We start from the raw sequence: 56,586 nt of genomic DNA on the forward strand, positions 1-56,586 counted from the left end.
TGACCAATGGAGAGCGTGCTTCCTGCTGTGGTGCCCATGTCCGGCAATGAATCGGACGAATCAGCAAAAGCTGGCAACACCTGACCGACCGTTACGGCGGCAATCAGTGTCGCAACCACTGTTTTTTTCAACTGCCTGAACATAACCACTGTCCTGTATTTTGGATGTGCTAATTTGACCGATGAACCCGCATATCGTTCATCTCCACTGCCCTGCGAGTGTAGCCGTGTTGTGGCATGAAGAAAATCCCATTCATCAGGCTTTTGCGGATTGTGACAGCGATACAAAAAGCGAAAGTCTTTTTTGTGACAGTTAGATACAATTCACCTTCTGACTCCCGTCATTCGATTCAGGGAAGGGTTGTATGCTCGAAATGTTAATGCAGTGGTACCGGCGCCGGTTTAGCGACCCGGAAGCCATTGCTTTGCTGGTTATTCTGGTTGCCGGGTTCGGTATTCTGTTCTTCTTCAGCGGCCTTCTGGCACCACTGCTGGTGGCGATTGTGCTGGCCTATCTGCTGGAGTGGCCAACCGCGCGGCTGGAGAATATCGGCTGCTCCCGACGCTGGGCGACCAGCATCGTGCTGGTGCTGTTTGTTGGCATTCTGCTGTTGATGGCGTTTGTGGTCATGCCCGTCGCCTGGCAGCAGGGGATCAACCTGATCCGCGATATGCCCGGCATGTTAAATAAGCTTTCTGATTTTGCCGCCACGCTGCCGCGTCGTTATCCGGCGCTGATGGACGCGGGGATCATCGATGCGATGGCCGAAAACATGCGCGCCCGCATCATGACCATGGGCGATTCGGTGGTGAAATACTCCCTGGCGTCGCTGGTTGGGCTCCTTACGCTCGCCGTCTACCTGGTGCTGGTACCGTTGATGGTGTTCTTCCTGGTGAAGGACAAAGACCAGATGCTCAACGCCGTGCGGCGTATTCTGCCGCGTAATCGCGGGCTGGCCGGGCAGGTGTGGGAAGAGATGAACCAGCAGATCACCAACTACATTCGCGGCAAAGTGCTGGAGATGATTGTGGTTGGGGTCGCGACCTGGATTGGCTTCCTGATCTTCGGGCTTAACTACTCGCTGCTGCTGGCGGTGCTGGTGGGGCTGTCGGTCCTTATTCCGTATATTGGCGCTTTTGTGGTCACCATTCCGGTTGTTGGGGTCGCGCTGTTCCAGTTTGGCCTGGGCACCGAGTTCTGGAGTTGCTTCGCGGTGTACCTGATTATTCAGGCCCTGGATGGCAACCTGCTGGTGCCAGTGTTGTTCTCAGAAGCGGTGAATCTGCATCCGCTGGTGATTATCTTATCGGTGGTGATTTTCGGCGGGCTGTGGGGATTCTGGGGCGTGTTCTTTGCCATTCCGCTGGCGACGCTGATTAAAGCCGTCGTCCATGCATGGCCGGATGTGCCAGCGGTGGAGGAGAAGTAGTTTTTGTGCGGCCTGATGCCCTTCTCTCACGGGGGAGAGGGGGAAAACACTAAAAACGGCAACCAGGTTGCCGTTTTGTATTTATCTTGTAGGTCGGGTAAGGCGAAGCCGCCACCCGACACTCACTTTCAGGCACTTTGTTTCAGCCAGTTCAGCACCACGTCGTGGTGGTTGCTGGTTTTGAAGTCGTCAAAGACATGTTCCACTTTACCGTCAGCGTCAATCAGGAAGCTGATGCGGTGAATGCCGTCATAGGTTTTGCCCATAAACGTCTTCTCGCCCCAGACGCCGAACTGCTCACAGACCTGATGATCTTCGTCGGAAAGCAGCGTGAAGTTCAGCAGCTCTTTTTCAGCAAATCGTGACAGCTTTTCTGGCTTATCGGTGCTGATGCCCAGCACTTCCACGCCGGCTTTTTTCAACTCGTCCATGTTGTCGCGTAAGCCGCAGGCCTGCACGGTGCAGCCCGGGGTCATGGCTTTCGGGTAGAAATAGACCAGAACACGCTGTCCCTGGAAGTCGGTCAAATTTACTTGCTCACCATCCTGATCCGGTAAGCTAAATTTCGGTGCAATGTCACCGGCTTTCAGTGGGTTCATTACTCAACTCCATCCTGTTCATGCTGCGAATAATTTACGACGCTTATACTGCCTTGCGCGTGTAATTCTGTACAGAGGGCTTTGAACGCTTGCTCGATATTTGACGCATCCTGTGATGCAGGACTGTGGGCGGTGATTTGAATAAAGAGGGTAGGTACGGCACTCTCATCAGCCGGTTGTGTGCGGGAAACCAGCTCGGCAATGTTCATCTGATGGCTGTCAAACAGCGCGGTAAAACGCTCGATCAGATGAGGGGAATCAGGAACTTCAACCTGTACCCAGACGGTGGCAGGCATGGCCGGACGCGGACGCGCATTGGTGCGTTTCATCACGATCAGCAAATCCAGCTCCGCGCCTTTCAGCGGCAGGGTAGATTCGATAAGCGTGATGGCGTTCCATGTCCCGGACAGCAGCATAATAAACGTGAACTCTTCGCCCAGCATCGCCAGACGGCTGTCCTCGATATTACAGCCGCAGCTGCTCACGTGGCGGGTAATGGTGTTCACGATACCCGGCCTGTCAGCACCCAGCGCAGTGATAACCAGGTAATGTTGTGATGAGGTTGTCAAACCTGTTCTTCCTTTGCTTGGTTAAGTCTTCCTAAGGAAAGCATAAAAAAAACATGCATACAACCGCCTGAGGGCCTCAGGTCGCTTGCTTTTATTACAGTTCCAAACGTACCATTGAGGCTCTTGTTCGCACAGAGGATGGCTCATGTTCACGGGAAGTATTGTCGCGCTTGTAACACCGATGGATGAAAAAGGTAATGTCTGCCGGTCAAGCATGAAGAAGCTGATTGATTACCATGTCGCCAATGGAACCTCGGCGATCGTTTCGGTAGGGACTACCGGTGAATCTGCAACGCTGAGCCACGAAGAGCACGGCGATGTGGTGATGTTGACCCTCGAACTGGCTGACGGACGTATTCCGGTCATCGCGGGAACGGGCGCGAATGCAACCGCAGAAGCGATTAGCCTGACCCAACGTTTTAACGACAGCGGCGTTGTTGGCTGTCTGACGGTCACCCCTTACTACAACCGTCCTACTCAGGAAGGTTTGTTCCAGCATTTCAAAGCCATCGCTGAACATACTGACTTGCCACAAATTCTGTATAATGTGCCGTCCCGTACTGGCTGCGATATGCTGCCGGAAACCGTTGGTCGTCTCTCGAAAGTAAAAAATATTATCGGGATTAAAGAGGCGACAGGGAACTTAAGCCGCGTTCATCAGATCAAAGAGCTGGTTTCAGACGACTTTATCCTGTTGAGCGGTGACGATGCGACCGCGCTGGACTTCATGCAGCTCGGTGGTCATGGCGTGATCTCCGTAACGTCGAACGTTGCGGCCCGCGATATGGCGGAAATGTGCAAGCTGGCGGCGGCAGGTCACTTTGATGAAGCCCGTCTCATTAATAAACGTCTGATGCCGTTGCACAATAAATTATTTGTCGAACCCAATCCGATCCCGGTGAAATGGGCATGTAAGGAGTTGGGACTTGTAGCAACCGATACGCTGCGTCTGCCAATGACACCGATTACCGACCACGGTCGTGAAATCGTCACTGCAGCGCTGAAGCATGCCGGTTTGCTGTAAAGTTTAGGGAGATTTGATGGCTTATTCAGTACAGAAGTCGCGCCTGGCGAAGGTTGCGAGTGTTTCGCTTGTTATGCTGCTCGCTGCCTGTAGTTCAGACTCGCGCTACAAGCGCCAGGTGAGCGGTGATGAATCCTATCTGGATGCGACCCCGCTTGCTGAACTTCATGCACCGGCTGGCATGATCCTGCCGATTCAGAACGGCGATTATAATATCCCCGTGACCAACGGCAGCGGCCCGGTGGGCAAAGCGCTTGATATTCGTCCGCCAGCACAGCCTCTGGCGCTGGTGAGCGGGGCGCGTACCCAGTTTACCGGTGATACCGCGTCTCTGATGGTGGAAAGCGCACGTGGCAGCACGCTGTGGCCACAGGTGGTGAGCGTCATTCAGTCGAAGAACTACACGATTGACAAGCGCGATGACGCCAGCCAGACGTTAACCACCGACTGGATCGAGTGGAACCGTCTGGATGAAGACCAGCAGTACCGTGGTCGTTATCAAGTCTCCGTTAAACCGCAGGGCTATCAGCAGGCGGTTACCGTTAAGCTGTTGAACCTGGAGCAGGCGGGTAAACCGGTGGCGGATGCTGCCTCTATGCAGCGTTACAGCACTGAAATGCTGAACGTGATTGCTGCGGGCCTGGATAAGAACGCCACAGACGCGGCTAACGCCTCACAGAACCGCAACGGCATGACGTTTGATGTCCAGAGCGGCGCGGATGATACCGGCCTGCCAATGCTGGTTGTTCGTGCGCCATTCAACCAGACCTGGCAGCGCCTGCCAGCGACGCTGGAGAAAGTGGGCATGAAGGTGACCGACAGCACGCGTTCAACCGGTAGCATAACCGCAACGTATAAGCCGCTGTCAGACAGCGCATGGCAGGAGCTGGGCGCACGCGATCCACAGCTCGCTTCCGGCGACTACAAGATTCAGGTAGGCGACCTTGATAACCGCAGTAGCCTGCAGTTTATCGATCCGAAAGGTCACACGCTGACCCAGTCGCAGAACGATGCGCTGGTCGCGGTCTTCCAGGCTGCATTCAGCAAATAAATACGAGGGCTGGTGAATCCAGCCCTTTTTATTTTCGTGCTACGCAAACGTGTGCGTGGCATAATATGCCCAGTTTTGAACACAAATCATCACACCAGGAGTAATCAAGATGCAGAAGCAAGCTGAGTTGTATCGTGGCAAAGCGAAGACCGTATACAGCACGGAAAACCCGGATCTGTTGGTGCTCGAGTTCCGCAATGATACGTCAGCAGGGGATGGCGCACGCATTGAGCAGTTCGATCGTAAAGGCATGGTGAACAACAAGTTCAACCACTTCATTATGACCAAACTGGCCGAAGCGGGTATCCCGACTCAGATGGAAGCGTTGCTGTCCGATACGGAATGTCTGGTGAAAAAACTGGATATGGTTCCGGTTGAATGCGTCATTCGTAACCGTGCCGCGGGCTCCCTGGTGAAGCGTCTGGGCATTGAGGAAGGCATCGAGCTGAATCCACCGCTGTTCGATCTGTTCCTGAAAAACGACGCCATGCACGATCCGATGGTCAATGACTCCTACTGCGAAACCTTCGGCTGGGTGAACAAAGAGAACCTGGCGCGCATGAAAGAGCTGACCTACAAAGCCAACGACGTGCTGAAAAAACTGTTTGATGATGCTGGCCTGATCCTCGTCGACTTCAAGCTGGAGTTCGGTCTGTTCAAAGGCGAAGTGGTACTTGGCGACGAGTTCTCACCGGACGGCAGCCGTCTGTGGGACAAAGAAACGCTGGATAAAATGGATAAAGACCGTTTCCGTCAGAGCCTGGGTGGCCTGATTGAAGCGTACGAAGCAGTGGCTCACCGTTTAGGCGTTAAGCTCGACTAACTCCCTCATCGCCAAAGGATGTTCATATCCTTTGGCGTCTTACCTTTGTTTCCTATGGTAATCTTGCCGTTAACCGCCTACGATCATAGCTATTATTAATGGAATAGTTCGAGGTAGTTATGCGCTGGCAAGGGCGTCGTGAAAGTGACAATGTAGAAGACAGACGTGGTGATAGCGGTGGCGGCCCTTCCATGGGTGGCCCCGGCTTCCGTTTACCCAGCGGAAAAGGCGGAATCATTCTGCTGATTGTGGTGCTGGTTGCGGGTTACTACGGGGTCGATCTCACCGGGTTAATGACCGGTCAGCCGCTGCAGCAACAGCAGCAATCTCAGCGCTCCATCAACCCAAATGAAGATGAAGCGGCCAAATTTACCTCTGTTATTCTCGCGACCACTGAAGACACGTGGAGCCAGCAGTTTGAGAAAATGGGACGCAGCTACCAGCAGCCGAAGCTGGTGATGTACCGTGGTGCGACCCGCACCGGCTGCGGCACCGGACAGTCGGTGATGGGGCCGTTCTACTGTCCGGCAGACAGCACCGTCTATATCGATCTCTCTTTTTATGATGACATGAAACGCAAACTCGGTGCCGACGGTGATTTTGCACAGGGCTACGTGATTGCGCATGAAGTGGGGCATCACGTGCAAAAATTGCTGGGCATTGAGCCTAAGGTTCGCCAGCTTCAGCAAAACGCCTCGCAGGCGGAGGTCAATCGCCTTTCCGTGCGTATGGAGCTGCAGGCGGACTGCTTCGCGGGCGTCTGGGGTAACAGCATGCAGAAGCAGGGCGTGCTGGAATCTGGCGACCTGGAAGAGGCGTTAAATGCCGCAGAAGCCATTGGTGACGACCGTCTCCAGCAGCAGAGCCAGGGCCGGGTTGTGCCGGACAGCTTCACTCACGGGACGTCAGAACAACGTTACACCTGGTTTAAACGCGGTTTTGACAGCGGTGACCCGGCGCAGTGCAATACCTTCGGTAAAGCCATGTAATGGTGGCGTTTGACCAACTGATTAGCCAGCTTGAGCGCACCGGCCAGCGTCGGCTGGTGGTGCTCAGCGGTGATGCGCAGTGGTCCCTGGCGCAGGCCGGGGCGCTGCGTGATACGCTTTCCGGGGATTGGGTGTGGCTGGATGAAAACCCTTCCCGGGAGATAAGCGGGCTGCTGGGGCGCGAGTTCCGGCATGCTGTTTTTGATGCCCGCGCCGGGTTTGATGTCTCAGCCTTTGCCGCCCTGAGCGGAACGCTGCGTGCCGGGAGCCTGCTGGTGCTGTTGGCTCCCCCGCTTGCGGTGTGGGCAGACACGCCCGACAGTGATTCCCTGCGCTGGAGCGACAGCGCGGAACCCATTCCCACGCCGAATTTCATTCGCCACTTTTGTCAGACGATTACCCGCGATCCCGATGCAATCGTCTGGCAGCAAAACCAGCCGTTAACCCTTCCTCCGTTTCCTGATGCCCCTGACTGGCAACCCGCTAACGGCGCACCCCAGCGCGAGCAGGCGGAGATCCTGCACGCACTTCGTGCAATGCCGAAAGGCGTTGCGGCCGTTACCGCCCCGCGCGGGCGGGGAAAGTCGGCGCTTGCCGGCATGCTGCTGAACAGCATTGAGGGCAGAGCAGTTGTCACCGCACCGGCAAAGGGAGCAACGGAGGTCATCGCACGGTTTGCGGGTGAACATTTTCACTTTATGGCACCGGATGCGCTGCTGGCCTCCTCACACCATGCCGACTGGCTGATTGTCGATGAGGCGGCGGCCATACCCGGCCCTGTGCTGGAGAAGCTGGTTGCGCGCTTTCCACGGGTACTGTTAACCACGACGGTACAAGGGTATGAAGGAACCGGAAGAGGGTTTTTGCTTAAATTCTGCGCGCAGTTCAGCGCCCTGCAGCGTTATACCTTATCCACCCCCGTTCGCTGGGCTGCGGGATGTCCGCTTGAGCGGGTAGTCGCCAGCGCACTGCTGTTTGACGACACGCTCATCGACCAGCAGCCGAAAGGAGAGGTGCAACTGACCTCTCTGGCCCCCGACGCATGGGAGCATACGCCTGCACTCGCCGCGAGTGTCTACGAGCTGCTTTGTGCGGCTCATTACCGTACCTCGCCGCTGGATCTGCGCCGTATGATGGACGCCCCCGGTCAGCACGTTGCCGTCGCGCAAACGGACCCGGTCATTGCGGGCGCGCTGTGGCTGGTAGACGAAGGCGGGTTAAGCCCGGCGCTAAGTCGCGCAGTATGGGCGGGTTTTCGTCGACCTCGCGGCAACCTTGTCGCGCAGTCTCTGGCCGCGCATGGCGGCACGCCTCTGGCAGCAACGCTGAAAGGTCGACGGATCACGCGCATCGCTGTTCACCCTCACCGGCAACGGGAAGGGATCGGCCGGGCGCTCATCCGCGAGGCCTGCGGGGAGGATTATCTCTCGGTGAGCTTTGGCTTTACCAACGCGCTGTGGCATTTCTGGCAGCAGTGCGGCTTTGAGCTGGTACGGATAGGCAGCCACCGCGAAGCCAGCAGCGGCTGCTATACCGCAATGGCATTATTGCCGCAAAGTGAGGCGGGGCATCGTCTGTGTGAACAGGCCCGGCTGCGCCTGCATCGCGATGCGCGTGTCTTATCATTGTGGAATGGCGAAAAGATCCCGGTGGCAGATGAGTGGGAAGCTACCCTTAATAGTGACGACTGGCTGGAGCTGGCAGGCTTTGCCTTTGCACACCGGCCCTTTGCTACGTCCGTTGCCGCATTGACGCGTTTGCTGCTCGCCGTGGATCTGCCGCTTCCGGCCCTGCGCGGTAAAATTGAGGCACGAAGAGAGGACGCTGCGCTCAGTGCTGAACTGTCGCTCACCGGGCGAAAAGCGGTGCTGGCAATATTACGCGCTGAAACGGCGCAGGCCCTTGAATGTCTTGATAATGCGCGCAGTCAGCAGCTCAAAAGCGACATTTTGCAATGGCAATTTTTTCAATGACTTCTTCAGTAAAGTGGCATGGTCATTCCCCCCGCAAGGCGTAGAATCCAGGTCATCAATTAAGGAGACCGCCATGAAACACGATCATTTTGTTGTTCAAAGCCCCGACAAACCGGCTAAACAGTTACTGTTGCTGTTTCATGGCGTTGGCGATAACGCCGTCAATATGGGAGAGGTTGGTCGCTGGTTTGCACCTGTTTTTCCTGAGGCGCTGATTGTCAGTATCGGCGGCGTGGAGCCGTGTGGCCCTGACGGACGGCAGTGGTTCTCCGTTCAGGGCGTGACGGAAGAGAACCGTCAGGCGCGTATTGATGCCATTATGCCGGTCTTTATCGAAACCGTGCGTTACTGGCAGCAGCAGAGCGGCGTCGGTGCCGACGCGACCGCGCTGATTGGCTTTTCACAGGGGTCAATTATGTCGCTGGAGAGCGTGAAAGCAGAGCCGGGTCTGGCTTCGCGCGTGATTGCCTTTAACGGCCGTTTCGCGACGCTACCGACGAGCGCGACCACGCAGACAACGATCCACTTGATCCACGGTGGCGAAGACCGGGTGATTGAGCTTTCGCATGCCGTAGCTGCCCAGGAAGCCCTGATCCGGGAAGGCGGGGATGTGACGCTGGATATCGTTGACGATCTGGGTCATGCGATTGACGATCGCAGCATGCAGTTTGCGCTCGACCATCTGCGCTATACCGTACCGAAGCACTACTTTGATGAAGCGCTCAGCGGCGGTAAGCCGGACGATGATGATATTGTTGAATTTATGTGATTATTTCCCCTCACCCTAACCCTCTCCCCTAAGGGGAGAGGGAACATGGCACCCCTCGCCCCTCTGGGGAGAGGGGCTGGGGGTGAGGGGATTATTTCTTCTGGTCTTTCTTTGGCCAGTCGTCGTCGTCATCCCACTTGTCGTTAAAATCACGATGTGGCGGAAGATCCGGCTTGTTGGCGAGGAATTTTTTATGGTCAACGCGCTTAAGATCTTTAATCACGTTAAGCAATACGCCTACCAGAAACACTAACACCAGAATCCACCAGTACTTTGCAAGCCAATCCATTCGCTATTCCTCTCAGAGCGCTCGTCAGGCGACGATTTGCTCCATAATACGTTGATACATACGGGCCAGCAGTTGTAAATCCGCGGCATTTACACACTCATTGATTTTATGAATGGTCGCGTTCACTGGCCCCAGTTCGACAACCTGAGCTCCCATGCGGGCGATAAAGCGTCCGTCTGAGGTGCCACCCGTCGTCAGCAGTTGTGGCTTAATTTCATTATAGTGCTCGATGGCGTTCACCACCGCATCCACCAGTTTGCCACGCTGTGTCAGGAACGGCTGGCCGGAAAGCCACCAGTCCACGGTGTAACGCAGCTGATATTTTTCCAGCAGGGCGATAACGCGCGCTTTGATCATCTCATCGGTCAGTTCCGTGCTGAAACGGAAGTTAAACTGAACGAAACAATCGCCCGGGATCACGTTGTTGCTGCCGGTTCCGGCCTTCACGTTCGCAATCTGCATGCTGGTTGGCGGGAAGAACTCATTGCCTTTGTCCCACTCAATGCTCACCAGTTCACTCAGCATTGGCGCTGCGCGGTGAACTGGGTTATCGGCCAGATGCGGGTACGCCACGTGTCCCTGTACGCCGTGAATGGTTAGGTTACAGGTTAACGAACCGCGGCGGCCATTTTTCACCACATCGCCCACCACCTCGGTGCTGGACGGCTCGCCGACCAGACAGTAGTCCAGACGCTCATTGCGGGCCATCAGGGCCTCAACCACCTTGACGGTGCCGTTATGGGCGCTGGCTTCTTCATCAGAGGTAATGAGAAACGCGAGACGGTTTTTATGGTTCGGGTGCTGGGCGACAAAGCGCTCAGCCGCCACAACCATTGCCGCCAGGGAGCCTTTCATGTCTGCGGCGCCGCGGCCAAACAGCATGCCATCGCGGATGGTTGGTTCAAACGGAGGGTTGATCCAGCGGTCCGCATCACCTGCGGGAACCACGTCGGTATGCCCGGCAAAGGCCAGTGTTTCGCCCTGGCCACGCCACGCCCAGAAATTCTGGGTGTCGCCAAAATCCATACGCTCCACGGTAAAACCGATGGCACGCAGGCGCTCAATCATTAATGCCTGACAACCTGCGTCGTCCGGGCTAAGGGAAGGACGGCGAATAAGCTGCTGAGTCAGCTCAATGACCGGGCATGACATAAACTACACCTCAACGAAAAAAGTCGGAATAAAGGGTTTCACTGAAACCCAGCAGCATAGGCTGCCCGGGCGCGCAGAGCAATGGGCGTTTGATGATTGCTGGCATTTCAAGCATCAGATTTGCTGCGCTGTTGGCATCCTTGATGCTGGCACGCAGTGATTCGTCCAGCTTGCGCCAGGTCGTGCCGCGGGTGTTCAGCAGCGCTTCCCACCCCAGTTCGTTAATGGCGGTATGCAGAAATTCTGCATCAAGCCCATCGGCACGGTAATCGTGGAAGCGGTACTCGACGTTGTTAGCTTCGAGCCAGCGACGGGCTTTTTTGATCGTGTCACAATTTTTAATGCCGTACATGACAACCATGTTGAATCCTTTTGTTCTTATGACCATTAAATGTTCAGTAAATTCGAAGATATATCCTTAAACGGAATATAACACATTCAGAAACGCTCTGGATTAACACCTTTTTTTAATTCAACTCACACCTGTACGCTGAATATTCTTTCATCATTTAAGCATAGATGTCCATCAGGTATAAATTGCCTGTAAACTCAGCGGGTAAAATAAAACTCACCCGTGCGTAGGGTTATTTCAAAATATTGCTGGCCGTCACACAAAATTTAAGGTTCTCCGTTCATATTTATCATAAATCCAGCGCGCAGACGGGGTACAATCACAGCAATCGGTTAAATTGTCTTCACAATGATGATACGTTTTCGTAGAATGCGCATAATAATAAGAGAGGTTGTTATGATTGAACGTGAACTGGGGAACTGGAAAGATTTTATCGAAGGCATGCTTCGTAAATGACATTCAGTAAGAATTGCAAGAGCACTTAAATAAGTAAAATAACCATAGTGTGAATTAATCGCACAGTAAAAAGGCGGCCTACTGAGCCGCCTTTTTTATTTTCACTATCTTATTCAGGCCGTTCCTTGAGCGGGAAGCGGCGACGCACCAGCACGAAGAACAGCGGCACAAAATAAATGGCCAGGATCGTGGCTGAAATCATTCCTCCCATGACGCCTGTACCTACCGCATGCTGGCTGCTGGAGCCTGCGCCTGAGCTGGTTGCCATTGGTAACACCCCGAAGACAAACGCCAGCGAGGTCATCAGGATTGGACGTAAGCGCTGACGGCAGGCATGCAGCGTGGAAGCCATCAGCTCATGGCCTTTCGCATTCATCTCATTGGCAAACTCAACAATCAGGATGGCGTTTTTCGCCGACAACCCAATCACGGTGAGCAGCCCCACCTGAAAGTAAACGTCGTTCTCCAGACCGCGCATCCAGGTGGCGAGCAGCGCGCCGATCACGCCAAGCGGCACCACCAGCATGACCGAGAACGGGACTGACCAACTTTCATACAGCGCCGCAAGACAGAGGAAGACCACCAGCAGCGAAAGCGCGTAAAGCGCGGGAGCCTGCGCCCCGGAGAGCCGCTCCTGATAAGACATGGCCGTCCACTGCAGACCAAAGCCAGCGGGCAGCTGTTGCACCAGCTTTTCCATGGTGTCCATCGCCGTACCGGTGCTGACGCCCGGCGCGGCTTCACCGACGATCTCAACGGCGGAATAGCCGTTATAGCGCTCCAGACGCGGAGAACCGCTCTCCCAGTGCGAGGAGGCGAAGGCGGAGAACGGCACCATGCCGCCCGCATTGTTGCGGACATACCAGCGGTTAATATCGTCCGGCAGCATGCGGTATGGCGCGGCGGATTGCACATACACTTTTTTAACGCGACCGCGATCCATAAAGTCATTCACATAGCTTGAACCCCACGCCGTTTGTAGCGTGTCGTTGATGTCGTCGATTGAAACGCCCAGCGCCTGCGCCTTACGCTGATCAATATCCACCTGCAGCTGTGGGCTGTCATCCAGACCGTTGTGACGGACGCGGGTCAGACCCGGATCTTTACCGGCCAGCTCTAACAGCTTGTCGCGCGCCGCCATCAGCGCCGTGTGGCCCGCACCGGCATGGTCCTGCAGCTCCATGTCAAACCCGGCAGAACTGCCGAGACCGCTGATAGCCGGTGGGCTGCTGGCAAAAACGCGAGCCTCTTTGATACGGGAGAAGGCTTTGGTCGCGCGTTCGATAATGGCAAACGAGGTGCCCGTTTTCGTATCGCGTGCGTCCCAGTCTTTCAGGCGCACAAACATACGTGCAACGTTCTGCCCGTTCCCGCCCGGGCCGGAGCCGACGGTGGAGAAGACCGACACCACGTTATCTTTCTCTTTGGTAAAGAAGTACTGCTCCACCTTCTGAACTACCTTCAGCGTTTGCTGCTGCGTTGACCCGCTCGGGAGCTGCACCGAAGTGATGAACATCCCCCGGTCTTCCTGCGGCAGGAACGAAGTCGGCAGATGCAGGAACAGCCACACCATACCGCCCAACAGCACAACGTAAATCATCATCCAGCGCAGGCTGCGGTGCAGCACCTTGCCGACGGCGGTTTCATAACGCGCAGCACTGCGGTTGAACATGCGGTTAAACCAGCCAAAGAAGCCCTTCTGACCGTGCTGCTCCCCTTTATGTAGCGGCTTGAGGAGGGTGGCGCAGAGGGCAGGCGTGAGGATCAACGCCACCAGCACCGAGAGCACCATTGCGGAGACGATGGTGATTGAAAACTGACGATAAATGGCGCCGGTTGTGCCGCCGAAAAACGCCATCGGGATAAAGACCGCCGAGAGCACCATCGCGATGCCAACTAACGCCCCCTGAATTTGTCCCATCGATTTACGCGTGGCCTGACGCGGGGAAAGCCCTTCCTCGCTCATGATGCGCTCGACGTTTTCGACCACCACGATGGCATCGTCCACCAGCAGGCCAATCGCCAGCACCATTGCAAACATCGTCAGGGTGTTAATGCTGTAACCAAACGCATAAAGCACGGCGAAGGTACCCAGCAGCACCACCGGAACGGCAATGGTCGGGATCAGCGTTGCGCGGAAGTTTTGCAGGAACAGGTACATGACCAGGAAGACCAGCGCGATCGCTTCCAGCAGTGTTTTCACCACATCTTCAATAGAGGCTTTAACAAAGGAGGTGGTTTCGTAGGCGACTTTGTATTCCAGCCCGTGGGGAAAATAGTGCGACAGCTCATCCAGACGATCCAGCACCAGCTGCGCGGTGGCCATTTCATTGGCCCCGGAGGCCAGTTTAACCCCCAGACCGGAGGCCGGATTACCGTTAAAGCGGCTGAGATAATCATATTTCTCTGCCCCCATTTCTACTGTGGCGACATCGCCCAGGCGGACCTCTGAACCATCCTGATTTACGCGCAGGGTAATGTTGCGAAACTGCTCCGGGGTCTGAAGCAGCGACTGTGAGTTAATGGTGGCATTCAACGCTTGTTTATCGACGGAGGGCGTTCCCCCCAATTGTCCCACCGCAATCTGGGCGTTCTGGGATTTAATGGCATCCGTCACGTCGGTTGCCGTCATCTGGAAGCTGTTCAGCTTATTCGGATCAAGCCAGATACGCATTGAATACTGAGAGCCGTAAGCATCGATATCACCGACGCCGTTAATACGGCTGAGGGGATCCTGAATATTACTGGCGACGTAGTCCGCAATGTCCTGCTTATCCATGGAGCCGTCGGTAGAGACAAACGCAATAGTCAGGATGTTGGTGTCACCGGTTTTACGTACGGTAACCCCCTGATTCTGCACCGCCTGAGGCAGTTTACGCATCGCCGACTGCAGCTGGTTTTGCACCTGCTGTACGGCTTCGTCCGGATCCGTACCGGCGGTAAAGCTCAGGGTGACGGTCGCCTGGCCCGTGGCGCTACTCTGCGAGGACATGTACATCAGGTTATCCAGACCCGTCATGTTCTGCTCGATAACCTGCGTGACGGTATTTTCCAGCGTTTGTGCTGAAGCTCCGGGGTAGTTTGCCGTGACGCGCACGTTTGGTGGTGCCAGGTCTGGATATTGCTCAACAGGAAGTGAAGTAATGGCCAGGACACCTGTCAGACACAACAGAATGGCAAGTACCCAGGCAAAAATGGGGCGATCGATAAAAAAATTCGCCATGAAAATGAGACCTCGTTTTGCTGCACGTCATTATTGTTTATTGCCCGCATCACTTTAGCGGCAAGACGAAGACCAAACGTGGAGAAATAAAGGAGATAGTGTAAATTATCATGCGCTTTTCTCTGCGCTTCACCTTTTACCGTTATTTACCTCCCGGCCCCGTTTGTCGGGAAGATCACGCTTACCAGCGTCCCCCCGTTTTGCGGCTGGGAAAAGTGCAGCGTTCCGCCGAGTCGCGCCGCCCGTTCGCGCATAATATTCAACCCGTAATGTCCCGGCGGCTCGCTGGCTTCGCCAATCCCGATACCGTTATCGCGAATGCTGACGCTGTGGGTGCCGTCAGCAGACGTCACGCAGCTGACGGTTATCTCGCTGGCCTGGGCGTGCTTCATCGCATTCAACACCGCTTCACGCACGATCTGCAGCAAATGCACCTGTTTCTGGGCATCCAGCGCCAGCGAGGAGAGGCGGCAGTCGAGGTACAGCTTTGCCTGCGTCTGGCTCTGTAACCCGTCCAGTGACTCCTGTAGGGCCGCGGGCAGATTGGCGTGGTTAAGCGTCAGGCGGAAGGTGGTAAGCAGTTCCCGCAATTGATGCCAGGCGTTGTTAAGCTCGCGGGAAAAGTCGGTGATAATGGTCTGCGCCGGGGCATTTTCCTGCGGGATAGCGCGTTTCAGTAGCGCCAGCTGAATACGTAAATACGACAGTACCTGCGCCAGGGAATCGTGCAGCTCGCGGGCGATCGTCGCGCGTTCTTCCATCAGCAGCAACTGCTGGTAGTGCTTTTGCGCCTGGTTGAAATACAGTCCGCGTCCGAGCATTGTCGCCACGCTTTCCATCAGCGGCAGAGGAACGTGGCCCGTCTCGCTTTGCCAGCGTAATTCCCCGTACAGGGTATCCTGCATCAGCACGGGCAGCGTTTGGACAGGGCTCCCGTTTGATTCGATACCCTCACTGAGCCGCCAGTCGTCGCTGGTGCGCAATTCCAGGTAGTTCATCTGCGTGTACTCATGCACTATCTGCAAAATATGCCGGAAACAGTGGCTGTCTATCTGGCCGGTATTCAGTGCCTGAGAGCATTTAAACAGCATCTCGAGTTGCTGATGCGCCTCATTCAGATGCTGCGTCTTTTCCGCTACGGAGTGTTCAAGCGAGCGATACAGCGTATGCAGCTCGGCAGACATGTGGTTGAACGCCCGGGAAAGTTGGCCCAGCTCGTTTGGCAGCGCGGTATCCGGTGCAGGCGTATCGAATTGCCCCCGCTCAATGCGCTCGCTGGCCGCCACCAGATTATTCAGCGGTAACACAACCTGGCGGCGGATGCGTCGCAGGGTAAAGATCGTCAGGATCAGGATGCCCATCCCGCCCGCCAGGGAGATCAGAATCACCGCCTGGATTTTATGTTCGGTGTAGTGCTGAAGGGCGAGCACAAAGGCGTCAATCCGGCCGACAAAGTCTTCAATGTGGGCCTGATACCACCCGCTATCGCCGCGAGCGATGTGGTTGTCCATCTCCTGCCATGCCAGATGCAGCTGCTGATAGCGCGCCTTAACATCGTCCGGCACGTACCAGCGGCTCAGCTTCTGTAGCGCAGGGGCGCTCAGCGTCTGCTGCCAACTCTCGCGATGCGCCGCCAGGGCGTCGCTGTTGCGTTGCATCTCATAGCCCAGACGGTAGCTCTGCATTCGCAGGGAACCGGCAATATTGATGGCTTCTGCATCCCGCTGGCTGCTGGCAAGCGTGAACAACGCGACGGTGCTGGTCAGAACGGACAGCACGATAATGGAAATGAAAGCCCGGGCCAGGCTTCCGGAAACGGGTCGTTTAACGGTCACAGAACAGCTTCCTGAAAAAAATTGATCTGCCACAGGTTCACTGGAGATAGTTCGACTTCCTGGGCATTTGTACATTGCCTGATAGCGCCGCCGTGGGTAAATACAATATTCCTATAAAGAATAAGGTTATTGAACCAAAAACAGGTGTCGTTATGAATCGTTTTATTATGGCCAACAGCCAGCAGTGTATAGGGTGCCGTGCCTGCGAAGTGGCCTGCGTGATGGCGCACAACGATGAACAACACGTGCTGAGCGAACGCCATTTTCATCCCCGCATCACTGTCCTGAAATCTGGCGCGAAGAGCACGCCTGTAACCTGCCACCATTGCGAGAATGCGCCCTGCGCGCAGAGCTGCCCTAACGGGGCCATCAGCAAATGCGATGACAGCGTACAGGTGAATCAACAAAAATGCATTGGCTGTAAAGCCTGCGTGGTTGCCTGTCCGTTCGGCACGATGGAGATCGTTGTTACGCCTCTCGACAAGGGCAACGTAAAAGCCTCGGCACATAAATGCGATCTTTGCCACACGCGCCCACAGGGCCCGGCCTGCATCGAAAATTGTCCGGCACAGGTGCTTACCCTGGCGACGCCCGCCGTACTGAATAACCTGGCGAAAACCCGTCGCCAGCGCACCGCCCGTCAGGAGGCGCAGCCCTGGCACGGCGAGGCGGTAAGGCCAGACCTGCCGCACACCCGCCTTGAGCAGATGAGAAACACACCGCGACGCGGGGAGCCGGATAAACTCGCCGCGAATGCACGCGTCAGCCATTTTCAGGAGATCTACCTGCCGTTTCGGGCAGAGCAGGCCGCGCGTGAGGCATCGCGCTGCCTGAAGTGCGGCGAACACAGCATTTGTGAATGGACCTGTCCGCTGCACAACCATATCCCCCAGTGGATTGAACGCGTTAAAGCGGGGGATATCGCCGGGGCGGTTGAGCTTTCACACCAGACCAACTGTTTACCTGAAATTACCGGCCGCGTCTGCCCGCAGGACCGATTATGTGAAGGCGCCTGCACCGTGCGTGATATCTCGGGCGCGGTGACCATTGGCAACATCGAGCGCTATATCTCTGACCAGACGCTGGCGATGGGTTGGAAGCCGGATCTGAGCGGCGTGACACCGGTTGATAAACGTGTGGCGGTGATCGGCGCGGGGCCTGCGGGGCTTGCCTGTGCCGACGTGCTGGCGCGCAGCGGTGTCAGCGTCACGGTCTATGACCGGCACCCGGAGATTGGCGGCTTGCTGACGTTTGGTATCCCGGCCTTTAAGCTCGATAAATCGCTGCTCGCACGGCGCAGGGAGATATTCACGGCCATGGGGATCCAGTTCGTTCTGAACTGCGACGTCGGACAGGATGTGCCGATGTCACAGCTGCAACGCGAATACGATGCACTGTTTATTGGTGTGGGAACCTATCGTTCCATGAAAGCGGGTATCGCGCATGAAGATGCGCCCGGCGTCTATGACGCGTTACCTTTCCTGGTGGCAAACACCCGCCACGTGATGGGGCTTGAGGCAACAACCAAAGAGCCATTTGTCGATACCCGGGGGCTGAACGTGGTGGTGCTCGGCGGGGGCGATACCGCCATGGACTGTGTCCGCACCGCGTTACGTCACGGTGCGGCGAAGGTAACCTGCGCCTACCGCCGGGATGAAGCCAATATGCCGGGCTCGAAAAAAGAGGTGAAGAATGCGAAGGAAGAGGGCGCCGCGTTTGAGTTTAACGTTCAGCCCGTGGAGTTAACTCTGGCACCTGACGGACAGGTCAACGGCATTCGCATGCTGCGTACCGAACTCGGCGAACCGGATGCTCAGGGCCGTCGTCGGCCGGTACCGATAGCGGGGAGCGAGTTTGTGATGCCTGCGGATGCGGTGATCATGGCATTTGGTTTCAATCCTCACGAGATGCCGTGGCTGCAGGCGCAGGGCGTGGAGACGGATAGCTGGGGACGAATTATCGCCTCGGTGGAGAGCCGCTATCGCTATCAGACCTCTAACCCGCAAATTTTCGCAGGCGGTGACGCCGTACGCGGCGCAGATTTAGTGGTCACCGCCATGGCGGAAGGGCGACATGCTGCGCAGGGTATCCTCGACTGGCTGGGCGTCAGCGCGTTAAAAACGCATTAAATCGGGTGGGCGACAAAGCGGGGTTCACGGCGTAATATAGGCAGACTCATTGTGTCGTGGAGCCCGTATGACCCTGAAAATTGACGTTATCAAAGACAAAATCCTTTCTGATAATTACTTTGTCCTGCGTAACATCACCTATGATTTAACGCGTAATAACGGGGACGTGATCCGCCACAAACGTGAGGTTTACGACCGCGGCAATGGGGCAACCATTCTGCTTTATAACCGTGAAAAGCAGAGCGTGGTGCTGATCCGCCAGTTCAGGGTGGCGACGTGGGTCAATGGCAATCCGGACGGACGGCTGATTGAAACCTGCGCAGGTCTGCTGGATGACGATGAGCCGGAAGTGTGTATCCGCAAAGAAGCCATCGAGGAGACAGGCTTTGAAGTGGGTGAGGTTAAAAAAGTTTTCGAACTGTTTATGTCACCCGGCGGCGTGACGGAAATCGTCCATTTCTTTATTGCCGAATACAGCGATGCGCATCGTATCCATCAGGGCGGTGGGGTGGAAGATGAAGATATCGAGGTGCTGGAGATACCGTTTGTCCAGGCGCTGGAGATGATCCGTTCCGGGGAAATTAAAGATGGTAAGGCTGTAATATTACTGCAGTATTTACAAACAACCGGGCTGATGGATCCCTCTTTCGAACGGATGTAGTTTGTTTTTCGGATAAATCTATCCGATAAATCCGATTGAGCAACCCCGGCGGGAACACGAAGATACTGCCCAGTTAAGCGTTTTCGTTCCGGGATTGTGCCATTCATGCGCTACTGCGTTTTTATTTTTTTCCTGATTTGTGTGCTCCCCGCACCGCGGGTGTGGGCTACGCCTGCACAGCAATCATTCTCAGACTGGCAGGTGACCTGCAATAACCAGAATTTTTGCCTGGCACGCAACACCGGTGAACACCGTGGTCTGGTGATGACGCTTAGCCGCAGCGCTGGCGCGAAAACCGATGCCTCGTTACGTATCGATCTCGGCGGTCTTTCAGACCCGTCTGTCAAAGAGCCTGCAATTGCGCCGCGCCTGCTGCTTGATGGGGTGCCCGTGACGCTGGAGCGTCAGCACTGGCAGTTAACGCCATGGCATCTGAAAACGGACGATGCTGCGACCATCACTGCATTTCTTAAGCATATCCAGGAAGGGAAAGCGCTAACCCTGCGTGATGGCAAGCAGGCGATCTCCCTCAGTGGCCTGAAAGCGGCGCTGTTGTTTATCGATGCGCAGCAAAAGCGCGTCGGCAGTGAAACCGCCTGGATTAAAAAAGGTGACGATCCGCCGTTAAGCGTGCCGCCCGCACCGGCCCTGAAAAAGGTGGCGGTTGTGAATCCCACCCCGACACCGCTCTCCCACAGCGAACTGAACGATCTGCTGGATTATGGTACCTGGCGGATGAATAACAGCCAGTGCTCGCTCGACCCCAACCGTCGGGAAGTGCGCGTCACTGCGCTTACCGATGACAAAGCGCTGCTGATCGTCAGTTGCGAAGCGGGGGCCTATAACACCGTCGATCTGGCCTGGCTGGTATCACGTAAAAAACCGTTTTCTTCCCGTAGCGTCAGGCTGCGTCTGCCGTTTACGCCGTCCAGCGGCAGCAGTGAAATGGAGTTAATGAACGCTCGCTTTGATGAGAAAACGCGTGAGTTGACCACCCTGGCGTTAGGGCGGGGGATTGCCGACTGCGGTATCCAGACGCGCTGGCGCTTTGACGGCCAGCGCTTCCGTCTGGTGCGTTATGCCGAGGAGCCCAGCTGCGATAACTGGAATGGGCCAGATGCCTGGCCCACGTTGTGGATCACACGCTAGTTTTGCCGGGTGGCGGTTACACCTTACCCGGCCCACGTTTCGAACCATGTAGGCCCGGTAAGCGTAGCGCCACCGGGCACGCAGGCCGCACTAAAGCACGCTTAACGCCTTCTCAACGACGTTCTCAACGGTAAAACCGAAATACGGGAACAGCTTGTCGGCCGGCGCCGATTCACCGTATCCCCGCATGCCGACAATGGCCCCTTTCAGCCCGACATATTTGTACCAGTAGTCGGCAATGCCCGCCTCAACTGCCACGCGGGCCGTCACGCTGGATGGCAGGACCGATTCACGATATGCCTCATCCTGCGCGTCAAAGATGTCGGTTGAAGGCAGGGAAACCACGCGCACCGCGTGACCTTCGGCAGTCAACTTCTCCGCCGCTTTGACGGTAATCTCCACCTCGGAACCGGTGGCAATCAGGATCACATCCGGCTTGCCGCCGCTGTCCTTCAGAATGTAACCGCCGCGGGCAATGTCTTTCACCTGCTCCGGCGTGCGCTCAATCTGCGCCAGGTTCTGACGTGACAGGATCAGCGCCGTCGGTCCGTTATGGCGCTCTACTGCCAGCTTCCAGCCCACCGCGGCCTCGACCTGATCGCACGGACGCCAGGTGCTGAAGTTTGGCGTCAGGCGCAGGCTCGCCAGCTGTTCAACGGCCTGGTGGGTTGGCCCGTCTTCCCCAAGCCCGATGGAGTCATGGGTGTAAACCATAATCTGCCGCGCTTTCATCAGAGCCGCCATGCGTGCGGCGTTACGGGCGTATTCCACAAACATCAGGAAGGTGGCGGTGTAGGGGACAAATCCCCCGTGATGAGCGATACCGTTGGCAATGGCGGTCATGCCGAACTCGCGTACGCCATAGTGAATATAGTTTCCGGCGATATCCTCTTTCAGCGATGTCGAGCCAGACCAGATGGTCAGGTTGCTGGGGGCCAGATCCGCCGAGCCGCCCAGCAGCTCAGGCAGGATTGGGCCAATCGCATTCAGGGTGTTTTGCGACGCCTTACGGGTGGCGATTTTGGCCGGGTTAGATTGCAGGTTTTCAATCAGCGCCTGCGTTTTCTCTTCCCAGTCCTCCGGTAGCCCTCCGCTCATGCGGCGGGTGAATTCGGCCGCCAGCTCCGGGTAGGCCTTTTTGTAGGCGGCAAATTTCTCGTTCCAGGCGTGCTGGGCCTTTTCACCCTCTTCACGGGCATCCCATGCGCGGTAAATCTCTTTCGGAATTTCGAACGGCGGATATTTCCAGCCCAGTTTCTGCCGGGTCAGCGCCACTTCCTCATCACCCAGCGCCGCACCGTGCGCCTCTTCTTTACCTGCTTTGTTCGGCGAACCAAAGCCGATAACCGTGCGGCAAATAATCAGCGACGGTTTGTCCTTCACGCTTTGCGCTTCCTGAATCGCTTTTTTCACCGCCTCGGGATCGTGGCCGTCAATTTCATGCACCACATGCCAGTGGTAGGCCTCAAACCGTTTTGCCGTGTCGTCGGTAAACCAGCCCTCGGTTTCCCCGTCTATGGAGATGCCGTTGTGGTCATAGAAGCCAATCAGCTTGCCCAGCCCCAGCGTGCCCGCGAGCGAACAGACCTCATGGGAGATCCCCTCCATCAGACAGCCGTCACCCATAAAGACGTACGTGTAGTGATCGACGATGTCATGCCCCGGCTGGTTAAACTGCGCACCCAGCGTGCGTTCCGCGATGGCCAGCCCAACGGCGTTGGCTAAACCCTGTCCCAGCGGCCCGGTGGTGGTTTCCACCCCTGGCGTATAGCCAATCTCCGGGTGGCCGGGGGTTTTCGAATGCAGCTGGCGGAAGTTTTTCAACTCTTCGAGCGGCAGATCGTAGCCGGACAAATGCAGCAGGCTGTAGAGCAGCATCGACGCGTGGCCGTTAGAGAGAATAAAACGGTCGCGATCGTACCAGGTGGGGTCGTTAGGGTTGTGCTTCAGGAAATCATTCCACAACACTTCGGCAATATCTGCCATGCCCATTGGTGCGCCAGGGTGGCCGGAATTGGCTTTTTGCACGGCATCCATGCTGAGGGCGCGAATGGCATTGGCTAACTCTTTACGGGACATAGTTCACTCCGTGGCAAGGTTAAAGTTTGGCGGCGAGAAGATCTTCAAGTTTGCGCTGGTCGACGGCGAACTGGCGGATGCCGTCCGCCAGTTTTTCCACGGCCATTGGGTCCTGATTGTGCTCCCAGCGGAATTCCGCTTCGGTCATGGCTTTCGGTTTGGGCAGTACGGTGGAGGTCGGCACCAGTTTACGGATTACCGTCTCTTCTTTGTCCTGCAGCTTTTTCAGCAGGTCAGGGGAGATGGTCAGGCGGTCACATCCTGCCAGCGCCAGGATCTGCTCGGTGCGGCGGAAGCTGGCCCCCATTACGATGGTTTCGTAGCGGTGCTGCTTGTAATAGTCGTAGATATTACGTACCGACTTCACGCCCGGGTCTTCCTCCACCACGTACGGATCCATCGGCTGTTTTGCCTGATACCAGTCGTAGATGCGCCCGACGAACGGTGAGATCAGGAATACGCCCGCTTCGGCACAGGCGCGCGCCTGCGCAAACGAGAACAGCAGCGTCAGGTTGCAGTGGATCCCCTCTTTTTCCAGCACTTCCGCCGCGCGGATGCCTTCCCAGGTGGAGGCGAGCTTAATCAGAATGCGTGATTTGTCGATCCCCTGCTCCTGGTAGAGTTCGACGAGGCGGCGGGCTTTATTGATGCTCTTCTCTTTATCGAAAGAGAGGCGGGCGTCGACTTCGGTGGAGACGCGCCCCGGGATGCTTTTCAGAATTTCCGCACCGAAATTAACCGCCAGCTTGTCACTGGCTTCGGCAACCTGTTGTTCCTGGGTTTTGCCGCGCTGTTTGCCATAGGCAATGGCGTCATCAATCAGATGACTAAAATGGGAAAGCCCCGCCGCTTTGAGCAGCAGCGACGGGTTGGTGGTTGCGTCTTCAGGCTGGTAGTGCCGAATCGACTCGATATCGCCGCTGTCTGCAACCACGGTAGTGAATTGTTTGATGCCGTCAAGTTGGTTCATAAGTCATGACTCCTTGAAAATAAAAGCGTTAGACGAGTGCGTTAGTTCACACTTCTGGAAAAATCATGATGGACTTAACAAAAAAGCATAGCAGACGGGGGAGGCATTGCTTTTGAGACGGGTAACATGGCTGTTATAAATTGATAACAATTTTTAATGTGTGATGGTGAGAGTTTGGCAGCCTTCAAAGTTTATGCGGCAGCCTGCGGCGATACTATCTGACCGATACGTAAAAGGAATAACAAGATGGACGATCAGTTAAAACAGAGTGCCCTCGATTTTCACGAGTTTCCTGTCCCGGGTAAAATTCAGGTCTCCCCGACAAAACCGCTGGCAACCCAGCGCGACCTGGCGCTGGCCTACTCGCCGGGCGTGGCGGCACCGTGTCTCGAAATTGAAAAAGATCCGCTCGCCGCTTACAAATATACCGCGCGCGGCAACCTGGTCGCCGTGATCTCTAACGGTACGGCGGTGCTGGGCCTGGGCAACATTGGTGCGCTGGCCGGTAAGCCTGTGATGGAAGGGAAGGGCGTTCTGTTCAAGAAATTCGCCGGTATCGACGTGTTTGATATCGAAGTGGACGAACACGATCCCGATAAATTCATCAACGTCGTGGCGGCGCTGGAGCCGACCTTTGGCGGTATTAACCTCGAAGACATCAAAGCGCCGGAATGTTTCTACATTGAGCAGAAACTGCGTGAACGTATGAACATTCCCGTGTTCCATGATGACCAGCACGGGACGGCGATTATCAGCACCGCCGCCATTCTTAACGGCCTGCGCGTGGTGGAGAAAAATCTTTCTGACGTGCGCATGGTAGTTTCCGGCGCGGGTGCGGCGGCCATTGCCTGTATGAACCTGCTGGTGGCGCTCGGGATGCAGAAACACAACATTGTGGTCTGCGACTCCAAAGGCGTGATCTATAAAGACCGCGAGCCTAACATGGCGGAAACCAAAGCGGCCTACGCGGTGGACGACGACGGCAAGCGTACGCTTGAGGATGTCATTGACGGCGCGGATATCTTCCTGGGCTGTTCAGGCCCGAAAGTGCTGACCCAGGAGATGGTGAAGAAGATGGCGCGTGCGCCAATGATTCTGGCGCTGGCGAACCCCGAGCCGGAAATCCTGCCGCCGCTGGCGAAAGCGGTGCGTGAAGATGCCATCATCTGTACCGGTCGCTCCGACTACCCGAACCAGGTGAACAACGTGCTCTGCTTCCCGTTCATCTTCCGTGGGGCGCTGGACGTAGGCGCGACGGCCATTAACGAAGAGATGAAGCTCGCGGCGGTGCACGCCATTGCGGAACTGGCACACGCCGAGCAGAGCGAAGTGGTTGCTTCAGCCTATGGCGATCAGGATCTGAGCTTTGGCCCGGACTACATCATTCCAAAACCGTTCGACCCGCGTCTGATTGTCAAAATCGCGCCAGCGGTTGCGAAAGCGGCGATGGACTCTGGCGTGGCGACGCGCCCGATAACCGATTTCGATGCTTACGTGGATAAGCTCACCGAGTTTGTCTACAAAACTAACCTGTTTATGAAGCCGATTTTCTCTCAGGCTCGTGCCGACGCGAAGCGGGTGGTGCTGGCGGAAGGGGAAGAGGCGCGCGTGCTCCATGCCACGCAGGAGCTGATCACCTTAGGGCTGGCGAAGCCGATCCTGATTGGCCGCCCGAGCGTTATCGAGATGCGTATCCAGAAGCTGGGCCTGCAGATCAAACCGGGTGTTGATTTTGAGATCGTTAACAATGAATCCGACCCGCGCTTTAAAGAGTACTGGAGCGAATACTACGCGATCATGAAACGTCGCGGGATCACTCAGGAGCAGGCGCAGCGGGCGGTGATCAGCAACACCACGGTGATTGGCGCAATCATGGTTCATCGCGGCGAGGCGGATGCGCTGATCTGCGGCACCATCGGTGATTACCACGAGCACTTCAGCGTGGTGCAGGAGATCTTCGGCTATCGCGACGGGGTGCACACGGCCGGTGCGATGAACGCGCTGCTGCTGCCAAGCGGTAACACCTTTATCGCCGATACCTACGTCAACGACGATCCAACCCCGGACGAGCTGGCGGAGATCACCGTGATGGCGGCTGAAACCGTGCGTCGCTTTGGTATCGAACCGAAGGTGGCGCTGCTGTCGCACTCTAACTTCGGCTCCTCTAAATCTGCGGCGGCCTGCAAAATGCGACAGACGCTGGAGCTGGTTCGCGAGCGCGCACCGGAGCTGATGATTGACGGTGAGATGCACGGCGACGCCGCGCTGGTGGAGAGCATCCGCAATGAACGTATGCCAGACAGCCCGCTGAAAGGCTCAGCGAATATCCTGATTATGCCAAACGTGGAAGCGGCGCGTATCAGCTACAACCTGCTGCGCGTCTCGAGCTCTGAAGGAGTGACCGTGGGGCCGGTGCTGATGGGGGTGGCAAAACCGGTGCATGTGTTAACGCCGATTGCCTCTGTACGCCGTATCGTGAACATGGTGGCGCTGGCGGTGGTTGAGGCGCAGACGCAGCCGCTGTAAGTGATGTTTGTCGGGTGGCGCGTTCGCTTACCCGACCTACGGGTTGACCAGGACGGATAAGCGCAGCGCCATCCGGCAGTTAAACCCAGTCCCGAACCTTAATAAACTCACTCAGGGCAGCCTCCGGGCTGCCTTCTTTTGGCTCGTAGCAGTACTCCCAGCGCACCAGCGGTGGCATTGACATCAGAATCGACTCCGTACGCCCGCCGGTTTGCAGGCCAAACAGCGTCCCGCGATCCCACACCAGGTTAAACTCCACGTAGCGCCCGCGACGGTAAAGCTGGAACTCGCGTTCGCGCACGCCGTAGTCGCTGTTTTTACGCCGTTCAACAATGGGCAGATAAGCGTCGGTATAGCCTTCGCCCACCGCACGCATAAAGCTGAACGCGGTATCAAAATCAGGCGTGTTCAGATCGTCAAAGAACAGCCCGCCAATACCGCGCTGTTCGTCGCGGTGTTTGAGGTAAAAGTAGTCGTCGCACCACTTTTTGTATTTCGGGTATACGTCTTCGCCAAACGGCAGGCAGAGATCGCGTGCGGTCGTATGCCAGTGCACGGCATCCTCTTCAAAGCCGTAGTAGGGGGTCATATCGAAACCGCCCCCAAACCACCAGACCGGATCGGCTCCCGGTTTTTCCGCAATGAAAAAACGCACGTTGGCGTGGCTGGTTGGCACAAACGGGTTGTGCGGGTGTACCACCAGCGAAACGCCCATCGCCTGGAAGCTGCGACCCGCCAGTTCAGGACGATGCGCCGTTGCAGAAGCGGGCATGGCTTCCCCGTAAACGTGGGAAAAATTGACGCCTGCCTGTTCAAAGATCCCGCCGTTTCGCAACACACGGCTACGCCCGCCGCCGCCGGCCTCGCGCTGCCAGTTATCTTCCTGAAAATTACCGCCATCTGCAGCGGCCAGTTTCTGGCAAATCTCATCCTGCAACTGCAGCAGGAAGGTTTTTACCTGCTTTGCATTCGGTTTCATTAACGTTTCCTGGAGTGCGCTTTTTGATTATCGAACCAGTTAAAGTAACTGATGATGCCGGAGGCGATGGCATTGGCGATCTTCTGACGAAACGCCGCGGTACCAAGCAGACGCTCTTCTTCCGGGTTAGTAATGAAAGAGGTCTCCACCAACACGGACGGAATCGACGGTGATTTCAGCACCACAAACGCGGCCTGCTCCGTGCTCTTGCTGTGCAGACGGTGCACCGGCTTAATCCGTTTGAGGATATGCGAGCCCAGCGTCAGACTGTTTTTGATGGTATCGGTCTGCACGAGGTCGAACAGCACCTGCTGTAACAGGTGATCTTTATCGGTGGCCTTCTTCCCGGCGACTTCATCCGCACGGTTTTCACGGTCGGAGAGATATTTCGCCATGGCGCTACTGGCGCCGCGATTGGAGAGGGCAAACACCGACGCGCCCGCGGCGGAAGGGTTTGTAAAGCCATCCGCGTGAATGGACATAAAGAGATCGGCACCGTGCTTATGGGTAATTTCCACGCGGTCATACAGCGGAATAAAGGTGTCGCCCGTGCGCGTCAGGCGGGCGTCAATGCCGTTGCTGCGTAAAATCGATCGCACATTTTTTGCAATTGCCAGCACGACGTGTTTTTCTTTTGACCCGTTTTTGCCAATGGCGCCGGTATCAATGCCGCCGTGACCCGGGTCGAGCATGACCAGACGCTTCGCGCCTGGTTTTTTGGCTTTGGGTTTGCTGTGTCCGTTACTGGTTTTAAGCGTGCTCTCTTCTTTTGCCTGAGCCTGCTGTGCGATGCCCGTTAACGTTAAGGCCGCCAGCCCCGCTTTGAGAACCTGACGACGCGATGTGAGTGCTTTTAATGGTTTGAATGTGCTCATGCGGCCTGAATAGTAAAAATTGCGGTCCTGGTGTTATATCGTATCGCGTTTAGCGTTACGACAGTCCTTATTGAGAATTGTTTTACTTTTCATTTCAATACGTGACAAAGTGACATTATGCCAAATTTTGGCGAGATTTTCCCCGGTTATTGGCTAAATGCCCTGTTCGCGCCATAATCACTGTTTTTAAACCCGAAAAGGCGGTTAATACCATGGAGATACGCGTTTTTCGCCAGGAAGATTTCGAAGAGGTGATCACCCTTTGGGAGCGCTGCGATTTGCTGCGTCCGTGGAACGATCCAGAGATGGACATTGAGCGTAATCTGAATCACGACGTCAGTCTGTTTCTGGTGGCGGAAGTGAACGGCGAAGTGGTGGGCACGGTGATGGGCGGTTACGACGGTCATCGCGGCTCTGCTTATTATCTGGGCGTTCACCCGGAATACCGGGGGCGCGGCATTGCCAATGCGCTGCTCAATCGTCTTGAGAAAAAACTGATCGCTCGCGGTTGCCCGAAAATTCAAATCATGGTGCGCGAAGATAACGACGTGGTGCTGGGCATGTATGAACGTCTGGGCTATGAACACGCTGACGTGCTGAGTTTAGGTAAGCGTCTGATCGAAGATGAAGAGTATTGAGATCCACCCGGCAGATTACGACGCGCAGGGGCGTGTCAGGCTGCCTTTCATATTCTGGTGCGTACTGCTGCTGCAGGCCCGCACCTGGGTGCTGTTTGTCATGGCCGCCGCGTCCCGCGGGCAGGGCGATACATTACTGACGCTCTTTTATCCCGATCACGACGCCTTTTGGCTCGGCCTGTTACCGGGCGTACCGGCGGTGGTGACGTTTTTGTGCAGCGGCCGACGACAGGCGATCCCACGGCTTTGGCGTGCGCTTCGCTGGCTGCTGATCCTGGCCCAGATTGCGCTGCTCTGTTGGCAGCCTGTGCTCTGGTGGTACGGTGAACCGCTTACGGGCATCGGCATTGCGCTGGTGGTTGCCGATATCGTGGCGCTGCTGTGGCTGCTGACTAACCCCCGCTTACGCGCCTGTTTTACGCATGAGTCAGATTAACGCGGCACTTTTTGCCGATGCTGCACTCCAACAAGCGTTGATTTAACACGTAAGGACGTTTCAATGAAATCGCTGCGTTTACTTTTATGCGCTCTCCCGCTGGCGTTAACCGGCTGTTCAACGCTCTCCTCCATTAACTGGTCGGCCGCTTATCCGTGGAACTGGTTTGGCTCTTCGCTGGAAGTGACCGAGCAGGGCGTGGGCAACATTACCGCCGCGACGGCGCTGGATCAGGACGCGCTTCAGGCGGCCCTGAGCAGCGACTATCGTCTGCGCAGCGGCATGAAAACTGAAAACGGCACTATCGTGCGTTACTTCGAAGCGCTGAAAGGAGACAAACTGGCGCTGGTGATTAACGGCGATAAAGGCACGGTAAACCGTATTGCCGTGCTGGACGATGCTATCCCGACGGCGAGCGGCGTAAAGGTTGGTACGCCGTTTAGCGATCTCTATAAACAGGCTTTCGGCAATTGCGCCAGCGCGCCTTCAGACGATGGCGTGGCGGTGCAATGTAAAGCGCCGGACAGCCAGCACATTAGCTACCTCTTTACCGGAACCTGGAGCGGTCCTGAAGGCTTAATGCCGTCTGACGACACGCTGAAAAACTGGAAAGTGAGCAAAATTATCTGGCAGCAGTAATTTGCGCCTGAACAATCCGTCTCGCTGAAATCCGGGTATAATACCCGCCATCAATGCCACGTTGTCGTGGCATCTTTATTTCAGGAGGAGCGATGTCTCAGGTTCAGAGTGGCATTTTGCCAGAACATTGCCGCGCGGCGATTTGGATTGAAGCCAATGTGATAGGGGATGTGGATGCCCTGCGTGCGGCCAGCAAAGTCTTTGTGGATAAACTGGCCACCTTCCAGGCCAAATTCCCGGATGCCCATCTGGGCGCTGTGGTGGCCTTTGGCAATAACGTCTGGCGTCAGCTGAGCGGCGGTGAAGGGGCGGAAGAACTCAAAGACTTTATCCCTTACGGCAAAGGTCTGGCACCGGCAACCCAGTACGACGTGTTGATCCATATTCTCTCTCTGCGCCACGACGTGAACTTCTCCGTTGCTCAGGCGGCGGTAGCGGCGTTTGGTGACTGCATTGACGTTCAGGAAGAGGTCCACGGTTTCCGCTGGGTGGAAGAGCGCGACCTGAGCGGCTTTGTCGACGGGACGGAAAACCCGGCAGGTGAAGAGACGCGCCGTGAAGTGGCGGTCATCAAGGATGGCGTGGATGCCGGCGGCAGCTACGTATTTGTTCAGCGCTGGGAGCATAACCTTAAGCAGCTTAACCGCATGAGTGTGCAGGACCAGGAGATGATGATTGGCCGTACCAAAGAGGCCAACGAAGAGATCGACGGCGATGTACGCCCGGTGACCTCTCACCTGAGCCGCGTTGACCTCAAGGAAGACGGTAAAGGGCTGAAGATTGTTCGCCAGAGCCTGCCGTATGGCACCGCAAGCGGAACCCATGGCCTTTATTTCTGCGCCTACTGCGCGTGTCTGTACAATATTGAGCAACAGCTGCTGAGCATGTTCGGCGATACCGACGGCAAGCGTGACGCCATGCTGCGCTTCACCAAACCGGTCACCGGCGGCTACTACTTCGCGCCGTCCATTGAGCGTCTGCTGGCGCTGTAATTCCCTTTCTCCCTCTCCCTTTGGGAGAGGGGTGGGGTGAGGGCAACAGGCCGCACCCTTATTCCCTTTTCTGCTTGTAAATCACCAAACGGTATATAAAACCGTTACTCCTTTCGACCTCGTTATAAATATTATGACAATAAGATAGTCATCACATTTATAAGGGTGCGCAATGGCCGTTACTGTACTGAAAAAAGGATCCCTGGCACTGGCAGGTTTACTGCTGGTGGCACAGGCGCAGGCGACTGAGCTGCTGAACAGTTCATATGACGTCTCCCGCGAGCTGTTTGCCGCCCTTAACCCGCCGTTTGAGCAGCAATGGGCGAAAGACAATAACGGCGACAAGCTGACCATTAAACAGTCTCACGCCGGTTCGTCCAAACAGGCGCTGGCGATCCTCCAGGGGTTGAAAGCGGACGTGGTGACCTATAACCAGGTGACCGATGTGCAGATCCTGCATGACAAAGGCAAGCTCATCCCGGCCGACTGGCAGAGCCGTTTACCAAACAACAGCTCGCCGTTCTACTCCACCATGGGCTTCCTGGTGCGTAAAGGCAATCCGAAGAATATCCACGACTGGAGCGATCTGGTTCGTTCTGACGTAAAGCTGATTTTCCCGAACCCTAAAACTTCCGGTAATGCGCGTTATACCTATCTGGCGGCGTGGGGTGCAGCGGACAAAGCAGACGGTAACGATAAAGCCAAAACCGAGCAGTTCATGACCCAGTTCCTGAAAAACGTCGAAGTGTTTGATACCGGCGGTCGCGGAGCAACCACGACTTTCGCAGAACGCGGTCTGGGCGATGTGCTGATTAGCTTTGAATCGGAAGTGAACAACATCCGCAAACAGTATAAAGCACAGGGCTTTGAAGTCGTTATCCCGAAAACCAACATCCTGGCCGAGTTCCCGGTGGCGTGGGTGGATAAAAACGTGCAGGCAAACGGCACTGAGAAAGCGGCAAAAGCCTATCTCAACTACCTGTACAGCCCACAGGCGCAGACCATCATTACTGATTACTACTATCGCGTGAACAACCCTGACGTGATGAACAAACTGAAAGATAAATTCCCCCAGACCGCGCTGTTCCGCGTGGAGGATCATTTCGGCTCCTGGCCTGAGGTGATGAAAACGCATTTTGCCAGCGGCGGTGAATTAGACAAATTGCTGGCGGCGGGGCGTAAGTAATGTTTGCCCTCTCGACTAAACGCGTGCTGCCGGGGTTTACCTTAAGCCTCGGAACCAGCCTGCTGTTCGTCTGCCTGATTTTGTTGTTGCCGCTCAGCGCGCTGGTGATGCAGCTTGCGCAGATGAGCTGGTCCCAGTACTGGGAAGTGGTCACCAACCCACAGGTCGTAGCGGCCTATAAAGTGACGCTGCTGTCGGCGTTTGTGGCCTCGCTTTTTAACGGCGTGTTTGGCCTGCTGATGGCGTGGATTTTAACCCGCTATCGTTTTCCGGGCCGCACGCTGCTCGACGCGTTAATGGATTTACCGTTCGCACTGCCGACGGCCGTTGCCGGTTTAACGCTGGCGTCACTTTTCTCTGTAAACGGTCTGTACGGCGAGTGGCTGGCGAAGTTTGACATCAAAGTGACCTATACCTGGCTCGGTATCGCGGTGGCGATGGCCTTTACCAGTATTCCGTTCGTGGTGCGTACCGTACAGCCGGTGCTGGAAGAGTTAGGCCCGGAATATGAAGAAGCGGCAGAAACGCTGGGGGCTACGCGCTGGCAGAGCTTCCGTAAAGTTGTCCTGCCTGAGCTTTCGCCGGCGCTGATGGCGGGAGTGGCGCTGTCGTTTACCCGTAGCCTCGGCGAGTTCGGTGCGGTCATTTTTATCGCCGGTAATATTGCGTGGAAAACGGAAGTGACGTCGCTGATGATTTTTATCCGTTTGCAGGAGTTTGATTACCCGGCAGCGAGCGCCATTGCCTCGGTCATTCTTGCCGCATCGTTGCTGCTGCTCTACACAATCAACACTCTGCAAAGTCGCTTTGGTCGACGTGTGGTAGGTCACTGATGGCGGAAGTTACTCAATTGAAGCGATACGATGCGCCCCGCATCAACTGGGGTAAATGGTTTTTGATTGGTACGGGCGTGCTGGTTTCTGCTCTCATCCTTGTGGTACCGACAATCTATATTTTCGTGCAGGCGTTCAGCAAAGGGATTATGCCCGCGCTGGAAAACCTGGCGGACCCGGATATGCTGCACGCCATCTGGCTGACGGTGCTGATTGCGCTGATCACCGTGCCGGTCAACCTGGTATTCGGTACGCTGCTGGCCTGGCTGGTGACGCGCTTTACCTTCCCGGGGCGTCAGATGCTGCTGACGCTGCTGGATATCCCGTTCGCCGTCTCACCGGTGGTGGCGGGTCTGGTCTATCTGCTCTTTTACGGCTCTAACGGCCCGCTGGGTGGCTGGCTGGATGAGCACAACCTGCAGGTAATGTTTGCCTGGCCGGGTATGGTGCTGGTGACTATCTTTGTAACCTGTCCGTTTGTGGTACGCGAACTGGTACCGGTGATGTTAAGCCAGGGGAGCAACGAAGACGAAGCGGCTGTGCTGCTGGGCGCGTCAGGCTGGCAGATGTTCCGCCGCGTCACGCTGCCGAATATTCGCTGGGCACTGCTCTATGGGGTGGTGCTGACCAACGCCCGCGCAATTGGCGAGTTTGGGGCGGTGTCGGTTGTATCCGGTTCCATTCGAGGTGAAACCCTGTCGCTGCCGTTACAGATTGAACTGCTGCAGCAGGACTACAACACCATCGGCTCCTTTACCGCCGCAGCGTTGCTGACGCTGATGGCTATTTTGACCCTGTTTTTGAAGAGTGTGGTGCAGTGGCGTTTAGAAAATCAGGAAAAACGTCAGCATCAGGAGGGAAATCATGAGCATTGAGATTGCCAATATTAAGAAGTCTTTTGGTCGCACCCAGGTGCTGAATGATATCTCGCTGGATATCCCTTCCGGACAAATGGTGGCGCTGCTGGGGCCGTCTGGCTCGGGTAAAACCACGCTGCTGCGTATCATCGCCGGTCTTGAACATCAGACCAGCGGACATATCCGTTTTCACGGCACCGACGTGAGCCGCCTGCATGCCCGCGATCGTAAAGTCGGCTTCGTGTTCCAGCATTACGCGCTGTTTCGCCACATGACGGTGTTCGACAACATTGCGTTTGGCCTGACCGTGCTGCCGCGTCGCGAACGCCCGGATGCGGCTACCATCAAAGCGAAAGTGACCAAACTGCTTGAAATGGTGCAGCTGGCCCACCTGGCTGACCGTTTCCCGGCGCAGCTTTCGGGCGGCCAGAAACAGCGTGTCGCACTGGCGCGCGCGCTGGCCGTGGAGCCACAAATACTGCTGCTTGATGAGCCGTTTGGCGCGCTGGATGCGCAGGTGCGTAAAGAGCTGCGCCGCTGGCTGCGTCAGCTGCATGAAGAGCTGAAATTCACCAGCGTCTTCGTCACCCACGACCAGGAAGAGGCGATGGAAGTCGCGGACCGCGTGGTGGTCATGAGCCAGGGGAACATCGAGCAGGTGGACGAGCCAGAGCAGCTCTGGCGTGAACCTGCCACCCGTTTTGTCCTGGAGTTTATGGGCGAAGTTAACCGTCTGCAGGGCACCGTACGCGGCGGACAATTCCACGTCGGGGCACACCGCTGGCCGCTGGGATACACGCCTGCCCATCAGGGGCCGGTGGACCTGTTCTTGCGCCCGTGGGAAGTGGACGTCAGCCGTCGTACCAGCCTCGATTCACCGCTGCCGGTGCAGGTGCTGGAAGCTAGCCCTAAAGGTCACTACACACAAATGGTGGTACAACCGCTGGGCTGGTATACCGAGCCGCTGACGGTGGTGATGCGCGATGAAGAGGCGCCACACCGGGGTGAACGCCTGTTTGTGGGGTTGCAGCATGCCCGTATTTATCACGGTAACCAGCGCATCGAGACGCGCGAGGATATTGCTCTGGCGGAGTCAGCCTGATAGGTTATTAGGATGTTTATCGCCCGGTGGCGCTGCGCTGACCGGGCCTACAGCTAAAACTGCGTCTTGTAGGCCGGGTAAGCGAAGCGCCACCCGGCTTTTTTATTGAGTAAAAATCGTGAATACACTCGAACACACCATTGGCAACACTCCACTGGTCAAGCTTCAGCGCATGGGGCCTGACAACGGCAGCGAAATCTGGGTCAAACTCGAAGGCAATAACCCGGCGGGGTCAGTCAAAGACCGCGCGGCGCTGTCGATGATTGTCCAGGCTGAGAAGCGCGGTGAAATTAAGCCAGGCGACGTGCTCATTGAGGCCACCAGCGGGAATACCGGCATTGCGCTGGCGATGATTGCCGCGCTGAAAGGCTACCGCATGAAGCTGCTGATGCCGGACAACATGAGTCAGGAGCGCCGCGCCGCGATGCGGGCTTACGGTGCTGAACTGATACTGGTGACCAAAGAGCAGGGGATGGAAGGGGCGCGCGACCTGGCGCTGGCGATGGCTGAGCGCGGTGAAGGCAAACTGCTGGATCAGTTCAATAATCCGGATAATCCCTACGCCCACTATACGACCACTGGCCCGGAAATCTGGCAACAAACCGACGGGCGTATCACCCATTTTGTCTCCAGCATGGGCACCACCGGCACCATCACCGGCGTGTCGCGTTTTCTGCGCGAGCAGGAAAAACCGGTCGCCATTGTCGGCCTGCAGCCGGAAGAGGGGAGCAGCATTCCGGGTATTCGTCGCTGGCCTGCGGAATACATGCCGGGCATTTTTAATGCTCAGCTGGTGGATCAGGTGCTGGATATTCATCAGCGCGAGGCGGAAAATACCATGCGCGAGCTGGCGGTACGCGAAGGCATCTTCTGCGGGGTTAGCTCGGGTGGCGCGGTAGCAGGTGCGATGCGTGTGGCGCAGGAGAACCCTGGTGCAGTGGTGGTGGCGATTATCTGCGACCGCGGCGATCGTTATCTGTCTACCGGCGTCTTTGGCGAAGAGAGTTATTCGCAGGGGGCGGGGATTTAAGCGTCATGGAGATGATTTTATTCCGGGATAAGACCCGGGCGCAGCAAACCGATATTGTTGCGGTGCAGTCGCAGGTGGTGTACGGCAGCGTGGGGAACAGCATTGCGGTACCCAATATTCGTACCCACCGGCTTAACGTGACCGCCGTGCCGACGGTGCTGTTCAGCAACACGCCGCACTATGACACCTTTTACGGCGGGGTGATCCCCGATGAGTGGTTCAGCGGCTACCTGAAGTCGCTGGAAGAGCGCGAGATCCTGCGCGAGCTTAAGGCGGTCACCACTGGCTACATGGGCAGCGCCAGCCAGATCGTTCTGCTGGCGCAGTGGCTGAAGGCGATCAAAGTGCAGCACCCGGAGCTGCTGGTGCTGGTTGACCCGGTGATCGGGGATATCGACAGCGGTATGTACGTTAAACCTGATATTCCTGAGGCGTATCGTGAGCATCTGCTGCCGCTGGCGCAGGGCATTACGCCCAACGTATTCGAACTGGAAGTGTTAAGCGGTAAACCGTGCCGCACGCCAGAGAGCGCCATCGCCGCTGCGCAGGGGCTGCTTTCCGATACGCTGAAATGGGTGGCGATAACCAGTGCGCCAGTGGCCGACGACCCGCAGAATATTCACGTCGTGCTGGTGAGTAAAGAGGGCGTTACCGTAAGCGCGCACCCGCGCGTCGAGACGGATCTGAAAGGAACGGGCGATCTGTTCTGTTCAGAACTGGTCAGCGGTATCGTGGGGGGGAAAACCGTTGCTGACGCCATACGCATGGCAGGCGATCGGGTGACTGACGTCATGATCTATACGCAGTCGAAAGGTTACGACGAGCTTATCCTCCCTGCATAAACAAAAATGGCGCCCGAAGGCGCCATTTTTCTGTGCGGCAAGAATTACTTCTTGATGCGGATAACCGGGGTTTCACCCACGGTGACGCTGCCAGACAGTTTGATCAGCTCTTTGATTTCGTCCATGTTGGAGATAACAACCGGCGTCAGGGTAGACTTGGCTTTTTCTTCCAGCAGTGGCAGATCGAATTCAATCACCGGGTCGCCAACTTTAACACGCTGGCCTTCTTCTGCGATACGTTTGAAGCCTTCGCCTTTCAGTTCAACGGTGTCGATACCGAAGTGAACGAACAGTTCGATACCGCTATCAGATTCGATAGAGAACGCATGGTTGGTTTCAAAAATTTTACCGATGGTGCCGTCAACTGGAGCAACCATTTTGTTGCCAGTTGGTTTGATAGCAATGCCATCACCAACGATTTTCTCAGCAAACACTACATCCGGCACGTCTTCGATGTTGACGATCTCGCCGGAGAGCGGAGCAACAATCTCAATAGTTCCGGAGTCTTTCTTATCATCAGAAACCAGAGATTTCAGTTTATCGAACAAACCCATGATCTTCTCCTAAGCAGTAATTTGGGCCGCATCTCGTGGATTAGCAGATTGTTTTTTCTTCAATGAACTTGTTAACCAGCGTCATTAACTCGTCCGTTGTCGGTTGAGCAAGAGCCTGCTCTGCTAACACCTTCGCATCTTCGAAGTTCGTGTTACGGATAATCTTCTTAATGCGCGGGATGGAAATGGCGCTCATAGAGAATTCGTCCAGACCCATACCCAGCAACAGAAGTGTAGCACGTTCGTCGCCTGCAAGCTCACCACACATGCCAGTCCATTTACCTTCTGCATGAGAAGCATCAATAACTTGCTTGATCAAGTTCAGTACGGACGGTGACATTGGCTGGTAGAGATGTGAAATCATATCATTACCACGGTCAACTGCCAGGGTGTACTGCGTTAAATCATTGGTGCCGATACTAAAGAAATCAACTTCTTTGGCTAAATGACGCGCAATGGTCGCGGCTGCTGGTGTTTCCACCATTACGCCGATCTCAATTGACTCGTCAAATGCTTTACCTTCGTCACGCAGTTCCTGTTTGTAGATCTCGATCTCTTTCTTCAGTGCACGCACTTCTTCAACAGAGATGATCATCGGGAACATAATGCGCAGCTTACCGAAAGCAGAGGCACGCAGAATCGCACGCACCTGGTCACGCAGGATCTCTTTACGATCCATGGCGATACGCACTGCACGCCAGCCCAGGAATGGGTTCTCTTCTTTCGGGAAGTTCATGTACGGCAGCTCTTTGTCGCCACCGATGTCCATGGTACGGACGATAACGGCCTGAGAGCCACAGGCTTCAGCCACCGCTTTGTACGCCGCAAACTGCTCTTCTTCAGTTGGCAGGGCGTCACGGTCCATGAACAGGAATTCAGTACGATACAGACCCACACCTTCCGCGCCGTTGCGCTCAGCGCCATCGACGTCGCGTACGGTACCGATGTTAGCGCACACTTCTACCTGATGGCCGTCCAGCGTGATGGCTGGCAGGTCTTTCAGTTTAGCGAGTTCCGCTTTCTCGGTGGCAACCTGCTCCTGAACGGTACGCAGTTGCTCGATCACATCGTTAGTTGGGTTGACGTAAACCACGTTGTTTACGGCATCCAGAATCAGATAGTCGTCGTTTTTCACCTGAGTGGTGACGTTACCGGTACCCACGATGGCAGGCAGTTCCAGAGAACGCGCCATGATTGAGGTGTGGGAGGTACGGCCACCGGCGTCGGTGATGAAACCCAGCACCTTGTTCAGGTTCAGCTGTGCGGTTTCAGACGGGGTCAGGTCAGCGGCAACCAGGATCACTTCGTCCTGAATCGCGCTCAGATCGATGATGGCCAGACCCAGAATGTTGCGCAGCAGGCGTTTACCAATGTCACGTACGTCAGCCGCACGCTCTTTCAGGTATTCATCGTCCAGCTCTTCCAGGGCAGATGCCTGACCTTCGATAACTTCATGCGCAGCCGCGTCGGCCGTCATGCCTTTATCTTTAATCAGGGCTATGATTTCCTGCTCCAGCTCCTCATCTTCGAGCAGCATGATGTGCCCTTCGAAGATAGCTTCTTTTTCTTCACCGAAAGTTTCGCCAGCTTTAGTTTTGATTGCTTCCAGTTGCGCAGATGCCTTGGCACGACCGCTCAGAAAACGTTCAACTTCCTGATCAACCTTGTCGGCAGAAATTTTTTTCCGGTCGATGACGATCTCGTCTTCTTTCAGCAGCAATGCTTTGCCGAAAGCGATACCCGGGGATGCTAAAATGCCTGAAATCATAACCCTACCTTACTTGTGACTGATATTTAAAAGAACCCGGAAACTTACTCGAGCTCAGCCATCAGTTTTACCAGATGCTCAACTGCTTTCTGCTCGTCTTCACCTTCAGCAGAGATAGTGACAACGGTGCCCTGAGTCAGGCCCAGAGTCTGCAGTTTGAACAGGCTTTTTGCGCTAGCGCTTTTGCCGTTGGAAGTCACAGTGATTTCAGAAGTGAAGCCTTTCGCTTCTTTAACAAACTGAGCAGCAGGGCGGGTGTGCAGACCGTTCGGAGCGGTAATGGTAACTTCTTGCTGGAACATTGTATTTCCCCAACTTATAGGTTTAGTGTTGTGGAACTAAAGTCTAGCCTGGCGACTGAACTTTAGCCTGTATTGTTAGCGCTGACGTTTCGATCGTCATTAAACATTATGCAGCGAAAGCAAGACTTGAACCAAATCATAAAATCGATTCAGCAAGGGTATTTCGTTCGCTGATTAATTTCACGCATCAAAATAATTGCTGGTTTAAATACCAGACCCAACGGGGTGAATCAATGCCAGGAGGGGTAAAACTTTGAAGCAGGCCACAAAAAAGCACCTAAAAAGGTGCTTTTTTACGCGTTATTAACATGCTGGCATTACTGTTGCAGTTCTTTCTCGGTAAACAGATCGGCAAACAGTGCAGTGCTTAAGTAACGCTCACCTGACGAAGGTAGGATAACCACAATATTCTTGTTGGTAAAGGACTCATCTTCCTGAAGTTTGAGCGCCGCCGCAACGGCAGCACCGGAAGAGATACCGGCCAGAATACCTTCTTCATCCATCAGGCGGCGTGCCGTCGAGATGGCTTCTTCGTTCGTGATCGTGACGACTTTATCGATAAGCTTCAGATCCAGGTTACCCGGAATAAAGCCTGCGCCGATACCCTGAATCTTGTGCGGGCCCGGTTTGAGCTCTTCACCCGCCAGCGCCTGGGTGATAACCGGCGAGTCGGTCGGCTCAACGGCCACGGTGATCAGGTCTTTTTTACCTTTCGTGCCTTTAATATAGCGTGACACACCGGTCAGCGTACCGCCGGTACCCACGCCGGAGATAAACACATCAACCTGGCCATCGGTATCTTCCCAGATTTCCGGGCCGGTGGTTTTTTCGTGAATTTCCGGGTTTGCCGGGTTGCTGAACTGCTGAAGCAGCAGGTATTTCGCCGGATCGCTGGCAACAATCTCTTCGGCTTTCTGAATGGCACCTTTCATGCCCTTCGCGCCTTCGGTCAACACCAGGTTTGCACCCAGCGCTTTTAGCAGCTTGCGGCGTTCGATGCTCATGGTTTCAGGCATGGTCAGCGTCAGCTTATAGCCACGCGCCGCAGCCACATAGGCCAGCGCAATACCGGTGTTGCCGCTGGTAGGCTCTACCAGCTCTACGCCAGGCTTGAGCACGCCACGTTTTTCGGCATCCCAAATCATATTTGCACCGATACGGCATTTTACGCTGAAGCTCGGGTTGCGGGATTCGACCTTCGCCAGAATGCGTCCATTACCGATACGGTTCAGTCGAACCAGGGGCGTATGACCGATAGTCAGCGAGTTGTCTTCATAAATCTTACTCATGGCCTGTCCTTAACTGTATGAAATTGGGATACCGACCCAGCATACCTGCTAAGCAGGTAGGGGGAAGTAAGGAATTCGCATATCTATATACTGCAAGGAAATAATGGGGATCAGTATGGAATAAGGGATAGCATAAGCCATCCCTTGTTTACACATTTTTGCATTACTTCCATAACGCGTGCTTAGCACGGTAGCAGTCGACCCACATTGCCGTTGCGCCGCACACCGCAACGGGCATGATGAAAAGATTAAGGAAGGGGATCAAGGTGAACAGGCTGGTAAGCGCGCCAAACTGCATATTGGCCACTTTCTGCGTGCGCAGCGCGGTACGCATCTCTTTAAAGGGCACCTTGTGGTTATCAAAAGGGTAGTCGCAGTACTGAATAGCCAGCATCCAGGCGCTGAACAGGAACCACAGCACAGGCGCCACCGTCTGGCCGATACCGGGCACCAGATAAAGGAGAAGCAGTACAATTGCACGGGGGAGATACCAGGCGAATTTTTGCCATTCGCGCTTCATGATGCGCGGAATATCTTTCATGATCCCCAGTACGCCCGTGTCCGGTGGTGTGGCACCGGTCAGACGCGCTTCGAGCTGTTCCGCCAGCAGGCCGTTAAACGGCGCCGCAATCCAGTTGGCAATCGTTGAGAAGAAATAGCCGAACACCAACAGCACAGAAATCACCGCGAGTGGCCACAGCAGATAGCTCAGCCACTGCAGCCAGTCAGGTACATAACTCATCATGGCCGGGACCCAGCTTTCAAGCTTCGTGAAAAGCCACCAGAAGGCGCCGCCCATAAGAATAATGTTGATCAGCAAGGGCAGAATGACGAAACGTCGAATACCCGGCAGGGAGACCAGTTTCCAGCCCTGGGAAAAATACCAGACGCCGCTGCGTGGGGGAGAAGAAGATGTTGAAACCATAACCAGGCTGTACTCCTTTTTTCACAACCAGTGGAATTGCCCGCCTATATTATCCAGTTACGGACCAATGACCAGTTCGGAAATGTTCGAAAAAACAGCAAAAAGCACGATTTAGTTCATCTTTATGCTGTGAATGCTCTGCACACACTTGCACTTGACGTAAACGGCAAATACTCTTAGTGAGTAAATGTTTGCCGTGGTGGCAAGGTGTTAGAACAACAGAGAATATAATGATGCAGGATTTGCGTCTGATATTAATCATTGTTGGCGCGATCGCCATAATCGCTTTACTGGTACATGGTTTCTGGACCAGCCGTAAAGAGCGTTCTTCTATGTTTCGCGATCGCCCACTGAAGCGCATGAAGTCCAGTCGTGACGACGATGACAGTGAATATGACATCGACGATCGCGATGACGACGGCGTGGGTGAAGTTCGTGTTCATCGGGTCAATACTGCGCCCGGCGCGGCTCATGGGGAGCATGAAGCCCCCCGTACTGCGCAGCACCAGTATCAACCGCCGTATGCTTCTGCACAGCCGCGCCAGCCTGCGCCGCAGCCTGTGGAAGAGCCGGTGCGTCAGCCGCCGCAGCAGCCTGTTCAACAGCAGCCAGCTGCGCCGCAGCCGGTTCCACAGCAACCCGTGCAGCAGCCTGTACAACCGCAGCCTGCTCAGCCGGTACAGCAACCGCCGCAACAGCCTGTTCAGGCGCAGCCTGCACCACAGCCAGCCCCGGCACCGCAGGTTGAGCCAGAGCCCGTTGTAGAGCCAGAACCGGTTGTTGAAAAACCGCAGCGTAAAGAAGCGGTGATCATCATGAACGTGGCCGCCCATCACGGCAGCCATCTGAACGGTGACGTGCTGCTTAACAGTATTCAACAGGCTGGCTTCAAGTTTGGCGACATGAATATTTTCCATCGCCACCTGAGCCCGGACGGTAGCGGCCCGGCGTTGTTTAGCCTGGCCAACATGGTTAACCCTGGCACCTTCGACCCTGAAATGACGGGCGATTTCGTGACGCCGGGCGTGACGATCTTTATGCAGGTTCCGTCATACGGTGATGAACTGCAAAACTTTAAGCTGATGCTGCAGTCCGCTCAGCACATCGCTGACGAAGTGGGTGGTGTGGTACTCGACGACCAGCGTCGCATGATGACGCCGCAGAAACTGCGCGAGTATCAGGACCGCATCCGCGAAGTTAAGGAAGCCAACGCGTAATCGACGCGTTTTCTTCAACTCCTCCTCAACCCCCGCCTGTCGGGGGTTTTTTCTCATTGATGGTGCGATATGGACTCAATCGAACAACAAATCACTGAACTGCGAACCACGCTTCGCCATCATGAATATCTTTATCATGTGATGGACGCACCGGAAGTGCCGGATGCGGAGTACGATCGCCTGATGCGTGAACTGCGCGATTTAGAGGCGCAGCACCCGGAGTTGATCACCCCGGACTCCCCAACCCAACGTGTCGGCGCTGAGCCGCTAGGTGCGTTCAGCCAGGTACGTCATGAAGTGCCGATGCTCTCTCTGGATAACGTCTTCGATGAAGAGAGCTTTCTCGCTTTTAATAAGCGTGTGCAGGATCGACTCAAAAGCAGCGACGCCCTGACCTGGTGCTGTGAGCTGAAGCTGGATGGCCTGGCCGTCAGCATCCTCTACGAAAACGGCGTGCTGGTCCGTGCCGCAACGCGCGGTGATGGCTCCACCGGGGAAGACATCACCACCAACGTGCGTACCATCCGCGCGATCCCGCTGAAGTTGCACGGCGACAATATTCCTGCTCGTCTGGAAGTGCGCGGTGAAGTTTTCCTGCCGCAGGCGGGCTTCGAGAAAATCAACGAAGAGGCGCGTCGCACCGGTGGGAAGGTATTTGCGAACCCGCGCAACGCGGCGGCAGGCTCTTTACGCCAGCTGGACCCGCGTATTACCGCGAAGCGACCGCTTACTTTCTTCTGCTATGGCGTCGGTATTCTGGAAGGAGGGGAGCTGCCGGACACCCACCTCGGGCGTTTGCTGCAGTTTAAAGCGTGGGGCTTGCCGGTCAGCAACCGCGTGCAGCTTTGCGACTCACCGGAGGCGGTTCTTGCGTTTTATCGCAAGGTTGAAGAAGACCGCCCGACGCTCGGTTTTGATATCGATGGTGTGGTGATCAAGGTTAACTCGCTTGCGCTTCAGGAACAGCTAGGCTTTGTGGCGCGAGCACCGCGCTGGGCTGTGGCGTTTAAATTCCCGGCCCAGGAGCAGATGACCTTTGTCCGCGATGTGGAGTTCCAGGTGGGTCGTACGGGAGCCATCACGCCGGTTGCACGTCTGGAGCCAGTGCACGTGGCCGGTGTGCTGGTGAGCAACGCCACGCTGCATAACGCGGATGAAATCGATCGTCTTGGCCTGCGTATTGGTGACAAAGTGGTGATTCGCCGGGCGGGAGATGTGATCCCGCAGGTCGTCAACGTGGTTCAGTCAGAGCGCCCTGATGATACGCGCGCCATCGTGTTTCCGACGCATTGCCCGGTATGTGGCTCAGACGTAGAGCGTGTGGAAGGCGAAGCGGTGGCTCGCTGTACCGGGGGATTAATCTGTGGCGCGCAGCGTAAAGAGTCACTCAAGCATTTCGTTTCCCGACGGGCAATGGACGTTGACGGCATGGGCGACAAAATTATCGATCAGCTGGTTGAGAAAGAGTATGTCCATACGCCTGCGGATCTTTTCAAACTGACGGCGGGTAAGCTGACCGGTCTTGACCGCATGGGGCCGAAGTCGGCTCAGAATGTGGTGAATGCGCTGGAAGCCGCCAAAGAGACCACGTTTGCCCGTTTCCTCTATGCGCTTGGTATTCGTGAGGTGGGTGAAGCCACCGCTGCAGGTCTGGCGGCGTACTTTGGCACGCTGGACGCGCTGGAGAAAGCGAGCATTGAGGAGCTGCAAAAAGTGCCTGATGTTGGCATTGTGGTGGCCACGCACGTCTTTAACTTCTTTGCCGAAGAGAGCAACCGCGACGTCATCGGAAAACTGCTGGAGCAGGGCATTAAATGGCCTGCGCCGGTCGTCGTCAATGCCGAAGAGATCGACAGCCCGTTTGCCGGTAAAACGGTAGTACTGACCGGCAGTCTCAGCCAGCTTTCACGGGATGATGCGAAGGCGCGTCTGGTGGCACTGGGGGCAAAAGTGGCGGGCAGCGTGTCGAAGAAAACGGATCTGGTGATCGCCGGGGAAGCCGCCGGTTCCAAGCTTGCAAAAGCGCAGGAGCTCGGGATTGAGGTAATCGATGAAGCAGAAATGATGCGTCTGCTGGGAGAGTAACGTGGAAAAAGAGCAGCTCGTCGAGATCGCCAATACGGAGATGCCGTTCGGTAAATATAAGGGCCGCAGGCTGATTGATTTGCCGGAAGAGTACCTTCTGTGGTTTGCCCGAAAGGATGAATTCCCGGCGGGACGACTGGGTGAGCTGATGGCCATCACGCTACTGATTAAAACCGAGGGGCTGACCCAGCTGGTTCAGCCCCTGAAACGTCCTTAAGCCTTCGCGGCGCGGGTCTCTTCCTGCGCCAGTTTTTCCGTCTGACGCTTGTAACGACGCGCCAGTACCGCACAGACCATCAGCTGGATCTGATGGAAAATCATCAGCGGCAGTACCATCATCCCAATCACTGAGGTCGGGAACAGAATGTTGGCCATCGGGATGCCGTTTGCCAGGCTTTTCTTCGAGCCGCAGAACACAATGGTGATTTCGTCTGCTTTGTTGAAGCCGCACTTGCGTGCCACAAAGACGTTTACCGCAATGACAATCGCCAGCAGGACGATACTGACCACTACGATAAATAGCAGCGAGCCTGCGCCCACCTTATGCCAGATACCATTCACCACGGCTTCGCTGAAGGCGGAGTAAACCACCAGCAGGATCGACGTCTGATCGGTTTTTGAGATCCATTTCTTGTGCTTCGCCACAAACGCCCCCGTCCACGGACGAGAAAGATGACCAAGGACAAATGGCAGAAGCAGCTGCAGACAGATTTTCCCTACCTGCTCCAGATTACCGCCTGCACCGTGCATATTCATCAGCAGGCCAACCAGCAGCGGCGAGACGAAAATCCCTAACAGGCTTGATGCCGATGCCGAGCAGACAGCGGCCGCGACGTTGCCGCCTGCCAGCGAAGTAAAGGCAATCGCGGACTGGACGGTGGCTGGCAAAATACAGAGGTAGAGGAAACCGGTATAGAGCGCCGGGTCAACATTGACCGGAGCCCACCACGCAAACAGCACGCCGAGTATTGGGAAAAGAATAAAGGTGCTGCACATGACCCACAGGTGGAGTCGCCAGTGGCTTCCCCCTGCGATAATGGCTTCGCGGGAGAGTTTGGCGCCGTGCATAAAGAACAGCAGCGCGATGGCCGCGGTGGTGAGTCCTTCAAAGAATGGCACAAAACCGCCGCGCGCGGGGAAGAAGGAGGCCAGTAAAACGGTGACGACCAGGGTAAGTGTAAACGGATCAAGAATACGAAATAGTTTCATAATGACTCCTGAAAACAGATGTCGCTATTGTGCTTTGTTCCCTTTGAGAAATAAAATTGATTTATTGCATCTATTCATGAATTAAACAGATGAATTATTCCTTACGTCAGCTTCGCGTTTTTGTCACCGTGGCCCATGCCCGCAGCTTCAGCCGGGCAGGGGAGATCATTGGCCTGAGCCAGTCGGCCGTCAGCCACAGTGTGAAAGAACTAGAACTCCAGACAGGTGTGCGTCTACTCGACCGCACCACGCGTGAAGTGGTATTAACCGAAGCCGGACAGCAGCTGGCACTGCGACTGGAGCGGTTACTGGATGAACTGAACAGCACGCTCAGGGATGTCGGGAGACTGGGGCAGCAGCTTTCTGGCACCGTACGGGTGGCAGCAAGCCAGACGATTTCGGCGCATCTTATTCCGCAGTGTATTGCTGAGGGTAACCAGCGCTATCCGGATATCGATTTTGTGCTGCACGACAGGCCGCAACAGTGGGTGCTGGAGAGCATCCGCCAGGGCGATGTGGATTTTGGCATCGTCATCGATCCCGGCCAGGTGAGTGACCTGGAGTGTGAGATTGTGCTTTCTGAGCCTTTTTTGCTGCTCTGTCGGGACGACGATCCGCTGGCAATGCTGCCTCATGTCAGCTGGCAGACGCTGCAGGGCGCGAAACTGGTATTACAGGATTATGCATCGGGCAGCCGTCCATTGATTGACTCCGCGCTGAATGCTCAGGGGGTAAAAGCAACCATCGTGCAGGAGATTGGTCACCCGGCTACGCTGTTTCCTATGGTTGAGGCAGGCATTGGGATCAGCGTATTGCCTGCCCTGGCGCTGCCGTTGCCACAGGGGAGCCGGCTGGCTGTAAGACGGTTGACCCCGGTGGTTGACAGAAAGCTGATGCTGGTTCGACGAAAAAATCGTTCTCTTTCGGGGGCGGCACAGGCTATCTGGGAAGTGGTGCGTATCCAGGCGCAACGGTTAACCGAAGCCCGCATACGCGACCCACTGTTTAATGCTGCAGATGATTAGATGTAAATATCGATCTGATTGACATCTGATGGGTTGTTTACCCCTTCCACTTTGCCCTGCTTCTGGTCTTGTTTCTTCTGGGCCTCTTCCGCCTGCTGGCGCAATAGTTGTGCAAGCTGTGTCTGCAGCACTTTAAGCTGTGCCTGAATGAGCTCCTGCTGTTTTTTCTTCTCTTCCGGGCTGCCGGCACTCTCTGGCAGCTCTTTTAGCTGTTGAGTCAGTTTGGTGATTTGCTCCGTAATGCGGCTGATTTGGGCAGCAATATCGTTGCCACTGGAAGCACTCCCACCACTGTTACTGGTTTGAATAGGGTGGGTTGATGTCTGAATGGTCGTCATAGTCTTTCCTCTTACCATAAAACAGAGATATCGGCACCGATGGTGGGAGCTTGAGGAAAACTGCTATATCTGGCAGGGCGTTAGGCTGGCTGGAGCGGCTACAGGAAGTTTCTGTGCAAAAGATTCGAACCGTCCATATCGCAGATAGCAAAAAAGCGCCTTTAGGGCGCTTTTTTACATTGGTGGGTCGTGCAGGATTCGAACCTGCGACCAATTGATTAAAAGTCAACTGCTCTACCAACTGAGCTAACGACCCGAAATGGTGGGCGATGACGGGCTCGAACCGCCGACCCCCTCCGTGTAAAGGAGATGCTCTACCAACTGAGCTAATCGCCCATTTCGGAACTGCTGCGATAAGGTGAGAATGGTGGGCGATGACGGGCTCGAACCGCCGACCCCCTCCGTGTAAAGGAGATGCTCTACCAACTGAGCTAATCGCCCAATCTCAATTCTTATCTACACTGCGAGTCTACGTGAAGTAGATGGTGGGTGATGACGGGCTCGAACCGCCGACCCCCTCCGTGTAAAGGAGATGCTCTACCAACTGAGCTAATCACCCCCGCTGTGTGGAGTCGCATTATAGGGAGAGTTGAAAATGAGTCAACGCATTTTCTAAAGTTTTTATTCGTTCGTCGTAAAATTAAACAAAACGATCGTGAAATGGGCTGTGGCGCATGATTTCTAAACAAAAACAGCAAACTCGGTCACGATAAAGGGATCGACATTGAGGAATCGCCGCACAGTGATAGAATATTGCCCATCGTTTTTTCCCCAGGATTTGCCGATTGCCGGCATCTTTATAACGTAAGGCCATTTCATGAAAATCAAAACTCGCTTCGCGCCCAGCCCGACAGGCTACCTGCACGTCGGTGGTGCACGTACTGCTCTCTATTCCTGGCTTTTTGCACGCCACAACAAAGGTGAGTTCGTGCTGCGTATTGAAGACACCGATCTCGAGCGCTCCACGCCGGAAGCAATTGAAGCCATTATGGATGGGATGAACTGGCTGAATCTGCAGTGGGATGAAGGTCCTTACTTCCAGACCAAACGTTTTGACCGTTATAACGCGGTAATTGACGAGATGCTGGTCGCGGGTACGGCATACAAATGCTATTGCTCTAAAGAGCGCCTGGATGCGCTACGTGAAGAGCAGATGGCGAACGGCGAAAAGCCGCGTTACGACGGCCGCTGCCGCCATGACCACAGCGAGCATGCCGCTGATGAACCTTGCGTGGTGCGTTTTGCTAACCCACAGGACGGCTCTGTTATTTTTGACGACCAGATCCGTGGCCCAATCGAATTCAGCAACCAGGAGCTGGACGATCTGATCATCCGCCGTACCGACGGTTCTCCAACCTATAACTTCTGCGTGGTGGTTGACGACTGGGACATGGAAATCACCCACGTTATCCGTGGCGAAGACCATATCAATAACACCCCGCGCCAGATCAACATCCTGAAAGCGTTAAATGCCCCTGTTCCGGTCTATGCGCACGTTTCAATGATCAACGGTGACGACGGTAAAAAGCTGTCTAAACGTCACGGTGCGGTCAGCGTTATGCAGTATCGCGACGACGGCTATCTGCCGGAAGCGCTGCTGAACTACCTGGTGCGTCTGGGCTGGGCTCATGGCGATCAGGAAATTTTCAGCCGCGAAGAGATGATCGATCTGTTCTCTCTGAACTCTGTGAGCAAATCCGCCAGTGCGTTCAACACTGACAAGCTGCTGTGGCTGAACCACCACTACATCAATACCATGCCGCCGGAATATGTGGCGACTTACCTGCAGTGGCACATTGAGCAGGCCAATATTGATACCCGTACTGGCCCTGAGCTGGCGGACCTGGTGAAACTGCTCGGCGAGCGTTGCAAGACGCTGAAAGAGATCGCCGAAAGCTGCCGCTATTTCTATGAAGAGTTTGATGAGTTCGATGCGGATGCCGCGAAGAAACATCTGCGTCCTGTTGCGCGTCAGCCGCTGGAAGTGGTACGTGACAAACTGGCGGCCCTCACTGAGTGGACCGCAGAGAATGTGCATCATGCGATTCAGGCTACCGCTGACGAACTGGAAGTCGGTATGGGTAAAGTAGGTATGCCACTGCGCGTAGCGGTGACCGGTGCGGGTCAGTCTCCGGCGCTGGATGTTACCGTTCACGCGATCGGTAAGTCTCGCAGCGTGGCGCGCATTAACAAGGCTCTGGGATTTATTGCTGAACGTGAAAACCAGCAGTAAAACAGCCTGAGAAGCAAAAACGGCAGGGTAACCTGCCGTTTTTTTATGCGTGTAATTCAGCAATACCCAGGCGCGTAAGAAAACCGCTGATGCCTTCGCGTTTTAGCAACACGTGCAGTCGTTCCTGTTCCAGCTGCGTCATGTTTTCAAGCGTGTCGACAATCTGCACGAGCAGATTCGACGACGCAGGATCGCCATAGGGCATCGTTGCTTCTGCCAGGTGGTAAACCGCCTGACGGTTGCGAATGGCCGGGAGGTTCATGATATGCTCCTTCACCCGAGTATCAATATGGATCAGCCGCGCTCGTCCCCCTTTCACGCCATTGATCCCTTCGGTTTTCCAGCCCTGCTGACGAATCCAGCGGTTAACGGTTTGCCGGGCAACACCCAGGCTGTTCGCCAGCTCTTCCGTGGTCATTTTGCTGCGTAATCTTTTCATATCAGTTATGGTCGCGAATCCCTAAACGTTGCAACAATCCGGTAATCCCTTCCCGCAGTAACAGCGATGTCATCTGCTTTTGCTCTTCCGGCGTCATTTCATTCGCCAGCGTCAGAAGTAATGTGTGCAGAGAACCGTTTTGCAACGCATTTTCCGGCATATCTGCGGTTTCCGTTGCCCGGCGCGCGCTGCGGATAAAGTCACGCACTTTCTCGTTCACATGTACCAGGCGCGCTTTCCCGCCCTGAACTCCCGGTTTTGGCGATGTAATCCAACCCTCTTTGCGTACCCATTTATTGATGGTCTGGCGGCTATAGCCAGTGAGGAGGGCTAACTCTTCTGGCGTCATTCGTTCCTTGATCATACAATTTCCTGAATATTTGTGGGGTCAATTAACGGTTCATTTTATAGCACCGTTTTAGGTGAAAACGTGACAGGCTTAACTCCTGACTGCGAGGCGGCTCGCAAAGTGGTTCATTTGCATGATTTTTCGGCGATTGAACGGCAGTGAATGATTTTGCCGTTGACACTCCGCAGCGGAATTCATATTATGCCGCCCGTCAACATGACAGCTTTACGATGGGGCTATAGCTCAGCTGGGAGAGCGCTTGCATGGCATGCAAGAGGTCAGCGGTTCGATCCCGCTTAGCTCCACCAAACTCTGAACCCAACAGAGTAGGGTAAGTAAAGTAACATGTGGGGCTATAGCTCAGCTGGGAGAGCGCTTGCATGGCATGCAAGAGGTCAGCGGTTCGATCCCGCTTAGCTCCACCAAAATTTGAACCCTCGTCGAAAGACGGGGGTTTTTTTATGTCTTTGTAACGACCTTCACCCTCTTTTGTTGCCAAATTAGCAGCGTTCCTATACCTCGCCTCAATCCAAATCAATAAACGAGTCTATAAATGGACTTCAACTTGATTCGAGCAATTAATAAACCTATTATCCGTCCGGCCAATAATTTGCATGGTAAAACAGATTATCCAACTTAATGAATAGAAAAACTTACAATAATGTAAAGATATTTATGATTGCTCTGGCGCTGTGTTTGATTACGGTGCCCTTTTCCCGTTATATCTCTCCACGCGCTATAGTAAATGGTCATGATGTTTATCTGGCATGGCTGCCGTTAAGCGTTATGCTGGCCGTGATTTTGTTATTTGGGCGTCGGGCAATCATTCCCATTCTTTTAAGTTTCACTATTGCTAACATCTACAATATTAATTTAGCACCACTACAATATTTAGTATTATTGATCTGTCAGACGTTTTCTGTTTTTGCTGCCTGTGGCGTCCTGCGCCTTGTGCTGGGCAAGCGCTGGCGTCACTGCGTGCCGAACAAACACATTGGGCAACGTATATTCTGGCTGGGCTTTATGGTGCCGATAGGCATTAAAGGGTTGATGTATCTGGCTGGCTTTTTATTTGATTTTCCCGTGACTATCTCAACATTCTTTGGCGAAGGCACCGTAATTTATAACATCGTTGATATTCAAAGCTTGATATGCGCAGCGTTGATTTTCACCATGATGTTCTATTATCCATTAAGAATGATAATTAATCCCCGCTATGTCAGAACCTTCTGGCTGCGGAGCGTGAAGCCAGTGTTTTTTCATAAAAAATCTTTGTATGTATTCATCTGGCTGGCTTTTTTAATTTTCACCCTTGCCGTGTTATGTGCGCCATTTGAGTCACCGGTTATTGCTGGCTATTTAATGCCAGTCATTTTTATTCTCTTTACGCTAGGTATCAGTCGCCTCAGCTATGCGCTCATCTCTTTACTGTGGGCGGCATCCGCTCTGCTGCTGTTGACCTATAACTACAACTTCCTTAATGGCGTCGAATCTGGGCATTCACTCTCCTTTATCCTGTCTGTGCTGATCTCTTTCGCTATCTGTCTGCTTTACATGTCGCGGCTCTACCAGCGAAGCAACTGGTTGAAGCAGGACTGGCAGGACAGGGCGCTGACCGACCCGCTGACTGGTTTACCGAATATTCGGGCGCTGGAGGAGTTTCTTCAGGCTCAGCCGGATGCAAAAATCTGCTGCCTGCGGATGGACAACCTGGAATTTTTAAGCCGCCACTACGGCATTCTTATGCGGGTGCATTGCAAACGTAGGGTAACCACCTCCCTGCAGCCGCTGTTGCAGAAAGATGAGAAGCTCTTCCAGTTGCCAGGCAGCGAGCTGGTCATTGTATTGCTGGGGCCTGAAACCGCTGAACGGCTGCAGCATATGGTCGATCAATTAAACAGCCGAAAAATTTACTGGAACAACACGGGGCTGGATATCGAGTTTGGCGCATCCTGGGGAATGGTTGAAAACGGCGAGAACTTGCACCATACGCTGGGCCAACTGAGCTGGCTTGCCGAGCAGTCATGCGGAGCGCATAACGTACTCGCGCTCACCAATAGCCTGGAGGCCGCGTCGGGGCAAACCACAGAACGGGTGCTGATGTTAGCGCGTATCAAACATGCCCTGGATGCCGGTCAGTTTCATTTATATGCCCAGCCAATCCAAAAAGCGGACGGCAGCGGTTATTACGAAATACTGGCGCGCATGGAAAGCGAGGGAGAGATTATCACGCCTGACCGCTTCATCCCGCTGATTGCCCAGTTTAACCTGAGCCACCGGTTTGATATGTGCGTGCTGGAAAAACTGCTGTTGTGGTTGCGCGATCATCCTGCGTCGCAGGGTGGCACTCGCTTTTCTGTCAATCTGATGCCTCTGACGCTGATGCAAAAAGAGGTGGCTACCGAGATTAGCGCGTTGTTCGAACACTATGGTATCGCGCCGCAGGACGTTGTCCTTGAGATCACGGAAGAGCAGGCCTTCTCGAACTCTGGCAGCAGTATCAAAAACCTTCAGCAGCTACGGGATCGTGGGTTCCGTATCGCGATTGATGATTTTGGTACCGGCTATGCCAACTACGAACGACTCAGACGCCTTCAGGCGGATATCATTAAAATAGATGGCTGCTTTGTTAAAGATATCTGTACCGACGACATGGACGCGATGATTGTGCAGTCGATTTGTAATCTGGCAAAAACCAAATCACTGAGTGTGGTGGCAGAATATGTGGAGACGCCGGCGCAACGCGACATGCTTCTGCGTTTTGGTGTGGATTACCTGCAGGGATACCTGATAGGCAAACCGACGCCGCTTGACGCACTGCAGGCATAAAAAAACCGGGAGCCAGGCTCCCGGTTCTTATATAACGTGACGGGTTACAGTACCAGTGCTGCGATAGATGCTGACAGTACGCTCACCAGCGTTGAGCCGTAAACCAGTTTCAGACCGAAGCGAGAAACAACGTTACCCTGTTCTTCGTTCAGACCTTTAATCGCACCGGCGATGATACCGATGGACGAGAAGTTCGCGAAGGAAACCAGGAACACGGACAGGATGCCTTCCGCACGTGGAGAGAGCGTGCTGGCGATTTTCTGCAGATCCATCATTGCAACGAATTCGTTAGAAACCAGTTTGGTCGCCATGATACTGCCAACCTGCAGCGCTTCGTGAGCAGGGACACCCATCACCCAGGCAACAGGGTAGAAGATGTAGCCCAGGATGCCCTGGAAGGAGATGCCCAGAACTGCGGCGAACAGGGCGTTCAGGGCAGAGATCAGGGCGATGAAGCCGATCAGCATCGCGGCAACGATAATCGCCACTTTAAAGCCCGCCAGAATATATTCACCCAGCATTTCGAAGAAGCTCTGACCTTCGTGCAGATTTGCCATCTGCAGGTTCTCTTCGCCTTCCTCAACACGGTATGGGTTGATCAGTGACAGCACGATAAAGGTACTGAACATATTCAGCACCAGAGCAGCAACCACATATTTTGGTTCCAGCATGGTCATATACGCGCCCACGATAGACATGGAAACGGTGGACATTGCTGTTGCGGCCATGGTGTACATACGGTTACGGGACATCTTGCCGAGAATATCTTTATACGCGATAAAGTTCTCTGACTGGCCCAGAATCAGGGAGCTGACGGCGTTGAATGATTCCAGCTTACCCATACCGTTAACTTTGGACAGTACGGTACCAATGGCGCGGATCACAATCGGCAGAACACGGATGTGTTGCAGAATACCAATCAGCGCAGAGATGAAGACGATTGGGCAAAGTACTTTCAGGAAGAAGAACGCCAGCCCTTCGTCGTTCATTTTACCGAAGACAAAGTTCGTCCCTTCGTTGGCGAATCCGAGCAGTTTTTCGAACATTTCGGAGAAGCCTTTTACGAAGCCAAGCCCCACGTTGGAGTTCAGGAAGAACCACGCGAGCAAAACTTCAATAACGAGAAGCTGAACAACAAAGCGAATGCGGATTTTTTTACGGTCATGGCTGACCAGCAACGCAAGCGCAGTAACGACAACGAGTGCCAGGACAAAGTGAAGGACGCGGTCCATATTTGCTCCAAATATGAGGCAGGTTTAATTTTCGTGCACATTCTATGTAACAACCGAAAAGAAAACGAGATCAAGGACACACTATAGTTACATCCTGTGACGAGTCTCAAAAATAGTGATCCACAATACATTTTTGTTATGTTAGGTAAATGAGTGAAAAGTTAAGTTTGTGTGCTAGTCTTCACAAAAGAGCGCGCGATTTCGGTTTCTGTTAGAGCGCCCCCGCTTACCCGCCTGTCTATCGTTCAAAGCTATCAGAGAAATCACTGCAACCGTTACAAATGATCTTGATAATCATTCTCATTTTGATAGCATTAAACATAGCAAAGGCTATATTTCAGAGGCAGAAATGACAAACAGTCGCGTAGAGGGTAGCAGTGGCAGAGCAGCGCGCAAGTTGCGGTTCGCATTAATGGGACCTGCGTTCATCGCTGCCATTGGCTATATCGATCCAGGCAATTTTGCGACCAATATTCAGGCCGGGGCCAGCTTTGGCTATAAGCTTCTGTGGGTGGTTGTCTGGGCTAACCTGATGGCTATGCTGATTCAGATGCTCTCCGCGAAACTGGGTATTGCCACCGGTAAAAACCTGGCGGAACAGATTCGCGATCATTACCCGCGCCCGGCGGTATGGTTGTACTGGATCCAGGCGGAAATCATTGCGATGGCAACCGATCTCGCCGAATTCATTGGTGCGGCAATTGGTTTCAAGCTGATCCTTGGCGTATCGCTGCTGCAGGGGGCGGTGCTTACCGGCATTGCCACCTTCCTTATTCTGATGCTGCAGCGTCGGGGGCAAAAACCGCTGGAAAAAGTCATCGGCGGCCTGCTGCTGTTTGTCGCTGCGGCCTATATTGTCGAATTGATTTTCTCGCAGCCTAACCTGGCGCAGCTCGGTAAAGGGATGGTGATCCCAAGCCTGCCAACCTCTGAAGCGGTGTTCCTCGCCGCCGGGGTGCTGGGGGCGACCATCATGCCACATGTGATTTACCTTCACTCCTCGTTAACCCAGCACCTGCACGGGGGGACGCGCAAAGAACGCTATTCGGCAACCAAATGGGATGTGGCTATCGCCATGACGATTGCCGGTTTTGTGAATCTGGCGATGATGGCAACCGCTGCCGCTGCGTTCCACTTTAACGGACACACTGGCATTGCCGATCTCGATCAGGCCTATCTGACGCTGGAGCCGTTACTGAGCCATGCGGCTGCGACCATATTTGGCTTAAGCCTGGTGGCGGCAGGTCTCTCCTCTACGGTGGTAGGAACACTGGCCGGGCAGGTGGTCATGCAGGGGTTCGTCCGCTTCCATATACCGCTGTGGGTACGTCGCACCGTCACAATGTTGCCGTCATTTGTGGTGATCCTGATGGGGCTGGACCCAACACGCATTCTGGTCATGAGCCAGGTGCTGCTGAGCTTCGGGATCGCACTTGCGCTGGTGCCGCTGCTGATCTTTACCAGCAACAAACATCTGATGGGCGAACTGGTTAACACCACGCTGGTGAAACGGACCGGATGGGTCATCGTGGTTGTGGTAGTGGCGCTGAACCTGTGGTTACTGATAGGCACGGCATTGGGGTTATAAAAGAAAAAGGAGCCGGGAGGCTCCTTTTTTAGATTAGTGACGACCGTGGCCGTGACCATGTCCACCGCGACCTTTACCGCCGCGATCCCAGCCGCCACGGCGGTCATCACGGTCGTTCCAGCCTTCGCGATAACCACGCTCGTAGGCGTTGTTTTTGTACCAGCCGCGGTGCAAACCATTATCATGTTTCCACCAGCGGTCGCCGCGCCACTCATAGTGACGGTGCCAGTAGTCACGGTCGCGCCAGTAGCCACCGTCCCAGTATCTGCCGTAGTCGTCACGATCGCCAATTTGTAATTTTACTGATGGCAACAGGGTGATTTCGCCAGCAGTGGCGACCAGCGGGGCCGAAGCCAGTAATACCGCTGCAAGAATCAGTGACCTGAACATACTCTTCTCCTTCACGATCGGGGCCTTAGGGGGCCTGTTAACGCAATTTTACGAGTTGGGAAAGCCTCGTTTCATCGCCTCAACTCCGAATTCAGACGTGATAGCACTTTTTGCTAAAACAGGATTTATTTTGAGCTATTCAGGATCCCGTCAATGGTGGCAAGCTCTTCCGCCGTGAAATGGCGGTTCTCCAGCATGCCCACTGCATCGTCTATTTGCCCGGTTTTACTGGCGCCAATCAGTACGGAAGTTACCGCCTCGTGGCGCAAAATCCAGGCCAGCGCCATCTGAGACAGCTTCTGTCCCCGGCTTTCTGCCAGCGCGTTCAGTCTTCTGACTTTTTCCAGTTTCTCCTGGG

General features: G+C 55.0%; 53 protein-coding genes and 6 tRNA genes (2 of these 59 running past the window's edge). 31 read left to right on the top strand and 28 right to left on the bottom strand.

Annotation, left to right across the window (positions count from 1 at the left end; translation table 11 throughout):
* On the bottom strand, positions 1-143 hold the beginning of the coding sequence (gene bepA, locus ACOTZF_RS06880; RefSeq protein ID WP_013098231.1) for a beta-barrel assembly-enhancing protease. The gene continues 1,321 nt to the left of window position 1, outside the view; the window shows 143 of its 1,464 coding nt (coding positions 1-143); it begins with the start codon at positions 141-143; the stop codon falls past the left edge of the window.
* A gap of 221 nt (positions 144-364) precedes the next feature.
* Between bepA and ACOTZF_RS06885 the strand changes: the two genes are divergently transcribed.
* The gene (locus ACOTZF_RS06885; protein ID WP_013098230.1) at positions 365-1,429 is read left to right on the top strand and encodes an AI-2E family transporter; all 1,065 of its coding nucleotides are present in this window, start codon (positions 365-367) and stop codon (positions 1,427-1,429) included.
* Between the two features lie 128 nt (positions 1,430-1,557).
* Here ACOTZF_RS06885 and bcp read toward each other — a convergent pair whose 3' ends face one another.
* Both bcp and ACOTZF_RS06895 read right to left on the bottom strand, forming a co-directional pair.
* Positions 1,558-2,028, bottom strand: coding sequence for a thioredoxin-dependent thiol peroxidase (gene bcp, locus ACOTZF_RS06890; RefSeq protein ID WP_013098229.1), 471 nt, complete (start codon positions 2,026-2,028; stop codon positions 1,558-1,560).
* Positions 2,028-2,597 carry a glycine cleavage system transcriptional repressor gene (locus tag ACOTZF_RS06895; RefSeq protein WP_013098228.1) on the bottom strand — a complete coding sequence of 190 codons (570 nt, stop codon included), beginning with the start codon at positions 2,595-2,597 and terminating at the stop codon, positions 2,028-2,030. Before ACOTZF_RS06895 ends, bcp begins: the two co-directional genes overlap by 1 nt.
* Positions 2,598-2,742: 145 nt before the next feature.
* On the opposite strand from ACOTZF_RS06895, the gene dapA reads away from it, so the two are divergent.
* The 6 genes from dapA to ypfH all read left to right on the top strand — a co-directional run bounded on the left by dapA (position 2,743) and on the right by ypfH (position 9,226).
* Positions 2,743-3,621: a 4-hydroxy-tetrahydrodipicolinate synthase gene (gene dapA / locus ACOTZF_RS06900; RefSeq protein ID WP_013098227.1), complete on the top strand. Its 879-nt coding sequence runs from the start codon at positions 2,743-2,745 to the stop codon at positions 3,619-3,621.
* Positions 3,622-3,637: 16 nt separating this feature from the next.
* A complete protein-coding gene (gene bamC, locus ACOTZF_RS06905; protein ID WP_013098226.1) occupies positions 3,638-4,672 on the top strand; it encodes an outer membrane protein assembly factor BamC in 1,035 nt (344 codons plus the stop codon).
* Between the two features lie 109 nt (positions 4,673-4,781).
* Positions 4,782-5,495 carry a phosphoribosylaminoimidazolesuccinocarboxamide synthase gene (gene purC / locus ACOTZF_RS06910; RefSeq protein WP_008501631.1) on the top strand — a complete coding sequence of 238 codons (714 nt, stop codon included), beginning with the start codon at positions 4,782-4,784 and terminating at the stop codon, positions 5,493-5,495.
* A 119-nt stretch (positions 5,496-5,614) separates the two neighbouring features.
* Positions 5,615-6,484, top strand: coding sequence for a neutral zinc metallopeptidase (locus tag ACOTZF_RS06915; protein WP_029882266.1), 870 nt, complete (start codon positions 5,615-5,617; stop codon positions 6,482-6,484).
* On the top strand, positions 6,484-8,457 hold the full coding sequence (locus ACOTZF_RS06920) for a tRNA(Met) cytidine acetyltransferase TmcA (protein WP_129317969.1): 1,974 nt from the start codon (positions 6,484-6,486) through the stop codon (positions 8,455-8,457). Before ACOTZF_RS06915 ends, ACOTZF_RS06920 begins: the two co-directional genes overlap by 1 nt.
* A 73-nt stretch (positions 8,458-8,530) precedes the next feature.
* Positions 8,531-9,226 carry an esterase gene (gene ypfH / locus ACOTZF_RS06925; protein WP_129251940.1) on the top strand — a complete coding sequence of 232 codons (696 nt, stop codon included), beginning with the start codon at positions 8,531-8,533 and terminating at the stop codon, positions 9,224-9,226.
* A gap of 91 nt (positions 9,227-9,317) precedes the next feature.
* Here ypfH and ACOTZF_RS06930 read toward each other — a convergent pair whose 3' ends face one another.
* The 3 genes from ACOTZF_RS06930 to ACOTZF_RS06940 are packed head-to-tail and all read right to left on the bottom strand — an operon-like array spanning position 9,318 to position 11,028.
* Positions 9,318-9,515, bottom strand: a complete 198-nt coding sequence (locus tag ACOTZF_RS06930; RefSeq protein WP_013098222.1) for a YpfN family protein — start codon at positions 9,513-9,515, stop codon at positions 9,318-9,320.
* Positions 9,516-9,539: 24 nt separating this feature from the next.
* Complete coding sequence (dapE, locus tag ACOTZF_RS06935; protein ID WP_013098221.1) at positions 9,540-10,667, bottom strand: succinyl-diaminopimelate desuccinylase; 1,128 nt, start codon at positions 10,665-10,667, stop codon at positions 9,540-9,542.
* 10 nt (positions 10,668-10,677) lie between these two features.
* Entirely contained in the window at positions 10,678-11,028 is a 351-nt protein-coding gene (locus tag ACOTZF_RS06940) for an ArsC family reductase (RefSeq protein WP_013098220.1), read from the bottom strand.
* A gap of 387 nt (positions 11,029-11,415) precedes the next feature.
* Here ACOTZF_RS06940 and ypfM point away from each other — a divergent pair, with 387 nt between their 5' ends.
* Positions 11,416-11,475 carry a protein YpfM gene (gene ypfM / locus ACOTZF_RS06945; protein ID WP_015572204.1) on the top strand — a complete coding sequence of 20 codons (60 nt, stop codon included), beginning with the start codon at positions 11,416-11,418 and terminating at the stop codon, positions 11,473-11,475.
* Positions 11,476-11,584: 109 nt separating this feature from the next.
* Here ypfM and acrD read toward each other — a convergent pair whose 3' ends face one another.
* Positions 11,585-14,698 carry a multidrug efflux RND transporter permease AcrD gene (gene acrD, locus ACOTZF_RS06950; RefSeq protein ID WP_029882269.1) on the bottom strand — a complete coding sequence of 1,038 codons (3,114 nt, stop codon included), beginning with the start codon at positions 14,696-14,698 and terminating at the stop codon, positions 11,585-11,587.
* A 146-nt stretch (positions 14,699-14,844) separates the two neighbouring features.
* Positions 14,845-16,533: a nitrate/nitrite two-component system sensor histidine kinase NarQ gene (gene narQ, locus ACOTZF_RS06955; protein ID WP_129251935.1), complete on the bottom strand. Its 1,689-nt coding sequence runs from the start codon at positions 16,531-16,533 to the stop codon at positions 14,845-14,847.
* A 152-nt stretch (positions 16,534-16,685) separates the two neighbouring features.
* Here narQ and aegA point away from each other — a divergent pair, with 152 nt between their 5' ends.
* From aegA to ACOTZF_RS06970, 3 genes are all read left to right on the top strand, one after another.
* Positions 16,686-18,662, top strand: coding sequence for a formate-dependent uric acid utilization protein AegA (gene aegA / locus ACOTZF_RS06960; protein WP_348563307.1), 1,977 nt, complete (start codon positions 16,686-16,688; stop codon positions 18,660-18,662).
* A 67-nt stretch (positions 18,663-18,729) separates the two neighbouring features.
* Positions 18,730-19,323, top strand: a complete 594-nt coding sequence (gene nudK, locus ACOTZF_RS06965) for a GDP-mannose pyrophosphatase NudK (protein ID WP_020689968.1) — start codon at positions 18,730-18,732, stop codon at positions 19,321-19,323.
* A gap of 105 nt (positions 19,324-19,428) precedes the next feature.
* Positions 19,429-20,472 carry a DUF1176 domain-containing protein gene (locus tag ACOTZF_RS06970; protein ID WP_129251928.1) on the top strand — a complete coding sequence of 348 codons (1,044 nt, stop codon included), beginning with the start codon at positions 19,429-19,431 and terminating at the stop codon, positions 20,470-20,472.
* Positions 20,473-20,562: 90 nt separating this feature from the next.
* Here the strand turns inward: ACOTZF_RS06970 and tkt are convergent, their stop codons facing one another.
* Both tkt and tal read right to left on the bottom strand, forming a co-directional pair.
* Positions 20,563-22,551, bottom strand: coding sequence for a transketolase (tkt, locus tag ACOTZF_RS06975; RefSeq protein ID WP_013098214.1), 1,989 nt, complete (start codon positions 22,549-22,551; stop codon positions 20,563-20,565).
* A 19-nt stretch (positions 22,552-22,570) separates the two neighbouring features.
* A complete protein-coding gene (gene tal, locus ACOTZF_RS06980; RefSeq protein ID WP_013098213.1) occupies positions 22,571-23,521 on the bottom strand; it encodes a transaldolase in 951 nt (316 codons plus the stop codon).
* Between the two features lie 246 nt (positions 23,522-23,767).
* On the opposite strand from tal, the gene maeB reads away from it, so the two are divergent.
* Positions 23,768-26,047, top strand: coding sequence for an NADP-dependent oxaloacetate-decarboxylating malate dehydrogenase (gene maeB, locus ACOTZF_RS06985; RefSeq protein WP_013098212.1), 2,280 nt, complete (start codon positions 23,768-23,770; stop codon positions 26,045-26,047).
* Between the two features lie 79 nt (positions 26,048-26,126).
* On the opposite strand, the gene hemF is transcribed toward maeB, so the two are convergent.
* Together hemF and amiA are read right to left on the bottom strand one after the other, a co-directional pair.
* Entirely contained in the window at positions 26,127-27,026 is a 900-nt protein-coding gene (gene hemF, locus ACOTZF_RS06990; protein ID WP_129251926.1) for an oxygen-dependent coproporphyrinogen oxidase, read from the bottom strand.
* Entirely contained in the window at positions 27,026-27,901 is an 876-nt protein-coding gene (gene amiA, locus ACOTZF_RS06995) for an N-acetylmuramoyl-L-alanine amidase AmiA (protein ID WP_421636067.1), read from the bottom strand. The genes hemF and amiA overlap by 1 nt, the downstream gene beginning before the upstream one ends.
* Before the next feature lie 212 nt (positions 27,902-28,113).
* Between amiA and ACOTZF_RS07000 the strand changes: the two genes are divergently transcribed.
* The 10 genes from ACOTZF_RS07000 to pdxK all read left to right on the top strand — a co-directional run bounded on the left by ACOTZF_RS07000 (position 28,114) and on the right by pdxK (position 36,456).
* Positions 28,114-28,539, top strand: a complete 426-nt coding sequence (locus ACOTZF_RS07000; RefSeq protein ID WP_129251924.1) for a GNAT family acetyltransferase — start codon at positions 28,114-28,116, stop codon at positions 28,537-28,539.
* A complete protein-coding gene (locus ACOTZF_RS07005; RefSeq protein WP_048972566.1) occupies positions 28,526-28,975 on the top strand; it encodes a DUF2919 domain-containing protein in 450 nt (149 codons plus the stop codon). The genes ACOTZF_RS07000 and ACOTZF_RS07005 overlap by 14 nt, the downstream gene beginning before the upstream one ends.
* Before the next feature lie 63 nt (positions 28,976-29,038).
* The gene (locus ACOTZF_RS07010) at positions 29,039-29,614 is read left to right on the top strand and encodes an RpoE-regulated lipoprotein (protein WP_013098207.1); all 576 of its coding nucleotides are present in this window, start codon (positions 29,039-29,041) and stop codon (positions 29,612-29,614) included.
* 92 nt (positions 29,615-29,706) lie between these two features.
* Positions 29,707-30,606, top strand: a complete 900-nt coding sequence (locus ACOTZF_RS07015) for a Dyp-type peroxidase (RefSeq protein WP_129317938.1) — start codon at positions 29,707-29,709, stop codon at positions 30,604-30,606.
* Between the two features lie 172 nt (positions 30,607-30,778).
* A complete protein-coding gene (gene cysP, locus ACOTZF_RS07020; RefSeq protein WP_058680693.1) occupies positions 30,779-31,792 on the top strand; it encodes a thiosulfate/sulfate ABC transporter substrate-binding protein CysP in 1,014 nt (337 codons plus the stop codon).
* Positions 31,792-32,625, top strand: a complete 834-nt coding sequence (cysT, locus tag ACOTZF_RS07025) for a sulfate/thiosulfate ABC transporter permease CysT (RefSeq protein ID WP_013098204.1) — start codon at positions 31,792-31,794, stop codon at positions 32,623-32,625. Before cysP ends, cysT begins: the two co-directional genes overlap by 1 nt.
* Positions 32,625-33,500 (top strand): sulfate/thiosulfate ABC transporter permease CysW, encoded by an 876-nt coding sequence (cysW, locus tag ACOTZF_RS07030; protein ID WP_013098203.1) that lies wholly within the window; start codon positions 32,625-32,627, stop codon positions 33,498-33,500. Before cysT ends, cysW begins: the two co-directional genes overlap by 1 nt.
* Positions 33,490-34,584 carry a sulfate/thiosulfate ABC transporter ATP-binding protein CysA gene (gene cysA / locus ACOTZF_RS07035; protein WP_013098202.1) on the top strand — a complete coding sequence of 365 codons (1,095 nt, stop codon included), beginning with the start codon at positions 33,490-33,492 and terminating at the stop codon, positions 34,582-34,584. The genes cysW and cysA overlap by 11 nt, the downstream gene beginning before the upstream one ends.
* A 118-nt stretch (positions 34,585-34,702) precedes the next feature.
* Entirely contained in the window at positions 34,703-35,614 is a 912-nt protein-coding gene (cysM, locus tag ACOTZF_RS07040) for a cysteine synthase CysM (protein WP_013098201.1), read from the top strand.
* Positions 35,615-35,619: 5 nt separating this feature from the next.
* Positions 35,620-36,456, top strand: a complete 837-nt coding sequence (gene pdxK / locus ACOTZF_RS07045; protein WP_023622069.1) for a pyridoxine/pyridoxal/pyridoxamine kinase — start codon at positions 35,620-35,622, stop codon at positions 36,454-36,456.
* Between the two features lie 44 nt (positions 36,457-36,500).
* Here pdxK and crr read toward each other — a convergent pair whose 3' ends face one another.
* The 5 genes from crr to cysZ form a co-directional block, all read right to left on the bottom strand.
* Positions 36,501-37,010 carry a PTS glucose transporter subunit IIA gene (crr, locus tag ACOTZF_RS07050; protein WP_003861316.1) on the bottom strand — a complete coding sequence of 170 codons (510 nt, stop codon included), beginning with the start codon at positions 37,008-37,010 and terminating at the stop codon, positions 36,501-36,503.
* A 40-nt stretch (positions 37,011-37,050) separates the two neighbouring features.
* Positions 37,051-38,778, bottom strand: coding sequence for a phosphoenolpyruvate-protein phosphotransferase PtsI (gene ptsI, locus ACOTZF_RS07055; RefSeq protein ID WP_013098199.1), 1,728 nt, complete (start codon positions 38,776-38,778; stop codon positions 37,051-37,053).
* Positions 38,779-38,822: 44 nt separating this feature from the next.
* A complete protein-coding gene (gene ptsH, locus ACOTZF_RS07060; RefSeq protein WP_000487600.1) occupies positions 38,823-39,080 on the bottom strand; it encodes a phosphocarrier protein Hpr in 258 nt (85 codons plus the stop codon).
* Between the two features lie 317 nt (positions 39,081-39,397).
* Positions 39,398-40,369: a cysteine synthase A gene (cysK, locus tag ACOTZF_RS07065; RefSeq protein ID WP_013098198.1), complete on the bottom strand. Its 972-nt coding sequence runs from the start codon at positions 40,367-40,369 to the stop codon at positions 39,398-39,400.
* Positions 40,370-40,532: 163 nt separating this feature from the next.
* On the bottom strand, positions 40,533-41,294 hold the full coding sequence (gene cysZ, locus ACOTZF_RS07070) for a sulfate transporter CysZ (RefSeq protein ID WP_013098197.1): 762 nt from the start codon (positions 41,292-41,294) through the stop codon (positions 40,533-40,535).
* Between the two features lie 230 nt (positions 41,295-41,524).
* On the opposite strand from cysZ, the gene zipA reads away from it, so the two are divergent.
* The 3 genes from zipA (at position 41,525) to ACOTZF_RS07085 (ending at position 44,813) form a co-directional block, all read left to right on the top strand.
* Positions 41,525-42,511 carry a cell division protein ZipA gene (gene zipA, locus ACOTZF_RS07075; RefSeq protein ID WP_023622070.1) on the top strand — a complete coding sequence of 329 codons (987 nt, stop codon included), beginning with the start codon at positions 41,525-41,527 and terminating at the stop codon, positions 42,509-42,511.
* A gap of 69 nt (positions 42,512-42,580) precedes the next feature.
* Positions 42,581-44,596, top strand: coding sequence for an NAD-dependent DNA ligase LigA (gene ligA / locus ACOTZF_RS07080; protein WP_038984352.1), 2,016 nt, complete (start codon positions 42,581-42,583; stop codon positions 44,594-44,596).
* A 1-nt stretch (position 44,597) separates the two neighbouring features.
* A complete protein-coding gene (locus tag ACOTZF_RS07085; protein WP_003861328.1) occupies positions 44,598-44,813 on the top strand; it encodes a DUF3820 family protein in 216 nt (71 codons plus the stop codon).
* Here the strand turns inward: ACOTZF_RS07085 and ACOTZF_RS07090 are convergent.
* Positions 44,810-45,805, bottom strand: coding sequence for a bile acid:sodium symporter family protein (locus ACOTZF_RS07090; protein ID WP_029883927.1), 996 nt, complete (start codon positions 45,803-45,805; stop codon positions 44,810-44,812). The two genes, ACOTZF_RS07085 and ACOTZF_RS07090, sit on opposite strands and share 4 nt — an antisense overlap.
* A gap of 89 nt (positions 45,806-45,894) precedes the next feature.
* On the opposite strand from ACOTZF_RS07090, the gene ACOTZF_RS07095 reads away from it, so the two are divergent.
* Positions 45,895-46,830 (top strand): LysR family transcriptional regulator, encoded by a 936-nt coding sequence (locus ACOTZF_RS07095; protein ID WP_013098193.1) that lies wholly within the window; start codon positions 45,895-45,897, stop codon positions 46,828-46,830.
* Here ACOTZF_RS07095 and ACOTZF_RS07100 read toward each other — a convergent pair.
* From ACOTZF_RS07100 to ACOTZF_RS07120, 5 genes are all read right to left on the bottom strand, one after another.
* Complete coding sequence (locus ACOTZF_RS07100) at positions 46,827-47,168, bottom strand: FlxA-like family protein (protein WP_013098192.1); 342 nt, start codon at positions 47,166-47,168, stop codon at positions 46,827-46,829. The genes ACOTZF_RS07095 and ACOTZF_RS07100 overlap by 4 nt on opposite strands.
* Positions 47,169-47,348: 180 nt before the next feature.
* A tRNA-Lys gene (locus ACOTZF_RS07105) sits at positions 47,349-47,424 on the bottom strand.
* Positions 47,425-47,428: 4 nt separating this feature from the next.
* Positions 47,429-47,504, bottom strand: a tRNA-Val gene (locus ACOTZF_RS07110).
* Between the two features lie 29 nt (positions 47,505-47,533).
* Positions 47,534-47,609, bottom strand: a tRNA-Val gene (locus ACOTZF_RS07115).
* A gap of 42 nt (positions 47,610-47,651) precedes the next feature.
* Positions 47,652-47,727: transfer RNA gene (locus tag ACOTZF_RS07120), tRNA-Val, on the bottom strand.
* A gap of 258 nt (positions 47,728-47,985) precedes the next feature.
* Between ACOTZF_RS07120 and gltX the strand changes: the two genes are divergently transcribed.
* Complete coding sequence (gene gltX / locus ACOTZF_RS07125; RefSeq protein ID WP_038420306.1) at positions 47,986-49,401, top strand: glutamate--tRNA ligase; 1,416 nt, start codon at positions 47,986-47,988, stop codon at positions 49,399-49,401.
* Positions 49,402-49,444: 43 nt separating this feature from the next.
* Here the strand turns inward: gltX and ACOTZF_RS07130 are convergent, their stop codons facing one another.
* On the bottom strand, positions 49,445-49,840 hold the full coding sequence (locus ACOTZF_RS07130; protein WP_038984358.1) for a YfeC-like transcriptional regulator: 396 nt from the start codon (positions 49,838-49,840) through the stop codon (positions 49,445-49,447).
* 1 nt (position 49,841) lies between these two features.
* Positions 49,842-50,204, bottom strand: coding sequence for a YfeC-like transcriptional regulator (locus ACOTZF_RS07135; RefSeq protein WP_020690601.1), 363 nt, complete (start codon positions 50,202-50,204; stop codon positions 49,842-49,844).
* A 217-nt stretch (positions 50,205-50,421) separates the two neighbouring features.
* Here ACOTZF_RS07135 and ACOTZF_RS07140 point away from each other — a divergent pair.
* From ACOTZF_RS07140 to ACOTZF_RS07150, 3 genes are all read left to right on the top strand, one after another.
* Positions 50,422-50,497, top strand: a tRNA-Ala gene (locus ACOTZF_RS07140).
* 41 nt (positions 50,498-50,538) lie between these two features.
* Positions 50,539-50,614 (top strand) — tRNA-Ala (locus tag ACOTZF_RS07145).
* 214 nt (positions 50,615-50,828) lie between these two features.
* On the top strand, positions 50,829-53,018 hold the full coding sequence (locus tag ACOTZF_RS07150) for an EAL domain-containing protein (RefSeq protein ID WP_047352191.1): 2,190 nt from the start codon (positions 50,829-50,831) through the stop codon (positions 53,016-53,018).
* 44 nt (positions 53,019-53,062) lie between these two features.
* On the opposite strand, the gene ACOTZF_RS07155 is transcribed toward ACOTZF_RS07150, so the two are convergent.
* Positions 53,063-54,250 (bottom strand): NupC/NupG family nucleoside CNT transporter, encoded by a 1,188-nt coding sequence (locus ACOTZF_RS07155; RefSeq protein WP_013098187.1) that lies wholly within the window; start codon positions 54,248-54,250, stop codon positions 53,063-53,065.
* Positions 54,251-54,599: 349 nt separating this feature from the next.
* On the opposite strand from ACOTZF_RS07155, the gene ACOTZF_RS07160 reads away from it, so the two are divergent.
* Entirely contained in the window at positions 54,600-55,838 is a 1,239-nt protein-coding gene (locus ACOTZF_RS07160) for an Nramp family divalent metal transporter (protein ID WP_038984362.1), read from the top strand.
* Between the two features lie 33 nt (positions 55,839-55,871).
* Here the strand turns inward: ACOTZF_RS07160 and ACOTZF_RS07165 are convergent, their stop codons facing one another.
* Positions 55,872-56,228: a DUF2502 domain-containing protein gene (locus ACOTZF_RS07165; RefSeq protein ID WP_013098185.1), complete on the bottom strand. Its 357-nt coding sequence runs from the start codon at positions 56,226-56,228 to the stop codon at positions 55,872-55,874.
* Between the two features lie 125 nt (positions 56,229-56,353).
* Positions 56,354-56,586: the 3' portion of an L-glyceraldehyde 3-phosphate reductase gene (mgrA, locus tag ACOTZF_RS07170; RefSeq protein ID WP_038984364.1), read on the bottom strand. It continues 766 nt past the right edge of the window; the window shows 233 of its 999 coding nt (coding positions 767-999); its start codon lies beyond the right edge, outside the window; its stop codon occupies positions 56,354-56,356.

The sequence above is a fragment of the Enterobacter cloacae complex sp. SHL021 genome, assembly GCF_049237765.1.
Taxonomy (GTDB): Bacteria; Pseudomonadota; Gammaproteobacteria; order Enterobacterales; family Enterobacteriaceae; genus Enterobacter; species Enterobacter cloacae.

Excerpts from the sequence above, each read along its gene's own strand:
- ACOTZF_RS06885 (WP_013098230.1), top strand. The coding sequence starts at position 365 with ATGCTCGAAATGTTAATGCAGTGGTACCGGCGCCGGTTTAGCGACCCG.
- bcp (WP_013098229.1), bottom strand. The coding sequence starts at position 2,028 with ATGAACCCACTGAAAGCCGGTGACATTGCACCGAAATTTAGCTTACCG.
- dapA (WP_013098227.1), top strand. The coding sequence starts at position 2,743 with ATGTTCACGGGAAGTATTGTCGCGCTTGTAACACCGATGGATGAAAAA.
- bamC (WP_013098226.1), top strand. The coding sequence starts at position 3,638 with ATGGCTTATTCAGTACAGAAGTCGCGCCTGGCGAAGGTTGCGAGTGTT.
- purC (WP_008501631.1), top strand. The coding sequence starts at position 4,782 with ATGCAGAAGCAAGCTGAGTTGTATCGTGGCAAAGCGAAGACCGTATAC.
- ACOTZF_RS06915 (WP_029882266.1), top strand. The coding sequence starts at position 5,615 with ATGCGCTGGCAAGGGCGTCGTGAAAGTGACAATGTAGAAGACAGACGT.
- ACOTZF_RS06920 (WP_129317969.1), top strand. The coding sequence starts at position 6,484 with ATGGTGGCGTTTGACCAACTGATTAGCCAGCTTGAGCGCACCGGCCAG.
- ypfH (WP_129251940.1), top strand. The coding sequence starts at position 8,531 with ATGAAACACGATCATTTTGTTGTTCAAAGCCCCGACAAACCGGCTAAA.
- ACOTZF_RS06930 (WP_013098222.1), bottom strand. The coding sequence starts at position 9,515 with ATGGATTGGCTTGCAAAGTACTGGTGGATTCTGGTGTTAGTGTTTCTG.
- dapE (WP_013098221.1), bottom strand. The coding sequence starts at position 10,667 with ATGTCATGCCCGGTCATTGAGCTGACTCAGCAGCTTATTCGCCGTCCT.
- ACOTZF_RS06940 (WP_013098220.1), bottom strand. The coding sequence starts at position 11,028 with ATGGTTGTCATGTACGGCATTAAAAATTGTGACACGATCAAAAAAGCC.
- acrD (WP_029882269.1), bottom strand. The coding sequence starts at position 14,698 with ATGGCGAATTTTTTTATCGATCGCCCCATTTTTGCCTGGGTACTTGCC.
- aegA (WP_348563307.1), top strand. The coding sequence starts at position 16,686 with ATGAATCGTTTTATTATGGCCAACAGCCAGCAGTGTATAGGGTGCCGT.
- nudK (WP_020689968.1), top strand. The coding sequence starts at position 18,730 with ATGACCCTGAAAATTGACGTTATCAAAGACAAAATCCTTTCTGATAAT.
- ACOTZF_RS06970 (WP_129251928.1), top strand. The coding sequence starts at position 19,429 with ATGCGCTACTGCGTTTTTATTTTTTTCCTGATTTGTGTGCTCCCCGCA.
- tkt (WP_013098214.1), bottom strand. The coding sequence starts at position 22,551 with ATGTCCCGTAAAGAGTTAGCCAATGCCATTCGCGCCCTCAGCATGGAT.
- tal (WP_013098213.1), bottom strand. The coding sequence starts at position 23,521 with ATGAACCAACTTGACGGCATCAAACAATTCACTACCGTGGTTGCAGAC.
- maeB (WP_013098212.1), top strand. The coding sequence starts at position 23,768 with ATGGACGATCAGTTAAAACAGAGTGCCCTCGATTTTCACGAGTTTCCT.
- hemF (WP_129251926.1), bottom strand. The coding sequence starts at position 27,026 with ATGAAACCGAATGCAAAGCAGGTAAAAACCTTCCTGCTGCAGTTGCAG.
- amiA (WP_421636067.1), bottom strand. The coding sequence starts at position 27,901 with ATGAGCACATTCAAACCATTAAAAGCACTCACATCGCGTCGTCAGGTT.
- ACOTZF_RS07000 (WP_129251924.1), top strand. The coding sequence starts at position 28,114 with ATGGAGATACGCGTTTTTCGCCAGGAAGATTTCGAAGAGGTGATCACC.
- ACOTZF_RS07005 (WP_048972566.1), top strand. The coding sequence starts at position 28,526 with ATGAAGAGTATTGAGATCCACCCGGCAGATTACGACGCGCAGGGGCGT.
- ACOTZF_RS07010 (WP_013098207.1), top strand. The coding sequence starts at position 29,039 with ATGAAATCGCTGCGTTTACTTTTATGCGCTCTCCCGCTGGCGTTAACC.
- ACOTZF_RS07015 (WP_129317938.1), top strand. The coding sequence starts at position 29,707 with ATGTCTCAGGTTCAGAGTGGCATTTTGCCAGAACATTGCCGCGCGGCG.
- cysP (WP_058680693.1), top strand. The coding sequence starts at position 30,779 with ATGGCCGTTACTGTACTGAAAAAAGGATCCCTGGCACTGGCAGGTTTA.
- cysT (WP_013098204.1), top strand. The coding sequence starts at position 31,792 with ATGTTTGCCCTCTCGACTAAACGCGTGCTGCCGGGGTTTACCTTAAGC.
- cysW (WP_013098203.1), top strand. The coding sequence starts at position 32,625 with ATGGCGGAAGTTACTCAATTGAAGCGATACGATGCGCCCCGCATCAAC.
- cysA (WP_013098202.1), top strand. The coding sequence starts at position 33,490 with ATGAGCATTGAGATTGCCAATATTAAGAAGTCTTTTGGTCGCACCCAG.
- pdxK (WP_023622069.1), top strand. The coding sequence starts at position 35,620 with ATGGAGATGATTTTATTCCGGGATAAGACCCGGGCGCAGCAAACCGAT.
- crr (WP_003861316.1), bottom strand. The coding sequence starts at position 37,010 with ATGGGTTTGTTCGATAAACTGAAATCTCTGGTTTCTGATGATAAGAAA.
- ptsI (WP_013098199.1), bottom strand. The coding sequence starts at position 38,778 with ATGATTTCAGGCATTTTAGCATCCCCGGGTATCGCTTTCGGCAAAGCA.
- ptsH (WP_000487600.1), bottom strand. The coding sequence starts at position 39,080 with ATGTTCCAGCAAGAAGTTACCATTACCGCTCCGAACGGTCTGCACACC.
- cysK (WP_013098198.1), bottom strand. The coding sequence starts at position 40,369 with ATGAGTAAGATTTATGAAGACAACTCGCTGACTATCGGTCATACGCCC.
- cysZ (WP_013098197.1), bottom strand. The coding sequence starts at position 41,294 with ATGGTTTCAACATCTTCTTCTCCCCCACGCAGCGGCGTCTGGTATTTT.
- zipA (WP_023622070.1), top strand. The coding sequence starts at position 41,525 with ATGATGCAGGATTTGCGTCTGATATTAATCATTGTTGGCGCGATCGCC.
- ligA (WP_038984352.1), top strand. The coding sequence starts at position 42,581 with ATGGACTCAATCGAACAACAAATCACTGAACTGCGAACCACGCTTCGC.
- ACOTZF_RS07090 (WP_029883927.1), bottom strand. The coding sequence starts at position 45,805 with ATGAAACTATTTCGTATTCTTGATCCGTTTACACTTACCCTGGTCGTC.
- ACOTZF_RS07095 (WP_013098193.1), top strand. The coding sequence starts at position 45,895 with ATGAATTATTCCTTACGTCAGCTTCGCGTTTTTGTCACCGTGGCCCAT.
- ACOTZF_RS07100 (WP_013098192.1), bottom strand. The coding sequence starts at position 47,168 with ATGACGACCATTCAGACATCAACCCACCCTATTCAAACCAGTAACAGT.
- gltX (WP_038420306.1), top strand. The coding sequence starts at position 47,986 with ATGAAAATCAAAACTCGCTTCGCGCCCAGCCCGACAGGCTACCTGCAC.
- ACOTZF_RS07130 (WP_038984358.1), bottom strand. The coding sequence starts at position 49,840 with ATGAAAAGATTACGCAGCAAAATGACCACGGAAGAGCTGGCGAACAGC.
- ACOTZF_RS07135 (WP_020690601.1), bottom strand. The coding sequence starts at position 50,204 with ATGATCAAGGAACGAATGACGCCAGAAGAGTTAGCCCTCCTCACTGGC.
- ACOTZF_RS07150 (WP_047352191.1), top strand. The coding sequence starts at position 50,829 with ATGAATAGAAAAACTTACAATAATGTAAAGATATTTATGATTGCTCTG.
- ACOTZF_RS07155 (WP_013098187.1), bottom strand. The coding sequence starts at position 54,250 with ATGGACCGCGTCCTTCACTTTGTCCTGGCACTCGTTGTCGTTACTGCG.
- ACOTZF_RS07160 (WP_038984362.1), top strand. The coding sequence starts at position 54,600 with ATGACAAACAGTCGCGTAGAGGGTAGCAGTGGCAGAGCAGCGCGCAAG.
- ACOTZF_RS07165 (WP_013098185.1), bottom strand. The coding sequence starts at position 56,228 with ATGTTCAGGTCACTGATTCTTGCAGCGGTATTACTGGCTTCGGCCCCG.